Raw genomic sequence first — 57,671 nt, 5'->3', positions numbered from 1 at the left:
CACTTGTGAAATTTCTTTTCCAAGAAAGCAAGTACCCAAACAGCAACCAAAACTGGAATTACTTGGTATTGATAATTCGTTTGTGGCACATTAAAGCTAAAAATATGCCAGAATTTATCAGCACCACCAAGGCCTGGCGTGGTCATAATCATACCAATTGTTGCACCTAGGAATTGGTTAGCACCAAACCTTTTCGCTGCCGACATACCAACTAAGATCGGCATAAAGATAAATGGTGCTGCTGACATAACTTGAATTATACTTGACCAGCTGGCAATGCTTGGAACCATTTGAACTACTGATTTTGGTCCAAACAAACCTGGTGAGGTCAAGAAATTGTTCAATGCCATCAACAAACCACCAGCAACTAAGGCTGGAATGATTGGTACGAAAATATCAGATAAAAGCTTGATGAAATCCATTACAGGATTCTTCTTTTGACCTTCTGCTGCTACCTTCTTTAAATCGTCAGTTGATAATTCCTTAAGTCCAGTAATATTAATGAACTCATCGTAAACATCGTTTACATCCCCTGGTCCAATAATTACTTGGTACTGGCCATTAGTTTTAAATGTTCCCTTTACATCAGGATCATTATCTAAGGCTTTTTGATCTACTTTTGAATCATCTTTCAACACAAGTCGTAAACGAGTAGCGCAGTGTGCTGCCGCAATGATATTATCGCGTCCAACATCTTTAATTACTCGTTCCGCTACCTTTCTATGGTCCATATATATCCTCCCTTTAGCAGCTTTTTGTAACCGCTTAACTTTTTCTCAATAACTATGATAGCGTATTCTTATAATATGTCAATCGTTTATCACAAAAATATTTAAAAAGTTTTGCATACGAGCTAATCTTTCCATAAAATGATCATTTAACAATATGATAAACGTTTGACATATTTTGACATGTTAATTACAATAATCATGTAAATAGATAACGCTTTCATGGAGGGATATCATACTATGGAATGGACAAGAGAAAAAAGATACTTACCTTATAAAGATTGGGATGCTGACACTTTACTTCACTTGCAAGCTCAAGCAGCAAACTCTCAATATCAAATGCACTACCACTTGCGCCCTATCTCAGGATTAATTAATGACCCTAATGGATTTTCATACTTTAATGGTGAATATCATGTTTTTTATCAATCATATCCATTTGGACCAGTTCATGGATTAAAATCATGGGTCCACTTTAAATCAAAAGACTTAGTTCACTGGCAAAATCTTGGTTTAGCTGTTGAACCGGACTGTAAAGCTGATTCTCACGGAGCATATTCAGGAAGTGCTAAAGAAATTGACGGCAAACTCTTCCTTATGTATACCGGTAATCACCGTACTGAAGATTGGGAGCGTATCCCTTATCAAGTTGGTGCTTGGATGGACCAAGATGGCAAGGTAAAAGATAAGACCATCCTATTTAGAAATCCTGACCATATCACTGAGCATTTCCGTGACCCACAAATAATTGAAAGAAATGGTCACTACTATGCAATCATTGGCGCTCAAGATAAAGAAAATCAACATGGTCACATTGATATTTGGCGCTCAAATGATTTAAAAAATTGGGAAGAATTAGGCTTCCTTCACTTTTCAGATGACGACATGGGCTACATGATCGAATGTCCAAATTTAATTTTTGTTGATGAAAAACCTGTTTTAATCTTCTGTCCTCAAGGATTAGACAAGTCAGTTGCAGATTATGACAACATTTATCCGAATATGTATGTCATTGGTGACGACATTGATCTCGATAACTGTGAATTAATTAATCCATCTAAGCTCAGAAACTTTGATGAAGGATTTGATGTTTATGCCAGTCAAGCCTTCAATGCACCCGATGGCAGGGCCTATTCAATAAGTTGGGTTGGACTTCCTGATCTTACTTATCCAACTGATAAAGAAAATTGGGCAAATTGCTTGAGCCAAGTAAAAGAATTATCAATTAAAGACGGTAAATTGATTCAAACGCCTGTTACAGCAATGGAATCTTTACATATTAATGAAAAAGAATTAACTAATTCAAAATTAGAACTTGATTCTAGCAATCAATACGAACTTAAGTTAAACATTAAAGCAGAACAAATCGGAAATTTAAGATTAGCTGCAAGTAATGAACTTAAACACAGCTTGTTAATTAACTTCGATACCAAAAATGGTAAACTTACTCTTGATCGTTCAAACTGTGATCTAGAAGTAGCAACTGACTATGGTACAACCAGAAGTGTAAAGCTTGCTCCAAATAGTGATTTGTCACTAGATATCTTCGTTGATCATTCAGTAATTGAAGTATTCGTTAACAATGGTGAAGCTGTCTTAACAGGTAGATTCTTTAATAATCCTAATAATCATAGGATTAGCTTCGACAAGGAAATTAAATATTCTGGAAAAATCTGGGATATGCAAACAATCTTATAAAAGAGGAATTTATGGTCGCAAAACTTATTGATGTCGCAAAAAAAGCGGGTGTTTCTGTCACCACTGTTTCAAGAGTAATTAATAATCATGGCTATTTAAGTGAAAAGACTAAGCAAAATGTCTTCAAAGCGATGAAAGAATTGAATTATCAGCCCAATTCGCTTGCCCGCTCACTTCATGGAAAGAAGATGCATCTAATTGGTGTGATATTTCCAAGCATAACCAATCCACTCTTTGCTCAACTTATTCAGGAAATTGAAAATTGCTTGTTTGCACAAGGTTACAAAATAATCTTATGTAATGCTGGAAAAGATAAAGAAAAAGAGCGTGAATATATCAAGATGCTCTTAGCAAATCAAGTTGATGGAATCATTGCAGGTGCACACAATCTCGGAATCGATGAATATCGACAACTTGGTTTACCGATTGTCTCATTCGATCGAAGGCTATCTGATAATGTACCGATCGTCAGTTGTGATAATTATCAAGGAATTAAACTTGCAGTTCGAGATTTAATTCAGGCCGGCTGTAAAAATATTTATTTCCTGGGAAATAAACAGACTAAAGGTAATCCAACCGATGATCGATTAAAGGCCTACTTAGATACCATTAAGGAGGCAAATATGGAATCTCACATTTGCTCTGTTTCCTTCGGCGATTCCCCACTTTTAAAAAATATGACCATTCACCAAATGTTGGCCGATGATCATCCCGATGGTGTTGTCTGTACAGATGACTTAACTGCAATCTTGCTCATCCAAGAAGCAAAAAAGATGGACATCGATATTCCAAAAGACCTTAAAGTAATCGGATTTGATGGTACAGATGAAATTCAAACTTACCATTCCGAACTTTCAACTATTGCTCAACCAATCTCAGAAATGGCAGCTTTACTAGTCAAACTTTTGCTTGAAAGAATTGATAATCCAAGTAAAAAGCTCAGTCAAATGCATTATAAATTCCCAGTTAAATTAATTAAAAGCAAAACAACTGCATAAAATAAAAGGAATGATTCAAACTGAAATGAATCATTCCTTTTTGCTTTAATTACCAAAGCCTTGAACTTTATATACTCTGTTCTTCAATGTAGTTAAATCACTTTTTTCATGATATGCTACGGTAAGATAGATATTATTAGGATCTAAAACCTGAATACTTTCAAATTCAGTTACATAACCAAAGGCATTAAGCGCATGTTCATCATCTAAGTTAGCTACTTCCCACTTATCTGAATCTGTACATCCCCATGGAATTTTTACAATTTGACGAGGCTTACCTTCTTTAGCAAAACCTAAAAAGTTTCTTTGAGGTCCTAATTGACATGAAACATAGACATTATTGTCTTCATCGATATCATAACCTTGGACAGATGGAATTAAGTTAGTGTTAAAGTTAGGAATATTAAAAGCACCAATACAATGTAAATTCTGAATATTCACATCCAAAGCATTTGCCTCTGCTTCATCTAAAGCTTGATTTACTTCATCCAAATTATATAAAGCAAAGTGTCCAGTATGATTCAAGTCAATGCTAGCAATCATAAACTTCTTATAATCTGGTGAAACTGCAGCTTCCAAACGTTCTAAATCTTTCCCTGGATAAGCTACACTCCCATCTCCATAGCCAGATCCCGCACGATTTAAATACGATAAACGCGGTATTTGCGTATTACTATCAAATTGAAGTGGGGCATCTGCTAAATTAACTCGTGCAATTTGGGTATCCCAAAGGGTACTGCCATGTTGCTTAGGCTTTGTTCCAATAAACCAGCGATTTTCTTTTCCTGCATAAGTCCAAGTTTGTGTATGGCCTCCTGCCATGCCTGTTAAATAAACTATAGGATTATCTTCATCAAATACTACATCTTTACCACTAGGAACTGCTCGATAAACAACAATATCTGTTTGCTTATGAAGTAGCTGCAAAGCATAAACATATTTTTCACCAACATCCGAAGCCTGAACGACTACATGATGCAAATTATCAAATTCATACAATAATTCAACATTGACATCTTTATTAATCATAATTCAACATGCTTTCTAATTTTCTCATTCAAAATCATAATCTATTTTCATTCTAAATGATTTACACGCATAAAACAAAAGTAAAGCCGCTAAATTCGGCTTTACTTTCCTAGATATAATTAATATTTACACTACTCATATTGGCTCTGCCCTGAATAATCAACTTAGGTCCACCGCCATTAGATAATCCTTTAGTTTCAAGGGATGACATCATGGGATTGATGTTGTTTTCAATTCCCCAAGTTGAAGGAAGATAGATATTAATCTCCGTCATAGTCACATTTAAAGTCATTGTGACAACATCGCCCAGAGCTTCAGCATCATCAAGATAAATATTGATATCCCCCATTTTTGCATTAACTGCGATTGTTTCTAATTCTTTTGAATGAATATAGCGGGATGCATCTGATAAAGATTGATCAATTACCACATGCGCACCGTTGTCATTACTTACCGTCTCAGTAAAGATATTATTTGATAAATTTTCTCTTTTTTCCCTAAAGTTCTTAATCTTTTTATTTGCATAAACGATCGTATGAAATCGATTGCGAAAGATAATTGAAAGCCCAATCGAAATTAAAACTGCCGCAAATAAAATTGTCCAAGGAACTAATCTAGTTATCTTCAACGGTTGTGCAAAAATCATCAGTAAGAACGCAATTGAAAATACCCATTCAGTAATTCTGCGATTAATAATTCCATCAATTAAACTAAGTGAAAAAATGATGGTTCCAACAATAGACCAAAAGCCTAATTTATAGGTCCACATGCCCATTTGATTTAAAACTACAAAGCTAGCACAGGCAATAAAAAATATGCCCCAAAATACTCGAGATACTTTATTTCTCATGATAGTCGTCTTCTTTCTTCTAAGCGATTACGCAATTCGCGATAATAATGTCTAGAAACATATACTGTCTTATATGAATCCTGAAACTTTATCTGACAATTTGAGATTGATCTAGTTAAAGCATATATTTGCTTCAAATTTAAAATAGTAGATTTAGAAACTCGCATGAAATCTCCACCCAAAATGTCTTCTAATTCATATAACTTGTATTTAACTTGATAAGAATCAGTCCTAGTATGTGCCATGACCACTTTACTGTCAGTTTCGAAAAAGAGGATATCGCTTAAATTTAAATAGTAAGAAATATTGTCTTTAAATGCTTCAATTTGATCAAGTTTCTTTTCTTTTTTTAAAAGCTGATATAAGCGTTCAACTTCTTCAGTCATTTTAGGAGCAGAAATTTTTACTTCTAAATCTTCTTGATCTGGATCAATTTCTAATTTAACCTTCAAGCTTATTCCTCCTTTCTTAACCTAATTATATTAAAGCAAGAATTTCGACTAAAAACTATCTGAGATAACCAAGTGGTAAATTTTTAACTCTAAGTGGTAAAAAAGCGACTACTTAATGTAGTCGCTTATAATTATAACTCTTCATCTTTCGCCTTATCTGAATCTAAGAAATAGATCAATGTTTGCAATTCTGTTGCCAAATCAACGTTTTGCACACGTACACTTGATGGTGCAGATAATCTAATCGGCGTAAAGTTCAAAATCCCCTTAATGCCAGCTTCAACCATTTCATCAGTTGTTCGCTGAGCTGAGCTTGATGGAACTGTCAAAATTGCAATTGAAATTTGTTGGTCACTTAATTGCTTCTTGAGCTCTTCCATATCGTAAACCGGAACACCACTAAGAATACGACCAGTAATTTCTTTATTAATATCAAAAGCGCATGAAATTCTAATATTATTACTACGCTTGAAGTTGTAGTTCAAAAGCGCACGTCCTAAATTACCTACACCAACAAGTGCCACATTAGTTAATGTATCTTGGTTTAAAATTTTCTTGAAGAACATCAACAAATTTTTAACATCATATCCATATCCACGTTTACCTAAGGCGCCAAAATATGAAAAATCTCTTCTAATTGATGCACTATCTACTTGAACTGCTTCAGCTAATTCCGTAGATGAAACCTTTGCTTTACCTTCCTCACTTAATATTAATAAGTAACGATAATAAAGCGGCAATCTTTTGGCCGTTGCCTTCGGTATCTTAATTTTATTCATAAATCATATGCCCCCAATATTACGGATGTTTGTGAATCTTTAAGCAAGTATATATATCATAACTATATTATAAAGCTATTTGCAAGTAATTTTTTCACAAAGGACTTGATTTTCATTAAAAATTGCAATAAATTGGTTTTTTAAACTATAAATACAGTATGTTAAAATATTTTTAGGTGAAAAAATTATGATTATTGCACAAGGGCACGATTTAGAACAACAATTTGGTGCCAATACTTTATTTAAAAATGTTAACTTTTCAATAGATTCAAATGCACGAATCGGCTTAGTTGGAGCAAACGGAGTTGGTAAAACCACCCTGCTTAAAATTATGACTGGCCAACAAGAAGCTACACGTGGTGAATTTATTGTCAATAAAGGAATCGATGTTGGTTATATCGCTCAGGAAAATGCTTTAAATGAAGAAAAAAGCATTTGGGATGAAATGGAAGATGTCTTTGCTCCTTTAATTAATAGGGGTAAAAAATTAACTGCTATGCAGGAAGAAATCGCCGAAAATCCAACTGATCAAGATTTACTTAAGCGTTATGACCAAATGCAGTTTGCTTTTGAACAAGACGGTGGCTATACTTACCAATCTGATATCAAAAGTATATTGAATGGGTTCAAATTTGGTGAAGAAACTTGGCAGAAGAAAATCGGTAGTTTATCCGGTGGTGAAAAAACCCGTTTAGCTTTTGTTAAATTACTGCTTAAAAAGCCACCTCTATTACTTCTTGACGAACCGACCAACTATCTAGATATGGATACTTTAGATTGGCTTGAAGGCTTTCTTAAGAATTATGATGGTGCTATTTTAGTAGTATCTCACGACCAATATTTCTTAGATCATTTAGCAACTCAAATTTTTGAATTACAATTTGGAAAATTAACTCAGTTCAAAGGAAATTATTCTCAATACCAAGCTGAACGTGAACTTCGTGATCGTCAACAAGAGGCTGCTTATGAAAAGCAACAAGAAGAAATCAAAAAAGAAGAGGAATTTATCCAAAAGAACTTGGTTCGTGCATCAACTACTAAGCGTGCACAAAGTCGTCAAAAGAAGCTGGATAAGTTAGATCGAATTAAACCACCTAAGTCCCAAAGTAAGGTTAAAATTCATTTCAACAGTGAACGACCTTCAGGAAAAGAAGTTTTAATTTTAAACGATCTATCAATTGGCTATCCTGAAAAGACTATGGTGGAGGATATCTCTTTCCAAATCAATAAGGGCGATCGTGTTGCGATCATTGGGCCAAACGGAATTGGTAAGTCTACTCTTCTAAAAACTGTGATGAAACAGCTTAAACCAAAAGCCGGCAGTATTAAATATGGTGCATCTCTTGATATTGGTTATTACGATCAAGAACTGCAAAGACTTGATCCGAGCCAAACAGTTCTTGATACCGTATGGGATCGTCATAAGACTATGCCTGAACGTGACGTTCGGTCAATCTTAGCAAGTTTTCTTTTTACTGCAAAGGATATTGATAAGACTGTTGGACAACTTTCAGGTGGTCAAAAAGCTCGTTTGACCTTAACTGTTCTTTCACTGGAACACGATAACTTCTTATTAATGGACGAACCGACTAACCACTTAGATATTGAAGCTAAAGAAGTCCTTGAAAAGGCCTTAAAAGATTATGACGGAACCTTGCTTTTCGTATCTCACGACCGTTACTTTATTAATCAATTAGCTAATAAGATTGTTTCTGTTCGTGATGGTCATGCCAAAATTTATGAAGGAAACTATTCATACTATCTTGATGAAAAAGCTAAGCAAGAGGCCGGTTTAACTCCTGGACAACCTGGAGATAATATTCAAGAAGCTGAACCAGTTAAACAAGTCAGCGAGCAAAAACTTTCTTACCAAGAACAAAAACAGCATGATTCACAAAAGAGAAAATTACAAAGAGCAATTGATAACGCTGAAAAGAAAATCGAAGAATTAGAAAAACAAGAAGAAAAAATTCAAACTGAAATGGCTAATCCAGAAATCGCTGCTTCTTTTGAAAAACTAGGTCCTTTACAAGAAGATTTAACTGAAGTACAGAATAAGCTTGATCAAGCAAATAGTGATTGGGAAAAAGCAATTGAAGAATTAGATAAATTTGAATAAAAAAGAACCCCTGAAAAGTTTGTAAGCTTTTCAGGGGTTTTTTGTAGCAAAAAAGGAGTTCTCTTTCGAGAACCCCTTTTTCATTGAATAATCTTAATGATTATTTTTCATCTTTTCTTTGAAGACCAAGAAAAAGAAATTAGTGCACCTAATAAACTACCTAAACCTAAAATTGCAGATAAAGCACTATTATCTTTGCTACCAGTTTGTGGTAATTCTTGTTTACTATTGCCACTAACAGCCTTTGGCTGTGATCCATTGCCGGCTTGAGAAAGATTATCTCCGCCTCTAGGGCTGGTTGTAAGATCTCCACCTCTAGGACCAGTTGTAAAATTATGGTCTTTCGATGGTTTTTCTACATTAGGTTTACCCGGCTTGGTTGGCTTAATAGGCTTATCCGGCTTACCTGGTTTATTTGGCTCAGTAGGCTTATCCGGCTCACCCGGTTTGTTTGGCTCAGTAGGTTTATCCGGCCTACTTGGTTCAGTTGGATTGGTTGGTGGTATAACTGGTATTTCACGATAAGTTACGTAAACAGTTACTCCATCTTCTGGCATACCATCTTTAAATGTCACTGGCACAGCAGCTACCAACTCTCCCTCTTTACCATCAATTAATGTAGTATAACCATCAATCTTATCTGGTACAAAGTCTGGGAAGTCTGCTTTGCTCCATTCACCGTATTCTGTATCACCTGTAACTTCATTAGTTGTTACTGTACGAGTTACTGTGGCAGTTTGAGTGATTGTCTTTGTCTTACCATCTGGGGTGGTAACAACAATCTTTCTAGTAACTTCCTTAGATTCAGTAGTTTCATCAATGATTGGTTCGTACTTAATTGGAGTATCTTCACCAGGTTTGTCTGGAATAATTGATCCTCCATCTACTGAAGTAACAATCTTCCAACCCTTTGGTGTTGGTGGTACTGGCACCTTACCAGGCTTAGTTGGATCAGTAGGATCATTTGGATATGGGGTTGGGGTAGTTCCTGGAATTGGATTACCATCACCATCTACTTGAATCACATTACCCATTGGGTAGTAATCTACTGTGGCCTGTGCATTTAAATCGCTGTCTTGTGGATTAGTTTCATTGATTTCCACAGTGTCTTTATCTACTTGACCAGCTGATGCATAGTAGCCATCCTTAACCGGGACATTTACAACGCCATAAGTTGCACTTGGATTTTCAAATGTATAAACAACTTTTCCAGTTGCTGGATCGTAACTTTGGATTCCTGAAACTGTCACATTTTGTTTTGTTTCAGTTGAACTAGTTTGACCATCCTTTTCATGAGTGATGTAAGTGATAGTTCTAGTTCCTGTAAATGAAATTACCTTATTCAAGTAGATATTTACAGTTTGATCATCTTTATCAGTAGCAGTGAATGCTATAGCTTGTTCACCAATTCCAGTGATCTTATTACCATCTCTAGTTACATTGACATAAGTTTGACCTTTATCATCTGTTACTTCTTGGATACCTTCACCAGTTTGTAATTGTGGTGCGTAACTATTCCAATTACCGTTACTATCCTTGTCAGCTGCCCAATCAGTATAAGTTACTTCTCCAGTTACTACATTTACTGTAGCTGAACGAGAATACTTAACTGTTTGAACTACTGATTTTCCAATAACATTACCATTTGCATCATATACATTAATGGTACGAGTAATGGTCTTATTCAAATCACTATCTTTTACACCATCTGGGTAATCCTTATTAGTACCTTCAATTGGATTACCAGGTGTCTGTGGCGAAGTTGGTGGAACTTCAACAGTAGCCTCAGTGTAGTAAACAGTCACTGTACTACTTTCAGTTGTACCAGTTACAGCTTCTTCATCAATTGTTTGGTAATCACTACCCTTTTTAGTAAATGGACCATCATAACCATCTACACTTAAGTTTGGATTAGTTACTTCTCCGAATTTTTCTGCTGATCCATTCATCCATGAGTCTGCTTCATTAGTGGTATCTACTTTAATTTGTCCATTAGTCTCTTTACTTGGAGTGTACTTACCATCTATCCAAGTTCCAGAAGTATTGTAACCTAGCACTTTACCACTTGCATCTTTAACGACGTATTGTGTCAAAGTTGCTTTTTGAATAACTGTCGAAACTAAGTTGGTTGGCATTGATTTGCCACTAGTTTGATCAACATAGTTAATAGTTCTAGTGATTTGTTTTGTATTTGGAACTACATCATCTATTCGTTCATAAATAACCTTCTTATCCACACCAGGATCAGTTGGAATAAATGGATCGCCATCACTAGGAGTAACAATTACCCAGCCTTCTGGTGCAGGTGGCACAGTTACTTTTCCAGCCTTCGTTGGATTATCTGGATCATTTGGATATGGCACTGGAGTGGTACCTGGGATTGGATTACCATCACCATCTACTTGGATTACTTCACCCATTGGATGATAATTTACAGTTACATGATCATTCAACTTACTATGTACTGGATCGCTTGAATCAATAGTTACAGTCTTAGATTCAACTTCATTAGCTGATGCATAGTAACCATCTTTTACTGGTACCTTCACACTTGGGTAAGTAGCATTTGGATTAATAAATGTATAAACAATCTGCTTCTTAGTTGGATCATAAGTTTGACTTCCAGTAATTGAAATTGGTTGTGAACTATCTTTACTTTCAATCAACTTATTGTCTAGATCATAAGTATTGTAAGTAATAGTTCTAGTTCCAGTAAATGATACTTCTTTATTCAAGTAGATATTTACTGTTTGATCATCTTTATCAGTAGCAGTAAATGCTATAGCTTGTTCACCAATTCCAGTGATCTTGTTGCCATCTCGAGTTACGTTAGCATAAGTTTGACCTTTACCATCTGTTACTTCTTGGATGCCTTCACCAGTTTGTAATTGTGGTGTGTAACTATTCCAATTACCGTTACTATCCTTGTCAGCTGACCAATCAGTATAAGTTACTTCTCCTGTTACCACATTCACTGTAGCCGAACGACTATATTTAACAGTTTGGATTACTGGAGTACCAACTAATCTACCACTTGCATCATAGACGTTGATACTTCTAGTAATTGACTTATTTAAGTCACTCTCACTTACTCCCTTTGGATATGGAATATTTGTGTTAGGAATCTTATCACTTGGAACTTTTGGATCAGTTGGAGGAACTAGTACAGTATCTTCAGTATAGTAAACAAATACTTCACTATTGGTAGTCTTTCCAGTTACTTTTTCTTCGCTAACTTCTGAATAAGGAGTTTTTCCATTTTCTTCAAATGGACCGCTGTAACCATCTACAGTCAAGCTCTTATTAATCACCTTTTCAAAGTTAGCACCCGAACCATTCATCCATGATTCATTTTCATTAGTCGTGTCAACCTTAATCTGACCATTTGCTTCTTTACTTGGAACATATTTACCATTTGCTTCCCATGTTCCAGAAGTATTATAGCCAAGCACTTTGCCACTTGCATCTTTTACTGCATATTGAGTTAAAGTTACACGTTGAATTACTGGTGAAATCACATCACTTGGCATTGCCATACCAGTATTCAAATCTACATAAGTAATTGTTCTATTAATCGTTCTATATGCTGGAACTGCATCATCTAACTTTTCATAATAGATCTTTGTATTAAGGCCAGGGTTAGCTGGAGTAATTGGATTACCGTCACTTGGAGTTACGATTACCCAACCTTCAGGTGTATGCGGTACAGTAACTTTTCCTGCCTTAGTTGGATCAGAAGGATCATTTGGATAAGTTACTGAAGTAGTTCCAGGAATTTGATTACCATCACCATCTACCTGAATTAATTGTCCCATTGGATAGTAATTGACAGTAGCACGATCATTTAAATTACTATGTACTGGATCACTTGAATCAATAGTCACAGTCTTAGATGCAACTTCATTAGCTGATGCATAGTAACCATCTTTTACTGGTACCTTCTCAGTTGAATAAGTTGCACTTGGGATATCGAATGTGTAAACAACTTGCTTCTTAGCTGGATCATAAGTTTGAATACCTGTAATTGAAACATGTTGTAAACTATCTTTACTATCAATTAGCTTATTATCATGATCATAAGTATTGTAAGTAATAGTTCTAGTTCCAGTAAATGTAACTTCCTTATTCAAGTAGATATTTACTGTTTCATCATTATCCTTAGCCGTAGCTGTATTTGAAATATCTTGTGCGCCTACTCCAGTAAGCTTATTATCACCATTTGTAGTGACATTAGTGTAAGTCTTACCGCTAGCGTCAGTTATGGTTTGAATACCTTCACCCGTTTGTAATTGTGGTGCGTATTCATCCCAGTTATCTTTATCGTTTTCAGCTATCCAATCAGTATAAGTTACTTTGCCTGTTACTACATTTACTGTAGCTATACGACTGTACTTAACTTCTTGAACTACTGAAGTACCAACAAGCTTACCATCTGTATCATAAACATTAATAGTTCTGGTGATAGTCTTGTTCAAATCACTATCACTTACTCCATTTGGATATGGAATCTTGGTACCTGGGATATTTGGAATTTTGCCGTCATCACCTGGAACTATTGGCTTATCTGGTGGAACAGTGACAGTATTTTCTGTGTAGTAAATAGTGATAAGTGTCTTATCCGGAGTCTCCCCATCTACGGTCATTTCAACTACAGTTGGATAATTATTACCATTTTCTTCAAATGGACCGCTGTAACCATCTACAGTCAAGTTTGGATTGGTTACTTCATCAAAGTTCTTATTAGAACCATTCATCCAAGACTTAGCTTCATCAGTCGTATCTACCTTGATTTGTCCATTGTCTTCTTTACTTGGAGTGTATTTACCATCTTCCCAAGTTCCTGAAGTGTTATAACCAATAATCTTTCCACTTGCATCTTTAACGATAGATTGCGTCAAAGTTACAGTTTGAGTAACTGTTGGTGCCAAATTAGTTGGCATTGCTTCACCAGTGGTCTTATCTACATAGTTGATTGTTCTTGTAACTTCTTTAGTATTTTCAGTTACCTGATCCAATTTTTCATAGACAATCTTCTTATCTTTACCAGGATCTGTTGGGATAAATGGATCGCCATCACTAGGAGTAACAATTACCCAGCCTTCTGGTGCAGGTGGTACAGTTACCTTTCCAGCCTTCGTTGGATTATCTGGATCATTTGGATATGGCATTGGAGTGGTACCTGGGATTGGATTACCATCACCATCTACTTGAATCACTTCACCCATTGGGTAGTAATCTACTGTTGCCGTCGCATTCAAGTCACTGTCTTGTGGACTAGTTTCACTAATGGTCTTAGTTTCTTCTCCCACTTGACTAGCCGATGCATAGTATCCAGCCTTAACAGGCGTGTCAACTTTACTATAAGTTGCACTTGGATCTTCAAATGTGTAAACAACTTTATCAGTTGTTGGATCGTAACTTTGGCTTCCTGAAACTGTTACATTTTGTTTTGTTTCAGTTGAACTAGTTTGACTATCCTTTTCATGAGTGATGTAAGTGATAGTTCTAGTTCCAGTAAATGTGACTTCCTTGTTCAAGTAAATATTTACTGTTTCATCCTTTATAGTGTCACCGGTGTTGGCATCTGGTGCTGGCACATTAAATTTGTCCACGCCAGTGAGCTTATCACCATCTTCTGTAACATGGTCGTAAGCTTGACCATTTTCTAAGATAGATTGAATACCTTCACCAGTTTGTAAAGTTGGTGCGTATTCATCCCAATTACCTTTACCGTTTTCAGCTGTCCAATCACTATATTTAACATCTCCAGTTACTACATTTACTGTAGCAGTACGAGTGTATTTAACGGTTTGTAATACTGGGTCTCCAACAACATTACCATTTGCATCGTATACATTAATAGTACGAGTAATGGTCTTGTTTAAATCATTTTCTTCCACACCCTTAGGATATTGTTTATGGGTATTGCCAATTGGTTCACCAGGTTTATGTGGTTCAGTTGGGGGAACTTCAACAGTATCTTCAGTGTAGTAAACAGTTAAGGTACTATTTTCAGTTATACCAGTTACGTCTTCTTCTGCAATGGTTGGATATGCAGTAGTTCCATTTTCTTCAAATGGACCTGAATAACCAGCGATAGCTAAGTTTGGATTAGTTACTGCTGCCCATTTTGCATTAGTACTATTCATCCATGATTGATTTTCATCAGTCGTGTCTACCTTGATTTGACCATTGTCTTCTGTACTTGGAGTGTACTTACCATCTTCCCAAGTTCCTGAAGTGTTGTAACCAAGCACGTTGCCACTTGCATCTTTAACGATGAATTGTGTCAAAGTTACAATTTGAGTTACTGTTGGTGCCAAATTCGTTGGTATTGGTGCATTAGCATCTTTATCCACATAGTTGATTGTTCTAGTAACATCTTTAGTATTTTCAGTTACTTCATTTAATCTTTCATAAACAACCGTGGTATCTTTACCAGGATCAGTTGGTGTAAATGGATCGCCATCACTAGGGGTAACAATTACCCAGCCTTCTGGTGCCTTAGGTACCTTTACTTCTCCTGCTTTAGTTGAATCATCTGGATTATTTGGATAAGTTACTGGAGTGGTACCAGGAATTTGATTTCCATCACGATCAACTTGAATCACTTCACCCATTGGGTAGTAATTTACATTAGCTGTAGCATTCAAGTCACTATTTTGTGGGTTAGTTTGATTAATACTTACTGTATCATCACTAATTGTGCTAGTTGAAGCATAGTAGCCAGTCTTTACTGGTGCATCTACAGCTGGGTAGATTGCACTTGAATTATCGAATGTGTAAACAACTTTGTTAGTTGCTGGATCGAAAGTTTGACTTCCTGAAACTGTAACAGTTTGTGGTTCACCATTTTCAGTTGATGTCTTTTGACCATCTTTGCCATAGAAACTATAAGTAATAGTTCTAGTTCCAGTAAATGACACTGCCTTATTCAAGTAAATAATTACTGTCTGATCATCTTTATCAGTAGCACTGTAAGTAATATCTTGTGCACCTACACCAGTAATTACATTACCGTTCTTAGTAAGATTTGAGTATGGTTGACCATTACCATCAGTTACTGTTTGAATACCTTCACCAGTTTGTAAAGTTGGTGCGTAACTATCCCAATTTTTCTTATTAGAAGTCCAATCTTCATAATCTACATGTCCAGTTACGACATTAACTTTGGCCGTACGACTGTAAGTAACTTTTTGAACAATTGGATCTCCAACTTGATTGCCATCAGCATCAACAATCTTAATAGTACGAGTAATGGTCTTGTTAAGATCGCTATCGCTCACGCCATCTGGATAATTTCTCTTAGTACCTGTAATTGGTTCACCAGGTTGATGTGGTTCAGTTGGTGGAACTGTGATTACATCTTCAGTGTAGTAAACTTTTACTTCACTATTAGTAGTCTTTCCAGTTACTTCTACTTTATTAATCGTTGGATAAGGAGTTGTACCATCTGCTTCAAATGGACCTGAATAACCATATTGTTTTAGATCTGGATTAGGTGATTCAGGGAAGTTTGTACCTGGTTTTACTATCCATGATTCTGCTGGATCTGTTGTATCCACCATAATTTGTCTATTTTTCTGCGTACTTGGAATATAATTACCATTTTCATCCCAAGTTCCTTGCGTATTGTAGCCAAGTAACTTACCATCTGTGTCGCGTACTTCAAATTGATATTGAGTTGCCTTTTGGTTTGTTGGAACAACTACACTAGTTGGAATTGCCTTTCCAGTATCCTTATCAATATAAGTAATCGTTCTGGTAACTTGTTTTTCATTTTCAGATACTTTATCTAATTTTTCATAGTAGATCTTAGTATCATGACCAGGATCGGTTGGCGTAAATGACTTTTCATCATCTATATTTACAATTACCCAACCTTCAGGTGCTGCAGGTACAGTTACTTTTCCTGCCTTGGTAGCATCATTTGGATCATTTGGATAAATTACCGGAATAGTACCCTCTATTTGAGTACCATCTTGATCCACTTGAAGCAATTTACCCATTGAGTGGTAGTTTACAGTAACACTATCATTCAAAATACTATGAATTGGATCTGAATTATTGATACTTACAGTTTTAGCTGCAATATCACTAGTTGAAGCATAGTAACCAGTTTTTACTGGTACTTTGAGACTTGGGTAAGTTGCACTTGTTTGATCAAATGAATAAACAACTTTATTTGTAACTGGATCAAAGGTTTGACTACCAGAAAGAGTCACTTTTTGTGAGTCATCTACCGTAGTATCTGTAAGCTGATTATTATGATCATAAGTCTTGTAGGTAATTGTTCTAGTTCCGTTAAGAGTAATTACCTTATTCAAGTAAATGTTTACCGTCTCATCATTATCTTTTGTATCAGTAGTAGGTACAGTATATGATCCTACTCCTGTAAGTGTGTCACCATCTTTAGTTACGTTGCTGTAGGCTTGACCATTAGCATCTAAGATAGCTTGAATACCTTCACCATTTTTTAAAGTCGGTGCATATGCAGCCCAATTACTGTTTTCAGCAGTCCAGTCGGTATACTTAACAACTTCACCAGTTACGACATTTACAGTAGCTGTGCGAGTGTACTTAACAGTTTGAACTTCCTGACCTACAGATTGACCACTAGCATCAATTACATTGATGGTTCTGGTAATGGTCTTATTAAGATCATCCTCAGATACACCATTTGGATAATCCTTATTAGTACCTGTAATTGGATCGCCAGGATTCTTTGGAGCAGTTGGTGGTACATCAATAGTATTTTCAGTGTAGTAAACAGTAATATTACTATCTGTAGTTGTACCATTTACTGCTACTCCGGCAACAGTAGGATAAGCAGTACCATCTGAATCAAATGGTCCCTTATAACCATCAACCGTAAGGTCTGGATTAGTTACAGCTGCCCATTTTGCATTAGAAACATTCATCCATGAATTTGCAGCATCGGTTACATCAACCTTAATTTGGCCATTAGCATCTGTACTTGGAGTATAAACTCCGTTGTTCCAAGTTCCAGTTGTATTGTAACCAATTATTTCGCCAGCATCATTTTTCACTGCCACTTGAGTTAAAGTTACGGTTTGAGTTTGACCCTTCACCAAATCAGTTGGCATAGCAGTGTTAGTAGTCTTATCTACATAATTAATTATTCTAGTAACATCTTTAGTAGAAGTTTCAGCACTATATCTCTTAACTAAGTTGTATTGAACAATCGCATTGTTGTAGTAATACTTCACTTGTTGACCAAATTCAGGTGTTCCCATAGGAGCATCAGTTTGCCAACTCTTCTCAGTTGGTCCAATTAATTGCACACTACCAATCACATAACCCTCAGGAATTAAAGCCTTATCAGCAGCCGTTAAGTTAGATAAAACTTGTGTTTCAGTAGGCATTGTAGCCTGATTATCATTTAAATTATAAGTTAGATCCGGAATATCAATTGTCTTGGTAGTTCCATCTTGATCTACGTAACTATAACGAGATGTGATCTTTGCAGTGCCATTAATACTTATACTTGGAAGTTTAGTGCCCTTATTGGTATAAGTAGCAAAACCTGGAATATATAAAGAAGTTTGGACATAGCCATTCTTTTGTGCATCTTCTGCAATCGTAGGATCAGTTCCAGGGATAATGATTCTTCCTAAAGTAGCATTTGGAGCAAGATTTGGAATGGAAACCTTGATAGTTTTAATTTTAGACCAATCAGTAACTTGATCCTCTGTTTTAAAGGCATCTGCATTTGGTTCACTACCACTATAGAGATCAAATGTTTCGTCAGAATAAGTAACGGTATAAGGTGCTTGTACATCTCCAGGATACTTTTCAAAAGTAGCTGGACCACTTAATTCAAAGTCAAAACCAGAACCAAGAGATGTTTGAGGTACAGAAATATAAGCATTTCCATTTGTTACACTGCTAGTTAATCCATTAGGAACTGATACTGATATATCTATCTTAGGCGAGCCTTTATCATTCGATGTTCCTTGGTTGGTATAATCCGAATTCTGATTACCTTTAATCATTGGGGCAGTTGTAATTCCTGCAATCTGTTGAATAGTCCATGTTCCTCCGCCGAGGTGATAAAGATTATTTACATTACCTTGCACCCAAGAAGTATCAAATGGATTAGTCGCTGAATTGGTTGAAAAATTATTTTTTGTGCTGTCAGAATATTCCGTATTTGCTAGTTTAGTAGTTGAACTAACTATATAAATATCCCATGGAGAAGAGCCATTTGTAGCATCAGCATTATTATTTAACGCAACCTCTGTATTTGCATTCATACCGGCATTAAAGTAATACTTAGTGCCAGTGTAATCTATTTTGACAACGGTTCTTCCATCATCAGCTAAAAATGAAGTAACTTTCGGCGTGGCAGTAGAATCTCCATTCACATTAGGTACTTGTAAAGAAAGAGGTGACGTTACATTAGTAGTAGCAGGAATTACGTAGTAGAATATTGGCTCATAAATATTAAGTGTAGTAGTTGTATTATTTACACCATAAGTAACAGAAATATATCCTGAATTTTGCTGACTACTCTGCGTATTACCTTGCCAAGCAAAGGCATTTAAATAACTTGTTAGATTCTCCGGTAACACAACCTGTTGCCTCTGCTTAGCTATCCAAGTTTTATCTCCAGTAGCAGTACTACTGATAGAAACTGTAGTTTCTAATTGTGCTCCATTTGGAATTGCATCCCCATTTTGATATTTTTCATTCGCATGACCATAGGCAATAAAGGCGTTTACACTGGTATTTTGACTTCTAAGATCATTTGCAGGTAAAGCAGAAGTTTGTGCCCCAATGGCAACCTCATTAGGAGTAAAGACTGCCGATTGAATATTACCGCCTTCTGGTACACTTACACTTTCACCGGCTGCTACTGTTCCACTCAATGTAGTTCCATCAGTTAAAGTAAAAGTATAAGCATAACTTGTTGTACCAGGTAAATTATCAGAAGTATGGGGTGTACTGATTTTATTTACTGTTAACCCATCAGGAAAATCAACTTTGATTTTCATATCATCTTTATATGAAAAGATAGTACTATTTGTAAAACCAAAGTAGTTTACTACTATATCATTTTTTGTTACTGGTAAAATATTGTTATTACCGCCATAAGCCTCTGCAATTGTCGGACTAAAATCTCCAAGTGGAATACTAGTCTCTTTACCAATAATCGTATCAGTAAACGATGGCACGGTAGCTTCCATTGTTTGTGCATTAGCACCATCACCCAATTTCTGCACAATAGTAATTGGTTTATCTGCTGAAACTATTAAATCTTTTTCTGGTTGAGGAATATCATATCTTCCTGCTAATTGATATCCAGGAATATTTTCTTGATTCCAGTATTGTTTTCCTGCTCCCTTAGGTACTTCAATAATAATATCGGTTCCTTTACCATTTGGCTGAGTAATAGTTGTTTTGTACTGTTCTGTGAAGCCATTTAATGACTTAGTGGCAGCTTCATCTAAAATAAATCCATCGGGTACTGGAATAGTGATTGTAGTTCCATAATTAACGGCACTATTAACAATATTTGACGCATAGCCATCTGAATTTACTCCAGGTGTTTCATTTACTTTAAAAGTATAGGTAACATTTGTATTTACTGGTACCCCTTTTACATTTGTAGGATCAGGATTAGTTCGTACAGGTGATTGAGGGTTCCATTCAGGTTTAATTGTTTGAGTAAATGTAAGTGGTGTTTGTTCAACACCATCAACTGACCAAGTAATCTTTTTTTGAGTTTCACCAATATCAGCTAGTGGAGTTGGTTCACCAGCATAATTAGTTTTAGTGGTAAGTGTAATAGGGATTTTAACAAGACCATCATAAGTAATATCGTAAGTAAAAGTTCTTCCATCAAGGGAAACAGTCTTTGTTCCATAATTTGGATCGAGAGGATCAGTTTTTATGTCGTAGATTCCATCGGGAATAGTTATAACGTATTTTCCAGCACCATTAGTATCAAGTTGAAGTGTAATATTGTTCTTTCCTTCTACATTCCCTACTTTATTATTATTTATAATCATTTCTGCTCTACCGTCTGAAGTAGAAACATACATATCATCCGACACTGTAGGAGTTGGAAGTGAAGAAGTAGACTTTTGCGCTAAAGAAGCCTTTAAATTAGTTAAAGACTTACCTTCTTTAGTAGTTCCTGAGATCAAATCCGCAACTCTTACTTCATTAGTTTCAGCACTATCTTCTGTTTCCTTACTTTGAACAGTATCCCCATTCACATTTTTGACTTGATTGTCTGCCTTACCTAAGTCAGAACTTTTAACAACATTCGAAGTTACTTGTTGATTTTGCTCAGCTGAATCCTCTACACTCTTTTTAGATTCGTTCTTATTATTTTGAATATCATCATTTTTACTTTGACTATTATTGCCTGATAAAGGTACTTCTTTTTGTTGAATTTTTTCACTTTCAGAATTTTGATTTTCTTCTGCTGAAACTGCATCATTTGAACCTTCATCGAGCCCAGTAGCCGCATGCACAGTATTATTATCAAAAATTAAAAATGCACCAATTGCAGCTGACACCAACAAACCAGAATTAAGTTTTCTAAAAGAGAAATGTTGACGTACTTGACCAGTACTTTTTTCCCTTTCTAAAGTATTTTTACGAGATAATCTCTTCATCATTTTCCCCTATTTTTCTCTAAATCTATACTAAATATTGTTTTCTTACTATTTAAATTCCATCATGTGTTTTTTTATTAAATTTTATCATATTGTTTTTTATTTTATACAATCTTGGTCTTCAAAGATTGTGATTTAATAGATTTTTTATAATTCTCTTTACTGCTTATCTTTATAATTAAACCTATTTTATCTATCATTTTAATTTTATTCCTTTTTCACAACTTAATACAATAAAAGGACCAAGTTTTTAAGCTTGGTCCTAATTTAATTCACGTTTTTTAAAATTTCAATGATAGTGGTAATCAAAAAGCATCTTCTTTGCTATTTTAACATGCTTTCAGTATATGGCAATTCAAGTGATGGATCAGCATTAAGCGTCATATCAGCAAATTGACCATCTTTATATAAATTATATGCAGCGGCACCAATCATCGCAGCATTATCTCCACACAACTTAAGTTCAGGCAAAATTACCTTTGGTTTAATATCCTTGAGTAATTTTTCGATTTCGGCACTCATTCTTTCGCGAAGGCCCTTATTAGCAGCAACTCCACCACCCATAATGAATGTCTTAGGCTGATATTCTTTAATTGCACGGATAGTTTTATGAGCCAAAACATCAACTACAGCGGCTTGAAAACTTGCTGCCAAATCATACTTGTTTAACTTTTCATGAATCTGGTCAGCATGGTGACAAGTATTGATAAAGGCACTCTTAAGTCCAGAGAATGAAAAATCATAATCATCATCTTCCATCATTGCTCGTGGGAAGTTAAAAGTATCCTTTCCTTCATGTGCCCATGCATCAATTGTCTTACCTGCTGGATAGTTTACTCCAAGCACACGACCAATCTTGTCATACGCTTCACCAGCGGCATCATCACGAGTATCGCCAACAATTTCAAAGTGAACAGGATCCTTCATTAGAACAATCTCAGTATGTCCACCTGAAACTTGCAAAGCCAATGCAGGATATTCAATTGTATCCTTTAATTGAGCCGCCATAATATGTCCCATGATATGATCAACTCCAATAAGTGGAATACCAGTTGCCATAGAAGCAGCTTTTGCGGCGCTAACTCCGATTAAAAGTGCACCAACAAGACCTGGTCCCTTAGTTACAGCAATTGCATCAATATCATCCCAAGTTACATTTGCTTCTTCCAAAGCTTCTTTAGTGATTTGGCTAATGACTTCAATATGGTGACGACTAGCAACCTCTGGTACCACCCCGCCGAAACGTTGATGACTCTTAATTTGTGTCGCAATAATTAAACTTTCGATATCTGTACCATTTTTAATTACAGCTGTTGAAGTTTCATCACAAGAACTTTCATAAGCTAAAATTCTAACGTCTTTTTTCTCGCTCACAGCATAAACTTCTTTCTTTAATTATTTTTTGTTTTTATTAAGCCATAGAACCATATTAATCGCATCAGTATTAGTATCTTGATAATAATTTTTTCGAATAAACATATCCTTAAAGCCTAAATGACGATATAACCTCTTAGCCTGCTCATTCTCAATATTAACTTCTAAACTGACACATTCATGCTTATTGGCTTTTGCACGTTCAATAACTAGTTCTAATAAGTCTGTTCCAATATGTTTCCCTTGAAACTCAAGTGCTACCGCAATATTGGTAATATGTGTTTCCCGGTTAAAAAAGCGGGCACCAATCATTGCAATTAATTCAGATTCATAGTATACAACTAAATATAATGAGTTTTCTGTCTTACTCAATTCTGATTCAAAAGCCCCTTCACTCCATGGAGTTTTGCCAGAGTAAACTTCTTTTTCCAATAACAATAAACCAGGAATATCATTATTAGTAGCTCGCATAACTTGTAAGACTTTATCGTCAACCCTCATCACAAATGGAGTAAAATCAATCTTATTAACTTTATGTTCAGTTGGATGAAGGAATTTATTAAACCTCTTCAACATAATTACTTTCTGGCTCAAATTCCTTACCAGTCTTCTTATGCCAATCTACTTCAGCTTGAGTTCGACGCAAATAGCGCGGTAACAAAGCATCAGGATCAACTTCTTCTGCATTCACTGCAAGTTGTCCAATTAATCCTGCATGAACCTTATTTTGATCACCTTCAGCAAATTCGAACTTAATGTTTGCTTTTTCAATTACATCGGCTTGCTTTTCAATTCCTTGACCAACAAAAACTACGCCAGACAAATCATTATTTTTGATTGCTTCTTCAATTTGAATAAGCAACTTATCAATATGATAGTGCCCATCAGGAATAATATTTTCTAATTGATTATTCTTTAAAACATAACCCCCAGCAAAGTAATTATCGTTTCTGGCATCAATTGTTGAAACAATCAATTTACTATCATCATTAATTGCCTTAGCCATAGCTTCCAAAGTTGAAATACCAACAACGCTCTTGTTTAAAATGCTGGCAAACATTTTAATAGTGGTAATTCCGATTCTTAAACCTGTATATGAACCAGGACCGATTGCGACTGCAAAGCGATCTATATCCTTCAAGTTCAAATTATTTTCTTTTAAAATTTCATTGATCATTGGATCAAGATGTTCACTATGATTTCGTTTGTCTTCTTCATTTTTTTCAACAATTATTTCTTGATCATTGTTGAGAGCTACACTTAAATTACTTGTAGCTGTTGAAACACTTAAAATTTTCATTTAGATTATTGTTCCTTTTTACTTAAAATCAGCTCTTATTTTAACACGAGAAAGGGCCTGTAATACAAAATAGGTGATAATCATTTGAATCCATGGCACAATTGCTTCTTTTGGAATTCTTTGAAGTAAAAGAATGTTAAAGTCCATATGATATAAAATTGCAATCCATAAAGTATTCAAAAGAATGTTAACAATCACTGTTACTAAAATAGTTGCCGCAATAATTCGCCAGATCTTGATTGGTTTCCTATAGAAAAGCAAACCATAGATTAATGGTCCGACCATAGCAGTTAGAGTAAATCCAATAAAGAATCCACCTTGATTACCAAAGATGGCTGAAGAAACTAAATCACTAATTCCACCGCCAACTGCACCCCAAATCGGGCCAAATAGGTAACCTAACATTACACTACCGATAAATCCCAGGCCAACTTTAACAAAAGCTGGACCAAAAGAAAATTGCGATAAAATAATTTTAATAGCGATAACTAAGCCTAACAAGACTAGTTTACGTAATTCTTGTCCACGAATTCGTTTCGTATTTAAATTCATCCCCAGTCCTCCTCTCGCATTCAAAAAGCACGACTCAAATTGTCATGCTTTTTATTAAATCATATCTTTTTATATTTTACGCCATTTTAGCTCACAAACAGTTCTTTCATTATTGTCCTCATCGACAATAACATGATAACTTGTCGTGAGGTCATCTTTTTCTACTAGAGTTAAACATGAATATGGTACTTCACCATAATGAAGCTCTTGATCAAATTTGATATCAATTTCTGAAACAAGATGGCTTTTCAAAAAATCGCGACCTAGCATGTCAATGAACCAGTTAAAATAGTGACTATTAGTTAAATGATGATTAGTATCTAAATCATCGTAACGTACCCGATATTGCCGTTTGGTTTGATATTCGTCTTGTGGTCGTAAACGTGGAAAACGTGGCATCTTTTTAAGAAGAGGCACATTGAATGACTTCATCATTTCTTCATCAGCCGGTAACATTTTTCGATTCTTAATATCAAATAAAACCCACTGACTCTTAACACTTACCAATTCATTACCATTTTCATCCTCAATACCAAAATCACGATATTCAAAAAATTTATTATATCCGCTTGCTTCAGTAGTTAGTACAACGTTATCAGTTGGCCCCGGTAAATTTTTAATTTCAAAATGATATTGAGTAACAACCCAGCCCATTCCTTTTGCCAGTAAGTCCTTAGTTCCGGCGTTACCTTCTTCTAATTGATGTTCAGAAACTTGCATCATCAAATCAACCATTGAAGGTAATTTCAAATGGGCATTTTCATCACATTCACTAAACTCTATTTGATGTTTTTCTCTATATTGCATTTTTAACCTTTTTATTGATGATATGCATCATAAAGTTCATTCTTGGAAACATTATGTGCTTTAGCTACCTGCTTAATTGCATCTTTTTTGCTCTTTCCCTGATCTACTAAATCATTAACTAATTTAATCAATTCATCAAAAGAAAACTGCTTCTCTTCCGCAGTATTTGGTGATACTAGCACTACAAATTCTCCACGCGGATCGTTTTCTTTAAAGTAGGCGTTAACTTCTTCAATACTTCCGCGAATAAATTCTTCGTGAATCTTAGTTAACTCACGTGCTGCACAAATTTGACGATCAGGTGCAAGCACTTTGGCCAGATTATCTAAAGTCTTTGATAAACGGTGAGGAGATTCATAAAAAATTGACGTACCACGAAATTTATTCATTTGTTCAAAATAGGGAATCTGCTCTGAAGCCTTACGTGGCAAAAAGCCGTAATATGTAAACGGCTGAGCGTCAAAACCTGAAGCAATCAATGCAGTTGTAAAGGCTGATGGACCTGGAAGTGGAATAACTGGAATATCATTTTTAATGCATTCTTCCACCAAAATAAAGCCAGGGTCAGAAATTACTGGCATCCCTGCATCGCTAATTTCTGCAATAACCGCACCCTTTTTCATTAATTCAATTAATTCGGGTGCTTTTTGCTTAGAATTATACTTATGAAAAGAAATCATTCTATTATGAACGCCGATCTTTTCAAGTAAAATGCCACTAGTTCGAGTATCTTCAGCAGCAATATAATCAGCATCCGTCAGTATATTCTTTGCTCTAATTGTAATATCCTCAAGATTACCAATTGGAGTTGGCACTAAATAAAGCTTACCACCATCGTCTTTATAACTGCTTTGTCGCTTCATCTTTTTCCTCTATCGTTTCTTTTTCTCACCAAAATTATCTAAAATGTCTAAACAAAACATACAGTCCGAACTAGGATCACGATGTGAACCATAATACATATTACAAATATGATAACCTGATGTATAAATTTGTCTAAGAGATTCCAAACCACTTTGCGTTTTCGCAACAGGTTCACCTTTTTTGGTCATCTTTTCAAGTTTTTCTCTCAAGAGTTGGTTTTCTACTTTTAATTCAGTATTTTCCTTTAAGGTGTCAAGAATATCATTTTCCAAACTTGCGATAGTCTTGGTCATTTTTTCCATAGAATTATGCAATTCTTGTAATTTTGAATATGGATCCATCTTTTAGCACACCTACCTTCTCCATTTTAAAGCAAGATAATCTAATAAACTGCGAAAATTAACATTGCTAAATTTCATTTTATCAATTTCTATTAAATATTCTAGCATACGTGCACCGGCCCTTTGGTTCATTGAACTTTCTAGATCCTTTTGGGCATATAATTTTAACATCAGTAAAACATAATTTTGCAAAACTGTTGTGTTAGCTAAATCAACCAGCTTATGTGCGCTTACCAAGGCCAAATCATTTCTTTCAAGCAATTCTTGATAAAAGTATTTTATTTCTTGATCAACCTTCTTAGTGTCATCTAGTTCTTCAAGCTCTTCAACTGAAAAACCATTTTCAATTAGAACTGATTGACGATCGTCTCTTTTTTCATTTTCATTAAACTTGATAATTTGAGTTCTTGAACGAATCGTCGGTAAAATTTGATCAACATTATTAGTAATTAAGATTGAAACTACTGGTGCCACTGGTTCTTCAAGCAAGTTAAGTAAAGCATTAGCAGCTGGCAAAGTTAATTTTTGCGCATCCTTAATTAAGAAAAATCTTCTTGTGCTTTCAACAGGACTTTTTGCTAACTCTTCTTTTAGTGGTCTAATCTGATCGATTCCTAAAGTTTGCCTGCCCTCCGGCTTAACCAATAAAACATCAGGATGATTTCCTGACAAGATCTGCTGGCAATTAATACAAGTTCCGTCAGGTTTGTTTTCACCGGTACAGTTGAATAAGCAGGCTAGCCAGTAAGCTGTGTTTAAGGCTCTAGTTTCATCATTATCAACGAACAAGTAGCTATGAGCTAATTGATTTTTATTATATGCATTTGCTAAAAAATCAGCCTGTTTACGGCTGATATTATTAATATCAATCATTTTTAAAAGCGCTTAAAATCATCTACAGGAACGACAAAACATGTTGCTCCTCCGACTGTAACTTTAACCATTTGATTCATCTCTAACCCTGTTGCCAGTAAATTAGGTTGAACTAAACTTTCTCTTACTTGGGATTTTTCCTTAATTATTTCTAGAATAGAATCAACCTTTTCATCTTCTGTACCAATCAAAAAAGTTGTATTCCCATCCCCTAAAAAACTTCCAGTTGTAGCTAATTTAGTTGCACGAATATCATTTTCAACAAAGGTTTCTTGAAGTTTATTTGAATCTTCTTTTTGAACAATGGCAATAATTAATTTCATCTAATCATCCTTTAAAAAAGTTCTGGCAATCGACTTTTAATTGCTGAAATGCCATCTGCAACAACTTTATCAATTGTCTGACTTGCATCAATTTCAACAATTCTGTTTGAGTACATTTTATTTATTTCTTTATAACCTGCATAGACTTTTTCATGGAAGGCTAATTTTTCTTGTTCTAAACGATCCTCTTGATCTGGACGTAATTTCTTTATTCTACTTAAGCCTATTTCAGGGCTTAAATCAAAAAATAATGTCAAATCAGGTTGCAAGCCATGAGTCGCAAAGTCATTGATTTGCTTAACTTCTTCAATTCCAAGATTACGTCCTACCCCCTGATAAGCGAGAGAACTATCCACATAGCGATCGGAAATCACTAGCTTACCTTTTTGAAGTTCCGGTAATACATGTTCTGCCACATGTTGACTTCTAGCGGCTGCATATAAAAGTGCTTCTGTTCGATCATCCATTTCGCCATTTTTTGGATCTAAAATAATTTTTCTAATTTCTTCAGCGATCTTAGAACCACCTGGTTCTCTTGTCACTACATATTGTGTTTTCAGCTCTGGACCAATTTGCTTTAAAATTTCTGCCAAGGCAGTACTCTTACCAGCACCATCTGGACCTTCAAAACTAATAAAAAAACCTCTCATAAAAACCTCCAGTCTCTATTTTACAGAAGTTTTTATCACTTTTACAGTCCTAAAAATTTTCCAAAAGAAAAAGCCCTATATCAGGGCCGTTCTTATTGAGTTATTGCACTTGAGACACCACTAAATCTTGTGTTTCTGTGGCGAGCTTCATTGTATAAAAAACTATACTTTGCCTTCAAAATTTTATTTGCGACAACATTATCATCTGACATATCTAAAGTTGTTTGATCAATATCTTGTTGAAAAGAAAGTTCATTTTGAAGCTTTTCAATCAAATCAACCAATCTTTGATCGCCATCTGCCTTAACTTTATCAATCTTTTTTGCCATTATAAAGCCGTTCTTCCTTGTACTGCTCTTTTCAAAGTAATTGAATTTGCATATTCAATATCACTACCAACGGCAAGTCCTGCAGCTAAGCGAGTAACTTTTATTCCTGCTGGCTTAATCAACTTGCTAATGTACATCGCGGTTGATTCACCCTCTGGGGTTGAGTTAAGTGCCAAGATTACTTCTTTGACCTGATCTTGCTTTTGAAGACGAGTAATCAATGATTTGATGTTAACTTCTTCAGGTCCAATTCCGTCCATTGGAGACAAAACACCATGAAGAACATGATACAAACCATCATATTCTCCCATTTCTTCAAAAGCCATAACATCTTTTGGTTGCTCAACTACCATAATCGTTGTCTGATCACGATTAGGATTAGAACAAATCTCACAGGGATCCTTTTCAGTAATATTTCCGCAAATTGAACATTGTTTAAGATTATTTTTTACATCTGCTAAAGATTTAGCAAAATCTTGTACATCCTGATCAGGCATATCTAAAGTATAAAATGCTAATCTTGTAGCAGTTTTTTCACCAATTCCTGGCAATCTCATATATGATTCAATTAAACGAGCAATCGGTAATGGATATTGCAATTACATCAAGCCTTTCGTGTACTTACCTAAACTTGCTTGTGTTGCTTCATCAATTGATGAAATGCCTTTGTTAACCGCGTCAATAATTAAATCTTGAAGCATATCTGGATCATCTGGATCGATTGCATCCTTATTAATCTTCAAGTCCTTTAACTTACGATCACCAGTAAAGGTAGCAACAACTAAGTTATCAGCTGAAGCAGCAGTAAACTCTTGAGCCGTAATGTTTTCTTGTTCTTGTGCCATTTGCTCTTGAAGCTTCTTTGCTTGCTTCATCATTTGTTGCATATTCATTCCGCCTAAACCGCCGAAACCTCTTTTACTCATAATTATGATCTCCTTTATTTAATCCTTAATATTCACTACATCGCCAAAAAGATCTTTGGCCTTATTGATAATCTCTGGATTTTCAGTCTGTTTATCTTGTTCATTTTCATTTTGAATAACCACATTAGCCTTATTTTTCTTAGCTAATAGTTCTTCCTTATGACTTTGAACAAATTCACTTCTAACTGCTAACCAATCATTATCGGGTACTAATACAATACCATAAGAATGCTTTGTAAATCGTTCAATATAACCTGTTAATTTATCTAGCAAGTCACTGTCTGAACTAGCCTTCTCAAACCATAGAGCATACTTGCATTTCATAACGATTTGATCATGACTTGCCGCAACCGGTTCAAGAACATCAAGTAAAGCTTTTTCTGATACTTCTAGTACTGAATGCAAATCGGGCCAGATATCCTTAACAGTATTTAAATCCTCTCTAGTTGCATTTTCAAGGACATGATATACCCGTTTTTTATTTTGTTCATTATTAATTTTATTTTTAGCAGGACGCTTTTTACTTTCTTGGGCCTTAGACTCAGTCTTCTTTTCGTCTTTGCGTCTAGTGTCCATCTTGAATTCAACCGTAGATCGACTTCCAGTTTTCACACCAGATTTAGATAAAGCCGTAAGCTGCTCAGTTAAATCAACTACTTGCTTCTTCAAGGCCGCTAATTCAGCTGATAAGCCAGTATTATCACCCATAATTGGTTCGGGTTTTGTTTCAGCTGAATTAGTATTAACTCCTGAATTTTCCTGACTTGCAGCAACTAAAAATACTTCAAGTGGAATTTGTTGCTGATTAGTATAGCGCAAATCATTAAGTGCATTATTAGCCAAATTGATTAAACTAAAATATCTCTCACTAGGAATATCTTTAATTTTTTCCGCAAAATCTTTTGTTAAGAAATTACTATTATTTTCCTGATTGTTAGCCTTATTGATAATTAACGAATTCGTCGCCATGTCAATCAACTCATCTAAAATATTCTTCGCACTTGCACCATCAGCCAAAGCCGAACGAGTTTGAGTCAAAGCATCCGTTGTATCTTGATTAAGAAGCGCCAACAAAATCTGTTCAATTTTTTCTTTAGCAGCAAATCCAGTAATTTGAAGTGCATCATTATAATTGATCTTATCGGCTTCATAACTGAGCAATTGATCCAAAATACTTAATGCATCACGCATCCCACCATCCGCAACTTGGGCAATGACAGCCAGCGCTTTGTCCTCATATGAAATGTGTTCTTGTTCAAGAATATATTTCATTCTTTTTTCTAGATCAGCTTTCGAAATCCGCTTGAAATTATATCTTTGAGTTCTAGAAATAATCGTAGCAGGAACTTTTTGCAATTCTGTTGTTGCTAAAATGAATACAACATGCTCTGGAGGTTCTTCCAGAGTCTTAAGAAGTGCGTTAAAAGCCCCCATGGAAAGCATATGGACCTCGTCAATGATATATACCTTGTACTTACCTTGAGTTGGTGCATACTTTACTTTATCACGAATATCACGAATTTCATCAACACCATTGTTTGATGCCGCATCGATTTCCATAATATCTGGCATTGAACCATTATCGGCAGCGACACAATTTTCGCATTCATTACATGGTTCACCATTTTGCAAGTTAGTACAATTTAATGCTTTCGCAAAAATCTTGGCACAGGAAGTTTTCCCTGTTCCTCTCGGACCTGCAAAAAGGAAAGCATGTGAAATCGTTCCACGCTCAATCGCATTTTTTAATGTTTCGGTTATTGCCTCTTGTCCAATTACACTATCAAAAGTGCGCGGGCGCCATTTTCGATATAATGCTTGATAAGCCATGGATTTCCTTTCCTTAGTAAAAAACTCTTACCTCTTTAAAAGAGCTAAGAGTTTGTTAATAATCTAAATAAAGGGCACATGCCTGAACGACCTTAGTGCTGCTACCTTCCAGTCCTGACACAATTCAGAGGTCAAACATTGCCCAATAAGTATGATAACTTATTTTTGAAAATTTTTCTACATATTCGCTAATTATTCTTCAGATTTATTTTTCATTGCTAATTTTTCAGCTTTCTTCTTCGCCCGAATTGCTCTAAAAAATTGCGTGAGCATTTGGCTAGTTTCATTTTCCTTCACTCCGCCTTCAACTTCGGGATGATGATTAAACTTTTCCACAGCGAATAAGTCGATTACACTGCCAGATGCACCTGCCTTAGGATCATATGCCCCAAAGAAAACATTTTTTATTCTAGAATTAATAATGGCGCCTGCACACATTGGGCATGGTTCTAATGTAATAAAAATACTGCAATCGACTAGACGCCAATAACCAATCTGATCACAAGCCTCTCGAATCGCAATTATTTCTGCGTGTTGAGTTGCATCTTGATCAAGTTCTCGGCGATTATATCCTCGACCAACCACATTACCTTCTGGATCTATGACTATCGCACCAATTGGTACCTCATCTTGCTTTTCAGCAATCCTCGCTTGTTCAATGGCTAGGTTCATATACTTATCTTTTTCTTCTTGAGTAAACATATTCATCCTTTAGTTATTAATAGCCTTGAGGATATAGTAACCCTTATCACGAGTAACAATCTCACAATTACCAAAGGTAGCCTCCATTAGCTTTCTAGCACTTGGCTCGCCTTGTTTTTTCTGAATTACCACTAATAAAACTCCAGCCTTAACAAGATGCTCCTTTGCCTCCGCTAAAATTGTTGAAACTATTTTTTTACCTGCTCTAATTGGCGGATTAGTTAAAATAAGCCCGTATCTCTTATCCACTTGTGAATAAACATCTGAAGCATAGATATTCACATTATTAATGTGGTTAAGTTGTGCATTTCTTTTTGCCAGATCTAAACCTCGTTCATTCACATCAATCATATCCACAACTTGATCTGGCCAAAACTTAGCCGCAAATAATCCGATTGGCCCATAACCGGTTCCAACATCCAGGATATTTTCTTTTGGAAAATCAATATCTTTCATTGACTTAATTAAGACACCTGAACCGTAATCTACTCGAAGCTTAGAAAAAACCCCAGCATCTGTATTGAACTTTAAATCAATTCCATCAATATGATAGTCAACAATTCTTTCATCGTGAGCCGTATTTGGATTTTCTGCAAAATACATTTGATTATCTTTATTGTTCATTTTTTTCCTCACTCTTTTTTCTAGAAAGCCAAGTCCTGAACTTCTTCCACTCAGTTGAATTTTGCGACATTCGTAATTCTTCGATTTGTTCTTGCATTTTTTTATTTTCATCAACTAAATTTTGGTTTTGCTTTTCTAAATTTTCCAACTTTTCAAGAATCAACTTAAAGTTAGCATGATTATCATCTATGTTAATTTTAGAATTTTTCTTCATGAAATACGTCGTCAAAGAACTGGAAACCATACCCATGATTCCGACTCCCACCAAGATCATGACTAAAATTACAAATTTTCCCATTAAACTTGTTGGAGAAATGGTTTTAGTTGAAATATCGCCATAACCTACCGTACTGGCAGTCGTTATCGCCCACCAGAATGCTTGATCAAGTGAAATATGCTCTGTAATTGAAATTGCGACAGAACCTAGCATGATAAATGCAATACTGAAATATACCATATACAGTATACCGTTAGTATGAAGGATTTTCCGTAATTTTCCTATTAAACCGGCAAGTCGGATTAATCGAAGCAATCTAAAATATAAAACAATATTACCCAACTGACTCAATTGCATCCAATCATCAAAAATCCCCACTGGAATAATTGCTAGTAAGTCATAAATATTATCTTTAAAATATGCTTTCTTATCTTTTGCCCTATATAGACGTACAAAATAATCAATTGCAAAGATAATTAAAATTCCATTATTTAGCCAAAATCCATATGAATGATGACCATTAATGTTAATTACTGCGGCAAAATCTAAAACAATCAATACAATTGAAATGATTGCTAGAATTGCCATTATCCACTTATATAAATTCTTTTCTATAATTATTTTTGTTTTTGTATCCATACTTCTATTTTAAGCAAAAAAATAGACCTCTGCAAAGAACAGAGATCTATTTTCTGTAATTATTGCCCAGTTGGGCAGCAATTATTTAAGGGTTACAGTAGCACCAACTTCTTCAAGCTTAGCCTTGATGTCGTTAGCTTCGTCTTCTGAAACGCCTTCCTTAACGTTCTTAGGTGCACCATCAACAAGGTCCTTTGAGTCCTTAAGGCCAAGACCAGTGATGTCACGGATAACCTTAATTACCTTAACCTTTTCTTGACCTGCTTCAGTCAATTCAACATCGAATTCTGACTTAGCAGCACCTGCGTCTGCAGCACCTGCAGCAGCAACTGGAGCAGCAGCAGTAACGTCAAATTCATCTTCAATAGCCTTTACAAGGTCGTTTAATTCAAGAATTGAAGCACCTTTTAATTCTTCAATAATCTTTTCAGTATCTAAAGCCATTTATGTATCCTCCGAAAATTAGAATTTAGATATTAATAATAAATTATTCAGCTGATTCTTCATCTTTTGATTCAGCAACAGCCTTAACAGCGTATGCAAAGTCGCGGATAGGAGCTTGCAATACAGAAACAAGCATTGAAAGCAAGCCTTCGCGTCCTGGGATGGAAGCGAGTTCCTTGATTTCTTCCTTTGTGGTAATCTTACCTTCAAGAACACCACCCTTGATTTCAATAACGTCGAAATCATTTTCGTACTTAGAAATAATACGAGCTGGTTCGGTAATGTCATCAGCGTTGTCAGTGTAAACAACAGCAGTAGGACCTACAAAAGTATCATCAAGACCTTCGATGCCAGCCTTAGCAGCAGCACGTCTTAAGTAAGTGTTCTTGATAACCTTCATCTTAACATCGTTATCGCGAAGTTCCTTACGCATGTTAGTAACTTCATCAACAGTTAAACCTAAGTAGTTAATAACTAAAACAGCCTTAGCAGCCTTAAGTTCTTCTGCAAATGCATCAACAAGCTTTTCTTTTTCAGCAATAGCAGCTTTACTCAATCGAATTCACCTCCATAATTACTTTGATAAATTCTATTTGGCCTAAAAAAACTCCATGCCGAAAGACATGGAGCGTTTATACTCTTCATTATCTTCTGGCCTCGGCGGGAAATTAAGGCGTCATGCCACCCGAGTCTTAGGTAGAATTTACATTTATTTATTATACATAGTTAAACATGAAAAGTAAAATCATTTTTGAATTTTCTTTTTGCTTCATAAGTTAATTGATGACGACATGCTTTAAACTTCGAAGACTTCTTCTAAAACAATACAATAAAAAATAAAGTGAATTTACTAAAATTCGCTTTATTTTAAATCGATAAATTTTACTATATTGTTTCTGATTCTGTTGGATTACTTAATTCATTAAGTTCTCCCGTTGTCTTGTAGATTACCCACATTGCAATATTAACAATGTGATCCCCAATTCTTTCAAGCAATCTAGTAACCACGAAGTAACTTGATGAAGCTACAGCAGCACTTGGATCATTTTCAATTCCATCAATAATTAAGTGTCTTGCCTTAACGTAATCTTGATCAATTACAGAATCTTTTGACGCAACTTCTCTAGCCATCTTTTCATCATCTTGAACATAAGCAGTCAAAACTTGAATAAGCATGTGACGTACATTATGAGTCATACGAGAAATAATTTCTTCGACTTCTGGAATTCTAGGATTTCCCTTTACACGAATAGTTTCAAACGCAATACTCATCGCATTTTCACCAATTCTTTCAAGGTCGGTTGTAGCTTTCAAGATACTAATCACAACACGGAAATCTGTTGCCACCGGTTGTTGTAGAGCCATCAACTTTAAGGCCTTCTTTTGAATGTCTAATGATTCTTGAGGAATCTTCTCTTCATCATCAGCAATTGCTTGGGCGATCTTTTTATCATGATCAACAAAGGCTCTTGTAGTATGATCAATTTCATCATTTACAAATACACCCATTTCCATAAATTGGGTATTGAGTTTCTTTAATTCATCTAAAAATATTTCGTGCATTTTTTACCTCAAATTCTAACCAAATCGTCCATTTAGGTAGTCACTAGTTATCTGCTTATCTGGTGCAATGAACATTTGCTCTGTAGGACCAGCTTCAATCAAATCACCATTCATAAAGAAGGCAGTGCGATCAGAAATTCTACTTGCTTGTTGTAAATTGTGCGTAACCATGATAAAAGTATAGCTTTGTTTTAATTCCAGCAAAGTTTCTTCAATTTCTGAACTTGAAATTGGATCAAGCGCACTAGTTGGTTCATCTAACAAAACCACTTTTGGTCTAACAGCTAACGCTCTAGCAATACAAATACGCTGCTGTTGACCACCTGAAAAGGCCTGAGCATTACGATCCAAGTTATCCTTCACATCATTCCAAATTGCAGCTTGCTTAAGACTTTCCTCAACTCTTTGATCAATTAAGTCTTTGTCTTTAACACCAGCAAGTCGTAAACCGTATGCAATATTATTATAAACTGAAAACGGAAACGGAGTCGGTTGCTGGAACACCATACCGACATCTTTACGCAACTCAACCAAATCCATCTTAGGACTGTAGATATCTTGACCATCGAAAAGAATCTCTCCCGTAATAGTAGTATTTTCGATGTCATCGTTCATTCGGTTAAGACAACGTAAGAAAGTCGATTTACCACAACCTGATGGTCCAATTAAAGCAGTTAATTCTTTTTCTCGAAAATTAAGGTTAATACCATGTAAGGCTTCAAAATTTCCATAACTTAATTTAACATCTTTTGCCGATATAACTTCTTTTCTCATTTCTTGTCCTTTAACCAAAACTACCTTGAATATAATCCTCAGTAAGTTCTCCCTTTGGATTAGTGAAGATCTCAGCTGTAGTATTATATTCAATTACATGACCTAGATGGAAAAATGCAGTGTAATCACTAATTCTTGAAGCCTGTTGCATATTATGAGTAACCATAATCATAGTGTACTTACTTCTAAGCTGCTTTAAAGTATCTTCAAGTTTAGAAGTTGAAACAGGATCAAGCGCACTAGCCGGCTCATCTAAAAGTAAAATTTCAGGTTGAACTGCCAAAGCACGGGCAATACACAAACGTTGCTGCTGACCACCTGATAACGCCAAGGCACTTTTATCAAGCGTATCTTTAACTTCATCCCAAAGAGCAGCAGCACGTAAACTTTCTTCCACAATCTTATCTAATTCTTTTTTATTAGTTTGGCCATGGGCTTTAAGAGCGTAAGTGATGTTTTCACGGATTGACTTTGGAAATGGATTTGGCTTTTGGAAAACCATTCCAATATTCTTTCTTAGTTCATAAACATTAATATTATTTTTATTCACATTTAAATCATGAAAGATAATTTCACCATTAACTGTAGCCACTTTATCATTCATTCGATTTAAAGAACGTAAAAAAGTCGACTTACCTGAACCAGAGGCTCCGATTAAAGCAGTAATTGTATTTCGTTTGAATTGTAAACTAGCATCAAATAATTTTTGGACTGTTCCGCCATATAAAACGCTCAAATCCTTTGCTTCTAAAGCAATATCATCTTTTTCAAAAGTTTTTATGTAGCTGGGTTTTAAATTTTCCATTTTTCACCTTTATTTTGCAGCAGTTAGTTTTTGGTACAACTTATTACCTAAGTAGCGGGCACCTAAGTTAAATATGATGACAACGATTACTAGTAATGCAGATGTAGCTGCGGAAACAATTGTTGCATCAGAGATAATACCTTCAGTATTAACTTTCCAAATATGAACAGCAAGAGTTTCAGCTGGTCTCATTACATTAAGTGGACTAGTTGGACTGAACGGATTCCAGTCAGTGTAATTAACTGTTGAGCCACTTTGACCTGCTGTATAAATTAAAGCAGCTGCTTCACCAAAAATTCTACCTGCACTCAAGATCAAACCGGTTAAAATTCCTGGAAGTGCAGCTGGTAAAACGATTCCTCGAATAGTTTTCCAATTGGAAAGACCCAAAGCAAGGCCAGCTTCACGCTGTTGTTCAGGAACACCTGAAATAGCCTGTTCAATGTTACTAGTTAAAATTGGTAAATTGAAGAAGGTCAAAGCCAAGGCACCAGAAATAATTGAGAAACCAAAGCCAAATTGAACTACAAATAATAAATAACCGAATAAACCAACAACAATTGATGGAAGTGAACTAAGAATTTCAATTGTAGTTCTAATTAAACTAGTTACCCAATTGTCTTTGGCATATTCAGATAGGTAAATCGCTGAACCCAAAGCAATTGGAAAGGAAATAATTGTAGTTAAAATCAATAGATAAATTGAGTTAAACAATTGGTCACGAACACCACCGCCGGCTTGATATGATGAAGCTTCTGATGTTAAAAAATGCCAGGAAAGATGTGGTACACCAGTAATCAAGATATTTCCTAAAATACCGGCAAGAATCAAGACAACAATTGCTACAAAAATATAAATGATAATTGTAGCTAATTTATCACTGCGTTTTGCATTCATTATTTTTGTCCCTTCTTTCCGACTAATCTAACTAAGAAATTAAATACTAACGACATAATCAATAAGAGAAGTGCAAGTGACCAAAGAGCATTGTTTGGTAAAGTACCCATAACAGTATTACCCATTTGACTAGTTAATTGACTTGTCAAAGTTGCAGATGGACTGATTAAGTTGTATGGCATTAAGACTGCATTACCAATTACCATTTGAACCGCTAACGCTTCACCGAAGGCTCTTGCCATTCCGAAAATTACCGCTGTTAAGATTCGAGGCGTCGCCACTCTTAAAACAACTTTATAGATAGTTTGCCAATGAGTAGCTCCAAGAGCTGCAGAAGCTTGTCTGAACTGCTTAGGTACTGCCTTAAGAGCATCTACAGTTAATGAAGTAATAGTTGGTAAAACCATTACAAATAAAACTAAAGTAGCCGATAAAATACCAAATCCAGTTCCGCCAAAAAGATTTCTAATTACTGGAACAATGATTGTTAAACCCAAGAAACCATAAACAACTGATGGAATACCAACCAACAATTCCATAACTGATTGCAAGAAGTTGGCTCCTTTTTTAGAAGTATATTCAGTCATAAATAAGGCAACTGCAATTGCAAATGGTGTTGCTACTAATGCTGAAAGAAGAGTCACTGAAAATGAGGTAACTATCATTGCGGCCGCACCAACATGATTTTTACCATCACTTGGATCCCAATCAGTAGAAAACAAGAAATGAAAGACATTTACGTGATCAGTAAAGAAGGTTGACAAACCATGTGCGCCAACAAATCCAATAATTGAAACAACTAAAATAATAATTAAACCAATTGCACAGTAAGTTAAACCCTTACCCCAATATTCTTGACGCGTTTCTTTTGAAGGCTGAGTTAAACGCTCAATATCAACACTGGTCGGTCCAAGTTTATTTAACTTTACATGAGGGACTTTTTGCTCGGCAATTGCTTGATCAACTACCTGCTTTAAATCATCTGTTTTCTTATTCATTCTTTATCCGATCTTTGTAATCTTATTCTTACTATCACGTACAACCTTCATTTGATTGATACTTAAATATCCAATCTTAGGAATAAGTTCACCTTGAACCTTCTTCCCTAACATGTAATCAATAAAGGCCTTAACACTTTTATTAGGTTTTCCTTTAGTATACATATGCTCATATGACCATAATTGCCATTTATTAGTAGTAATATTGGCGTTAGTCGGTTTGACATGATTAATATTCAACTTTTGAATATTCTTGTCATTTGCATATGGGAAGGAAATGTAACTAATTGTACCTGGAGTTGTATTTACAATCTTTTTAACCGTACCGTTTGAATCTTGTTCTTGGGAACGAATCGGCTTTTGGCCATCTAAGACAATATCTTCAAAAGTAGTACGAGTACCACTACCCTTTGAACGGTTAATTACAGTAATTGCTTCATCTTTACCACCGACTTGTTTCCAATTTGTTACTTTTCCGGTAAAAATATCTTTTAGTTGATTCATTGATAGATTCTTAATTCCAACATCCTTATTGACAATTGGAACAATTCCAACGACGGCAATCAAATGATCTTGTAATTTTTTACTATCAATACCTTTTTGAGTATCGGCATAGACATCTGAAGTACCTATTTCAACCGCACCGGCTTGAACTTGGCTCAGTCCAGTTCCTGAACCACCACCCTGAACTACAATATTACTGGATGGATGAGCAAGACGATAATCATTACCTGCTTGTTCGGCAAGTAGCTGCATCGCACTTGATCCCACTATTGTAATCTTATTCGAATTATTATTTTTACAAGCTGTTAAGAAAAAAGTGGCCAAAAATAATAAGCCAACGATCTTAATCCAACGATGTTTACGCATGAAAAACTCCTTTAATTGTGCATTAAATCAACTAATGATACCACATAAAAAAAGCGCCTCGCAATAGCGCGAGGTGCTTCTATAATTAATTTAATGATCTATTATTAGTTCAAGTTTAATGGATCAAGCTTGATTCCAGGGCCAAAAGTTGCTGCAACTGCAACACTCTTAATGTATTGACCCTTAGCTGCAGCTGGACGTGCACGAAGAATAACGTCACGTAAAGCTTCGAAGTTTTCAGCTAATTGTTCTTCAGTAAATGATACCTTACCGATAGCAGTGTGAATTGATGCTTGACGGTCTACACGGTATTCTACTTGACCAGCCTTAACATTCTTAACAGCCTTTTCGATATCCATAGTAACAGTACCAGTCTTAGGGTTTGGCATCAAACCTTTAGGTCCAAGTACTCGACCCAAACGACCAACCTTAGCCATCATCATTGGTGTAGCAACAACAACGTCGAAGTCTAAGTAACCGTTTTGAACCTTTTCTACTAATTCATCTGAACCAACTTCATCTGCACCTGCTGCCTTAGCTTGTTCAGCTTGAGGACCTTCAGCAAATACAATAACCTTTTGTGTCTTACCAGTACCGTTAGGTAAAACAAGTGAACCACGGATTTGTTGGTCAGCTTGCTTAGGGTCAACACTTAAGTTGTATGAAACTTCAACTGAAGCATCAAAGTTTGCATATGAAGTTTCCTTAACGAGCTTCATAGCTTCTTCAATTGAATAAAACTTGTTTGGATCTACTTTTTTAGCAGCTTCTAAATATTTCTTACCATGCTTTGGCATGTGATTTCCTCCTTGTATATGTGGTCAAACGAGCTCTCTCTAAGCTCTCCCACCTAATATGTTACCTAAATAACAGGATTAGTCTTCGACTTCGATACCCATACTTCTAGCGGTACCTTCAACCATGCGCATAGCAGCTTCGATATCAGCAGCGTTAAGGTCTTTCATCTTAGTCTCGGCAATTTCCTTGACTTGAGCCTTGGTTACCTTACCAACCTTGTTGGTATTAGGTTCACCAGAAGCCTTTTGGATCTTAGCAGCTTGCTTAAGCAATACTGGTGCTGGTGGAGTCTTAGTAATGAATTCGAATGAACGATCTTCATATACTGTAATAACTACAGGGATAATCATGCCCTTTTGGTCAGCAGTTCTAGCATTGAAGTCTTTAGTAAAACCAACAATGTTAATACCAGCTTGACCCAATGCAGGACCAACTGGAGGTGCAGGTGTTGCAGCACCAGCTGGGATTTGTAACTTAACTACGTTAATAACTTTCTTTGCCACGGTCAAAACCTCCTTGATTCCGTGATGCGGTTAAAATGGAGAATTTACCTACTTCTCCTCCCGCAATAATAAACGTACTTTGCTATCGTAACATCTATTAGGACTAATTACAATAGCAAATTATTCTTCTCCATCAAATTGTTTAATTTGGTTATATTCAAGTTCAGCAGTAGTTGCTCTACCAAACATATCAACTGATACGTAAACCTTTCGCTTATCTGGTTGAATATCAGTAATCTTACCAACCATACCGTTAAAGGCACCTTCTGTGATTGTAACTGTTTCACCAATTTCCAAATCAAGATCAGGTTCTTTAGCAACTTGACCTTGTTGGTTGAGCAATCTTTCTACTTCTTCTTCAAGAAGTGGAGAAGGCTTTGAACCACCACCGTGTGATCCAACAAATCCAGTTACGTTTGGAGTATTTCTTACGATGAACCAACTTTCATCAGTCATAACCATTTCAACTAAAACGTAACCTGGGAAGACTTTTTCTTCAACTTCTTGCTTCTTACCGCGAACAGTTTCCACCTTAGCTTCTTCAGGAACCATTACACGAAAAATGTAATCTTGCATTCCCATACTTTGTGCACGTGAAAGCAAGTCTGACTTAACCTTATCTTCATAACCAGAATAAGTATGAAGAACATACCATTTCTTTTCAGATGTTTCTACCATTTAAATTCTCCTTAAATACTGGCAAACAAAAAAACCTCGTAAAGAGGTTTCTTCTCGATCGATAAAATTATACCACGTACGGGTTAGATTATCTATCATAACTATTACATAATAGCTTGAGTTAATGCACTAAATGCCCAATCAAGTACACCTAAGTAAATAGCAAACAAGATTGAGGAAACAATAACTGTCATAGTGTCATGACGGTTTTGCTTGTAGCTTGGCCAAGTTACTAATTTCATTTCATGACCAACACTCTTAAAGAACTTAATCATTAGTATTACCTCGTTTCTTTATGTAATGTCATCTTTCCGCAATGTTTACAGAATTTTCTTAATTCTAGTCGCTCAGTACGATTCTTATTTGCGGTGATAGAGTAGTTTCGTGACCCGCATTCAGTACAGGCCAATGCCGCTTTTTTCACTGCCATAATCTCACTTCCAAACTCTCGCTATTGTAACAGAAATATTGATGTCATGCAATTTATGTTTATTCACTGAATAAATTTGGATAATTATTTTGAAAATTTGCTAATTCAAAATAACTTTTTGACAATTCTAAACCAATTTCATGATAGATCGGGATAATTTTTTGATAGATTTCAACTTCTTTAAGATTAGGGAAATATACTTTATCTTCATTGATGAATTTTTTAATATCAGATAGTTCATTATCCAGTCCCAAAGCTAATCTAGCTAAAAACATTGCTGCTAAACTGCCACTTTGATCATTTTTCATAGCAATAATAGGCAAATTAAATACATTTGCTAAAATTTGTCTAACAAAGTCGCTCTTAACAAAGCCACCTGTGATTCTCATAGCCTTTGGTTTTGCTACGCAAGTTCTAATAGCAGACATAGCTTCATATAGATTAAAGATAATCCCTTCAATCACGCTTCGAGCCAAATGTGGCTTAGTATGATTTCTAGTTAAACCAACAAAAGATCCTTTAGCATTTGCATCCCAGATTGGCGATCTTTCTCCGCCTAAGTATGGATGAAAAATCAGTCCACCACTTCCTGCCGGCACGGTTTGTGCAATATCCAAAAAATCTTCTGCAGTTTCATCAGCAGAAAATAGCGTCTTTTTTGCCCAATCAAAGATGATACCACCATTATTAACTGGTCCACCAATTAAGTAATAATCTTTTTCAGCTGGATAACAGAAAAATCTCGCCTTCTCATCAATCATTGGCCTACTTTCAAGAGTTCGAATTGCTCCTGATGTTCCAACATTCAAAGCAAACTCTTGATTATTTAGAACCCCAACACCAATAGTAGAAAGATAACCATCACTTGATCCTAGCACGATTTTTGTGTTTTCTGACAAACTAAGTTTCTGCAAGTAATCTTCATTAATCGTGCCCACTATTTCTGTTGCTTTAGCCAAAGTTGGCAGATTATGCTTACTTAATTCAAGCCAATCTAATAGCTGATCATCCCAATTAAGCGTCTGTAAATCAAGCAAGCCACTCCCAGCGGCCATTGGAATATCTTTCATGATTTTTCCAGTTAAACGATAAATAATATAATCTTTAATTCCAATCCACTTATCCACTTTCTTGTATAGATCAAGGTTGGTATTTTTCAACCACTTCAATTTATAAACTGGAGCCATGGGATGCATAGGCATCCCCGTTTTTTGATAAATTGCTTTTGCTTGTCCTGACTCTTTGGCAAGTTCAACTTCACTGTCGGCGCGATTATCTGCCCAAGTGATACTATTCGTCAACAAATTTCCTTCATCATCAAGTCCTATTAAACTATGCATTTGACTCGACCAGGAAATCGCTAAGGCCTCTGGACCCAATTTTTTACTTATTTGAAAAATTGTTTCCTGCACAGCATCAAAAATTATTTTAGGATCTTCTTCGGCTTGTCCGGATACATTTTGAATTAGCGGATAGGCTTTACTTGTCTCTAAAATTTGTTTTCCATTAAGATCATAAGCAATAGCCTTAGTTGCTGTGGTACCAATATCAATTCCAATTATATATTTCATCGATCAATAAAACTTCTTCCACAATTATCTCAATTGAATTATTGCTCATTATAACAAAATTTTTGCACAAAAAAACAGCTATCAAATGATAGCTGTTTTGGTGATCAAACATGCGTGATCACTGTGCGTAGAAATTATTTTTTAGTTGGATTATTTCTTAAGATTTTCGTTGACGAAGGCTTCGATTTTTTCATCTGAATCTTTCAAAAATGGAAGCATATCTTCTTCCGTCTTCATGGTATCTCTACCATTCTTTTCCATGAAGTAGTCCCAAAGGGCATCTCTTACAGGTACGTTTGAGTCGCTCCATTCAAAAGCTTCCTTCATTTCACGGTCCAACAATGCAGTTTTAATTACTTCTGCCATCTTAAATTACCTCCTAAAAATTTCTACACTTTTAGTATAGCACTTTTCTTAGAAAGCATTAATTTAACTACTCGAATAAAACTCGTTTTAGCTTTTCAGTCATTCGATTTTTCGCCCGTCTGTGCATTGATGGATTTATCTTCCATCTTTCAAATGCCTCTTCTTCACTTACCGATCCAATCATGATGAGCAAAGATACTAATTCCATCTCAGATAAATTTTCTAAAAAATCAGTTGAAACTTCTCTAATTGAATCTTCAATAATTAAATGTTCAACATCATTTAATGGTTTATATGACCTTTCTTTATTCTGGATTACATCAAGTGACGTACTATACAAGTAATCTTGCCTTCTATTTGCCATATAATATCGAATCAAAGTCACAATTCTATTCTTTAGACGACTTCTAAAATATACACTGAATTTTCCTTTATCTTGTGTATATTCACAAGCTGACTCATAACAAACAATTCGTGCTTCTTGATCCCAATCCTGTGAATCAAAATCTCTTAAATAATAAGTTTTCTTCAAGGATCCAATCATAGGTCTATAATTCTCGATCAATTGCTCTAAAGCATCACCATCTTTTTCAGCAACTTTTTTGATTAACATGTCTTCTCTTGGCATGCATTATTCTCCCTCTTCGTATTCATCTCAATCATACTGAATTACTCAGAGAAAAAATTTCACAACTAATGTTTTTAAATCAACGAACTTTTCACTGCTTGCGCCAGAAAAACATAGTTAATTTTTTGTTTATAGGGGATGTCTACTGTTAAGCATTTGGTAAAGCAAAACGCCTGTTGCCACACTAGCATTCAAAGATTGAACGTGTCCAACCATTGGCAAAGTAAGTGTTTGATCCATTTGCTTTTTAAGAAGTGGAGCAATTCCCTTACCCTCATTACCAATTACTAAAACCGTCTTACCTTTTGCATCCCATCTGCGATAATCTGTTCCTTCCATATCGGTTCCGAAGACCCAGAAACCTCGCTTCTTTAATTCTTTTGTAGTCTGAACCAAATTATTAACGCGAGCAACTGGTACATAATCAATTGCACCAGTTGAAGTCTTAGCAACAACTGAAGTAAGGCCAGTCGCATGCCGCTTAGGAATAATAATCGCATCAACACCAGTTGCATCAGCGGAACGTAAAATTGATCCTAAATTATGTGGATCCTCAATTGAATCAAGCATCAAAATAAAGGCATCTTTTCCTTGTTCTTCAAATTGATCTAGAAGTTTATCTAAATCTGCATATTCAAAACTGGATACAGCTAAAACAAGTCCTTGGTGATTTTCACCATCAACTAAACGATCTAATTTGTTCTTAGGAACCGATTGAACAACCAATCTTTTCTTCTTAGCTAAAGCATAAACCTGGTTGGCAAAATCTTCTTGAATTCCATGTTGCAAGAAAACTTTATTGATCTTACCTGCATCTTGTGTTTTTAAGAAATCAATTCCTGCATGACGACCAAAAACAAAATCCTTATTATTCGAAGTCATAATTATCTATTCCTCCATTTTCAACCGTCTCAATACACCACAAACTGAGTTCATCTACTCGATCATGCTTGCCAAGCAAATCAAGATAACCAATAATTGCTTCAAATCCAGTTGAACGCTGATATGTCTTTAAACTAGTATTTTTAGCTTTAGTATGAGTTTTGGCATTTCGTCCGCGGTGGTAAGCTGCTAGTTCTGCTTCAGTTAGCATCTCATCATCTTGCATCTTAGTTACTAAGGCTGCTTGAGCTTTAGCAGAAACATAATGCGTTGCTTCACGATGTAGATTTTGTGGTTTTACAATTCCGCCACGAATCAAATGACGACGGATATAAATTTCATAGACAGCATCCCCTAAATAAGCCAAAGTTTGGCCATTCAAAGTATCAGGATTAACATCTGTTTCGGTTAATTTTTTAACTTTATTCACGACTCCACCTAGTTCCTTGAGGAGTATCTTGAATTACTACTCCCATTTCCTTTAATTGCTCACGAATTTCATCACTCTTAGCCCAGTCTTTATTCTTACGAGCTTCATCACGCTTTTTAACTAAAGCTTCAATTTTTGCATCGTCATCACCGGTCTCAACTGCAACTAATTTTCCACAATCGATTCCAAAAATTTCGAGCCATGAACTAAGAATTTTCTTAAAGTCAGCCAATTCTGTTTTATCAACTTGTTCATCATTGACATTAGCATTAACAATTGGCAACAGTTCATAAACAGCGGTCATGGCGTTTTGAACATTGAAATCATCATCCATTGCGTCTTCAAACTTTTGCTTAGTTGACATAATTGCTTCATGAAGTTTTGGATCTGCTTTAGCGTTAGTATCATCTTTCAAGCGGTAATCAATACTAGTCAAAGTATTCTTGAAGCGATCCAAAATAATTTGAGCCTGCTTAAGGTTTTCATCTGAATAATTAATTTGACGGCGGTATTGTACACTTGCCATAAAGAAACGTAAAACTTGAGGATCAATTTCTTTTAAAATATCATGAACAGTCACAAAGTTGTGAAGTGACTTAGACATCTTTTCCTCATCTTTACCAACTGTCACGAAACCATTGTGCATCCAATAATTAACAAACTTCTTACCGGTCTTGGCTTCACTTTGAGCAATTTCATTTTCATGGTGAGGGAATTCCAAATCTTGACCACCACCGTGAATATCAATTGTGTCACCTAAGTACTTAGTTGACATGACAGAACATTCAATGTGCCAACCTGGACGACCCTTGCCCCATGGAGAATCCCAAGCAATTTCATCATCTTCTTTTTGAGCCTTCCAAAGAGCAAAATCAATTGGATCTTCCTTACGCTTTTGTTCTTCTTCATTAATATGTTCTGAAGCCCCTTCTTCAAGTTCAGCAATATTTTGATGACTCAATTCACCATAATCAGCAAACTTCTTAGCACGGTAGTAAACATCCCCATCAACTTCGTAAGCATAGCCCTTTTCAATCAAAGCTTGTACAAATTCAATAATTTCCTTAATTTCATGAGTTGCTCGTGGATGTAAAGTAGCTTTTTCAATGTTTAAAGCACTAGTATCTTCTAAATAAGCATTAATGAAGCGCTCGGCAAGTTCTGGAACAGTAATTCCTTCCTTGCGAGCTTCGTTGATCATCTTATCATCAACATCAGTAAAATTAGAAACATACTTTACTTCATATCCCTTGTATTCAAAGTAACGTCTGATAGTATCAAAGGCAATTGCACTTCTTGCATTCCCAATATGAATGTAGTTATAAACAGTTGGACCACAGACATACATGCTGATTTTTCCAGGAATTAAAGGTTTAAATTCTTCTTTTTTACGGGTAAGCGTGTTATAAACTTTCACAGCTAATGGTCCTTTCTAAAAATAGTTATCCTTATTTTACCAATTTTAAGAGGGATATGAAAAAATAATCCTCAATGTCCATTTATACTTCTTTTCTATTATATTTTTTTAGCTTTCCGACATCACGTCGAAATCGATAAATAAATTTTAGCAAAAAAATACGCCTACAAAAATTTGTACGCGTATTTTTAATATTAAAGGCCGTTTTCAGCCATTTGCTTCAAGGTTAAGTCTAAGTGGCTAACCACCTTTTCTTTACCTAAAAGTTCCATAGCTTCACCAATACCTGGTCCTACCATTGAACGAGTAGTAGCAATTCTGATTGGCATGAAGAGTTTTCTACCCTTAACTCCAGTGGCCTTACGAGTTGCTTGAACAGCGTTCATAATTTGAACAGCAGTAAAGCGAGGAATCAAATCAAGTTGCTTCTTGAATTCTTCAATTACTGGACGAGCATCATCATTCTTGATTTCTTCAAGTTCTTCTTCTGAAAGATCCTTTGCATCTTCAAAGAAAATCTTAGCCATCTCAACAATTTGGGCAGTGTATGACATTTGAACTGAGTAAATGTTGACCAATTGGCGAACCCATTCCATCTTTTCAGGACTTGGATTTTCTTCAACCATGCCTGCTTCTTGCAAGTTATTAAGTGCCAAATCAAGCAAGGTATCACGATCAGCCTTCTTGATGTATTGGTTGTTAATCCATTCAAGCTTCTTTTGGTCAAATGCAGCAGGTGACTTAGAAAGACGTGCTGGATCAAATTGCTTAATGAATTCACGTTGAGTGAAGATTTCTTCTTCACCAACTGGTGACCAACCAAGAAGAGTAATGAAGTTGAACATTGCATCTGGGAGGTAACCAAGGTCACGGTATTGTTCAATAAATTGAAGAATTGATTCATCACGCTTAGAAAGTTTCTTACCAGTTTCTGAGTTAATAATCAAAGTCATGTGACCGAACTTAGGTGGTTCCCAACCAAGTGCTTCATAAACAACCAATTGCTTTGGAGTGTTTGAAACGTGATCATCCCCACGAAGTACGTGAGTAATTTCCATCAAGTGGTCATCAATTACAACGGCGAAGTTGTAAGTTGGCATACCATCACGCTTTTGAATAACGAAGTCACCACCAATGGTGTCTGATTCAAAGCTAAGGTGACCCTTAACCATATCATCCCATTCATAAGTTTCCATTTCTGGAATGTGGATACGAACAACTGGCTTAAGTCCCTTTGCTTCAGCATCTGCTTGAGCTTGCTTAATTTCTTCAGCAGTCATACCTTCGTATTCGTAAGTATAGTGAGGAGCAATACCCATTGCGCGTTGTTCTTCACGTTGCTCTTCAAGTTCTTCTTCGGTCTTATATGAATAGTAAGCCTTACCTTCGTCAATAAGTTGCTTGATGTATTTATTATAGATATCTTTTCTTTCTGATTGACGATATGGACCGTAGTCTCCGCCCTTGTCAGGACCTTCGTCCCAATCAATACCTAACCAGTGAAGGTTTTCCATCTGTGACTCAGAGCCACCTTCAACGTTACGTTTTTGGTCAGTATCTTCAATTCTTAAAATCATCTTACCCTTATTATGACGGGCAAATAAATAATTAAAAAGTGCAGTACGTGCGTTACCGATGTGTAAGTGACCAGTTGGACTTGGTGCATATCTTACACGAATTTTTTGTTTAGCCAAAATTCATGCCTCTTTCAAAATAGTATATTAAACAAGTTTAGTTTACTCGTAATAGGTTAAAACTTCAATTGCTTTCCTATCCAAAAACTAATTTTAATGCCTGTGGAATACTTGAAACGGGAATCACTTCAATTCCGTAGTCATTTAAATCTCTATACATATTATGCTTAGGGATAAAAATTCGCTTGAAACCAACTTTAGCAGCTTCTTTTACTCGGACATCAATCTTATCTACTCGGCGAATCTCTCCAGTCAAACCAACTTCACCCACAAAACAATCAGTTGGTGAAATTTCCTTATTGGTATAACTTGAAGCAACTGACATCGCAATTGCTAAATCAATTGCAGGTTCATTCAAGCGAATTCCTCCAGTTGCAGTTAAGTAAACATCTTGATTTTGCAACATCAAATTGCCACGCTTTTCAAGCACTGCTAAAAGAAGCGCTGCCCGATTATAATCAATCCCCGAAGTTGTTCTTTTAGCATAACCAAAGGCAGTTGGGGTTACCAAAGCTTGAATTTCTGCTAAAAGTGGACGCGTTCCTTCTAAAGATACAACAACGGCCGAGCCTGTTGATTGTGGAAGTCTTTGATCAAGGAAAATGGATGATGGATTAGAAACTTCTCTTAAGCCTTCATTAATCATTTCAAACATACCAATTTCATTAGCGGCACCGAAACGATTCTTAACTGAATGAAGAATACGATAAGAATGATGTTCATCACCTTCAAAATACAAAACTGTATCCACCATATGTTCCAAAATTTTAGGACCAGCAATGGCTCCTTCTTTAGTAACGTGGCCGATTACAAAAACTGTAGTTGCATCAAGCTTAGCAATTTTCATCAATTCACTTGTCACCTCTCTAACCTGAGAAGCAGAACCAGTCATTGAATCAAGACTTGGCTCATTCATAGTTTGGATTGAATCAATTACTACAAAATCTGGTTTAATTTCATCAATTTGGTCGCGAATATCATGCATATCCGTTTCTGGATACAACAGCATCCCGCTTTGACCAACGCCCAATCGATCAGCTCTTAACTTAATCTGACTGGCTGATTCTTCTCCAGATACGTAAAGTACCTTGTACTTTTCAGCAAGTTCACTCATAATTTGCAGCATTAAGGTCGACTTACCGATTCCGGGATCACCACCAATTAAAACTAGCGAACCTGGAACAATTCCACCACCCAATACGCGATTAAGTTCTTCTGATCTGGTCAGGATTCGCTCTTCTTTTTCAGCCTTAACCGCATCAAGCTTTACTGGTTCATTTACACCAGTTTTTTTAATCAATCTACTTGGAGATGCCTTAGCTGACCGCTTTTGAATTTCTTGACTTTCCTTTTCAAATTGATTCCAGGCTCCACAATTCGGACAGCGTCCGAGATAACTAGCAGAAATATAACCACAAGAGCGGCATTTATATTGAGTTTTAACCTTCGCCATTAATTCTCCTCTGTTTCATTAGTTGATCCAAATCCACTTGTACGTTTGCGTGTAATTGGATCATCATCATCTGTCTTCAAATATTTCATAAAAATACCTTGAGCAATTCGTTCACCTTTTTTGATGTGAAGTGGACGAACACCATAGTTCAAAACTTGAACAAAAAGCTCACCTTCATTTTTAGAATTATTGTAATAATCAGAATCAATTACTCCAATTCCATTTGGCAAAGCTAAGTTCTTTTTAAAGGTATTTGATGAGCGATTAGCTAAAATCAACACTTCATCTTCTGGCATATAAACTTTCAGGCCAGTTGGAACTAAAATTGGCTTCAAAATATCATCAGCCATTTCATAGTCACGTTCATTTAATTCATGTCCATTTCTGATTAAACGAAAAATTCGCACAAAGTTTAAACGCCAAATACTTGGAATAGTGATGTCTTCTGCTGCTTCGATATCATATCCTGCACTTGCTAAAGTCTGGCGTTTTGGTAAACTAATATTTTTATCTTCATATTTACTTACAACTTCAAATCCACGTGTTTTCATGAGCTTGCTCCATTAAATAGTCTTTCATTTTTACAATGTTCTATTTTACAATGTTTCTAGAGGAAATTAAAAATTTTCTTCTCACTACTATATACGTAAAAGATCAAAATTTTACCGAAAAAATTTAAAAAATTGGGGAATATTATTATGCCAGATAACAAAAAGGTTTTCACTAGAAAAGCATCAAACGATGTTTTGACATCCGAAACAGTACTTGATTTAATTGACAGAAAAGATGAATCTGTTTGGGTAATGAATCATATTTTTATTAATCCAGACCAACACGATGAACATGAAATTAGTTTATTGATGGATGAAGTTATGGAATTTATAAAAGATTCGAATAAAAAAATTTGGCCACTTGACCCGATTGCTATTATTTATTTTGAACAACATCCTGAACTAACTAAATATTGGTATCATAAACCGGCTAACAAATAAAGCTCACTAAAAGTGAGCTTTATTTTTGTAATTGATTATATTTTGCACCGTTAGGTAAAGTGAAGTTAAGATTATTATAGCCATTCCAGCTTGTTTGAAGTTGAACTAATTCAGTTTCATTATTACTTACATTAACCGGTCTAATTCCCATAGAATGGCGAACTTGTTTAGAAATTCTATTAATTTCATTAGGTGTGGCAATTTGAAAATCTATTCCATCAACTTGTGCATCTTTTCCAATCAATTGTTCTTGTTGAGTAGAATTCATTGCATTGGCATAATTTTTATACAAAATTGACAAATCATCTAATGGGAGATCTGTTCTTACACCATCTTTGACCGCTACTAACATTTTATTAGCACTCAGAAGATTGCCTTTAGTTTTAAACTTTTCAATTGCACTAATTAAAACTTGTTGGGCTCTTCTTTGTCTACCATAATCATTATTTGGATCGTCATACCTCATTCTAGAGTAGCCCAAAGCCTGCTTACCATTTAATTCTTGCTTACCTTTGACATATTTATGTCCTTCAAACGTAAATGCAAAAGGATTATCTACTTCAACACCACCAACGGAATCTACTATCTTTTCAAGTGTTCCCATATTCATTAATGCATAATAATTTACCGGTACATCTAATAATTCACTAACTTGTTTTTTTGCCAGTTTAGGTCCACCGATCGCGTAGGCCGCATTGATTTTTTCATAAAGTTTTCCATCTTTAGTATTAACTTCAACTAAAGTATCACGTGGGATTGCAGTAATTACTGTTCTTCCTTGAGTAGGATTAATAGTAATTAATTCCATAGTATCGGTATTACCTGCATAAGAATTTCCTCGTCCTAATGCACCTACATCAGTTCCCATTACTAAAATAGAAATTGGTTTTCCTTTTTTTAACTGTTCTAAATCTTTTGATGAATGATTAGCAGAAATTTTATTAGTAACAGAATGTAAGTAATAATAACCTAATCCTCCAGCACCTATAATCACTGCCAATACGGCAAAAATCATCCAAATTAATAAATGTTTCTTGGGTTGATGATCATTTTTTCTCATTATGTCCCTAATCTCTTCTTGAGACGGAGTTTTCTTTTTTGACATAGATTCTCCTCTCTTCTCTTATAAACTAAGTTTAGCTTAACAAAGGATAGTAACTGCTTGAATGCAAAACTAAGTCATTTTAATAAATCTTTATCCTGATATAAAATTTTTATATATCTTATCAAAAATCAATATGCAAATTTTCATAGATAGACGACTCACAAAATATGAGATAAAATATAGAATAATTAAACGATTATTAAAGGAGGATTTTTATGTCCAAAGAAATTTCACATGATACAATTGATAAGTTTAAAGCAGATCTTGAAAAGCATCCTGTTTTCAATGTTGCAAGTCACGCAGCCCAAGAAAACGGCATCTTCAAGGCAAGTCAAAACTTACAAACTAAAATTGATCTTGATCCAACTTTCTCAATTGAAATTGAAACTGGTAAACCAGCTGATCAAAAGCAATCTGGTCGTTGTTGGATGTTCTCAGCATTAAACACTATGCGTCATCCACTTCAAAAGAAGTTCCAATTAAAAGATTTCGAATTATCACAAAACTATACTAACTTCTGGGACAAGTTTGAAAAGTCAAACTGGTTCTTTGAAAATGTTATTGCAACAGCTGACCAAGATCTCGGTGATCGTAAAGTTTCATTTTTATTTACCACACCTCAACAAGATGGTGGTCAATGGGATATGCTTTGCGGAATTATTGAAAAATACGGTATCGTTCCAAAGAGTGTTTACCCAGAAACTGCTAACGCAACTAACTCAAGCGCATTAAACGATACTTTGAATACCTTACTTCGTAAGGATGGTCTTGAACTTCGTGAACTTGTTCGCGCTGGTAAGAGTGAAGACGAAGTTCAAGCTCGCAAGGAAGAAATGCTTAACGACGTCTTCCGTATTTTAGCTATCTCACTTGGTGTTCCACCTAAGAAGTTCAACTTCGAATACACTGATGATGACCACAATTACCACATTGACAAGGATATTACTCCAAAAGAGTTCTTCGACAAATATGTTGGTATGGATCTTGAAAACCACATTTCTACAATTAATGCACCAACTAAGGATAAGCCTTTCCACAAGGTATTCTCAGTCGAATACTTAGGTAACGTTGAAGGCGGCCGTCAAGTTCGTCACTTGAACTTAAAGGTTGAAGAAATGAAAGATCTTATCATCAAACAACTTAAAGATGGTGAAGTAGTTTGGTTTGGTTCAAACGTTGTGAAAGATTCTGAACGTCGTGCTGGACTTCTTGATACCAAGCTTTACAGACGTGATCAATTATTTGATGTTGACTTTACTATGTCAAAAGCTGACATGCTTGATTCAGGTGAAAGTTTGATGGATCACGCTATGGTTATTACCGGTGTTGATATTGTCGATGGCAAACCAACTAAGTGGAAGATCGAAAACTCATGGGGTGAAAAACCTGGATTTAAGGGTTACTTCGTAATGAGTGATGCTTGGTTTGATTCATTTGTTTACCAAGCAGTTATTAACAAGAAGTACTTACCAGAAGATCTTAAGAAGGCTTACGATGAAGGTAAAGAAAATCCAATTCAATTATTGCCATGGGATCCAATGGGTGCTTTAGCATTTGACTAAAATTAAGTAGTTTATCAAAAAAAGAGCTACGCGTAAGCGCGGCTCTTTTTCTTTTAGATCAAATATTTTTCTGATTTCATGTACCATTTCTTTACTAATGTAGTTAATGCAATATAAAGAACCAAGAGCATTAAAACCACTAATAAGAAATATAGTGGGATTGGACCAAATTTCATCACTTTAGCAATTGGAGTAATAAATGGTAAAACCGTTCCGATAGCGGCCATTCCAATTGTCGACCAGGTAACAATTGCTGTTGCATGTTGTTTAATAAATGGAAGTCTTGGATCTCTCAAGGCATGAATAACCATTTCCTGAGTCCAAAGAGATTCAATAAACCAACCTGTGCAAAAGACAATTGAAAATAGCAACTTTTGTGAAGTCGATGCAGCAGTATAATTGGCGCCAACAACTTGTGGACAAATTACAAAATAAAGCAAAACAAATGTAATGATATCAAATATTGAAGAAGTTGGTCCAAAGTAAAACATAAATTTAGGAAGCTTCTTAGTACTCCACTTTCTTGGTTCAGACAAATAATGCTTATTCATGACATCGAATGGAATTGAAAGACAACTTGTACCATATATTAAATCCAAAATCAAAAGTTGAATTGGTAGCATTGGCAAAAATGGTAAAAATGATGAAGCAACCAAAATTGACAAAATATTTCCGAAGTTAGATGAAAGAGTAATTTTGATATATTTCATTGTATTGCCAAAGACCTGACGACCAATTTGGACACCCTTTTCTAGAATCATTAAATCTTTATGCAATAAAATAATATCTGCAGATTTCTTAGCAATATCCACAGCTGTATCAACAGAGATAGCAACATCGGCAGCTTTCATAGCCGGGGCATCATTGATTCCATCACCCATATAAGCAACGGTATGACCATCTTCTCTGAGCAAACGAATAATTTGAGCTTTTTGTTGAGGTGATAATTTTACGAAAACATCACATTCTTGCACCATTCGTTTTAATTCATCTGAACTCTTATTTTCAAGATCTTTTCCTTGGTAGACAAGATCAATCTTAAGCCCAACTTGCCGACCAACATTCCTAGTAACGGCTTCGTTATCACCTGTCAAAATTTTAACAGTAATACCATCTTCTTTTAAAGCAGTTAAAGCAGCTTTTGCACTTTCTTTTGGTGGATCAAGAAAGGCTAAAAATCCTGCTAAAATCAATTCAGTTTCATCATCAACACTGAATTCGCCAACTGGAGCTGGATTCTTTTTATAAGCTAAAAGGACAACACGAAGTCCATCATGATTCATATCATCAATTTTAGCTAAAATTTCCCGTCTCTGTTGCTCATCAAGTGACTTAATTTCACCATCACGAATTACTCGATTTGAACAAGCAAGCATTTCTTCAGCAGCACCTTTCGTAACTAAAAGATGTTCGTGCTTTTTATTCATAACTACTACGCTCATGCGCCTTCTCTTAAAGTCAAAAGGAATCTCATCAATCTTTTGATAATCTTGATTGATACTATTCACATCTAGCTCATCTTTAGCCGCATCAATGATTGCTTTATCAATTAAGTCCTTCATCCCTGTTTGGTAGTAACTATTTAAGTATGAAAGCTCTAAGACCTTTGGATTTTCTTCCAAATTTAAATTATAGTGACGTTCTAAAACAACTTTATCCTGAGTTAAAGTTCCTGTTTTATCTGTACAAAGAATGTCAGCTGAACCAAAATTTTGAATTGCATTCATTCGCTTAACAATAGTTTCATGCTTGGCCATCTCAACTGAACCTTTAACTAAATTACTAGTCACAATTACTGGTAGCATTTCTGGAGTGAGTCCTACAGCAGTTGCAATCGCAAAAATCAGTGCGTTAAGCCAGTCTCCCTTAGTTAAACCATTAATCAAAAAGACAAGTGGGGCAATCACCGCAGTCATAATTAATAAGATTTTTGAAACATTCTTGATACCAATATCAAAAGTAGTTTCTTTATTTTTATTCTTTGCTAATGTTTGTGCCAAATTACCAAAGACTGTCTTGTCTCCTGTTGCGAAAACTACTCCCATTCCTGAACCAGAAACAATATTGGTTCCTTCGTAAAGAATATTTGGATAATCTAAATAGTTATCATTTTCTTTTGGACTTTCATCAGCAATTTTTTCAACTGGATTTGATTCACCATTCAAGGAACTTGCGGAGCAAAATAAATCTTTACTCTTTAATAGATACATGTCTGCTGGTACCAAATCACCTGCCGCTAAATTAATAATGTCACCAACGACAACATCTTTTGTTGGTAACTCCTGATCACTTCCATCTCGCTTGATATTAGTAGTTACTGATACCATATTCAAAAGAGAATCTACTGCATCACTAGTTCTTACATTTTGCACATAGCTAGTTACTCCAGAAACTAAAACCATTGTAATCATAATGATTACTGTACTTAAATCCTTTTGATCAGCAGGTACAAAAACATAATTGGTTAAAAATGATAAACCAGCAAGGAATAAAAGTACACCAGTAAAAGGTGTCATGAAAGCATCAAATAAAAAGTGCAATTTAGGATGGCGCTCTTTATTTGATACTTCATTGAAGCCATCTTCTTCAAGACGTTGCTTTGCTTGGCTTGAATTTAAGCCATTAGTTGATGTCTGTAATTGCTTCAAAACTTCATTCTTGTCTTTTGTAGCAATTTGCTTAGCCAAAGTCGCATCAGTTACTACGCGATCTTTAGAGTTAAATTTTAACATAGTAATCTCTCCCTCTAAAAAATCGGCAAACAAACAAAAAGACCAACGCAAAAACTGCATTGGTCTTTCCCTAGCGATTATTACTCGTCGTTCAGTTTTAACACTACGTAACGTAAAGTCTTTCAACTAGCTGACTGGGAAAAGCCTTAACTCGACAGTTCCTGTTTGACCCGTTGGCATCTCTGGATGTTCCTGGGCATCAGCGTATATTTACGTAGGAGTCTCACCTAACAGTTTATTTGCTTCTTTATTTAATTCGTTTATATACTATATAATTATTTAATTTTAATCAATCTCCTTTACTAAATTTTTATATTCACTAAAAAATCAAAAAAGAGTTACACAATTTGAACTGAGACCCAAAAATTGGACAGTTTAAAACATAGGATTATTTAAGGCGTGATTCCGATATTCTATCGGAGTTG

At 35.5% G+C, this 57,671-nt stretch carries 52 protein-coding genes, 1 other RNA gene, 1 riboswitch and 1 other annotated feature (1 of these 55 running past the window's edge); of the genes, 5 read left to right on the top strand and 48 right to left on the bottom strand.

The genetic code is table 11. From position 1 onward, the window contains the following. A protein-coding gene (locus tag NFR82_RS03330; protein ID WP_251716801.1) for a sucrose-specific PTS transporter subunit IIBC crosses the window boundary here: on the bottom strand, positions 1 to 731 show its 5' end (the start). 1,216 nt of this gene lie to the left of the window's left edge; only the first 731 of its 1,947 coding nucleotides appear in the window; the start codon lies at positions 729 to 731; its stop codon lies beyond the left edge, outside the window. Between the two features lie 237 nt (positions 732 to 968). Between NFR82_RS03330 and NFR82_RS03325 the strand changes: the two genes are divergently transcribed. Both NFR82_RS03325 and NFR82_RS03320 read left to right on the top strand, forming a co-directional pair. Further along, positions 969 to 2,426, top strand: coding sequence for a sucrose-6-phosphate hydrolase (locus NFR82_RS03325; RefSeq protein ID WP_251716799.1), 1,458 nt, complete (start codon positions 969 to 971; stop codon positions 2,424 to 2,426). Between the two features lie 11 nt (positions 2,427 to 2,437). Next, a complete protein-coding gene (locus NFR82_RS03320; RefSeq protein WP_251716797.1) occupies positions 2,438 to 3,424 on the top strand; it encodes a LacI family DNA-binding transcriptional regulator in 987 nt (328 codons plus the stop codon). A gap of 45 nt (positions 3,425 to 3,469) precedes the next feature. Here NFR82_RS03320 and NFR82_RS03315 read toward each other — a convergent pair whose 3' ends face one another. The 4 genes from NFR82_RS03315 to NFR82_RS03300 all read right to left on the bottom strand — a co-directional run bounded on the left by NFR82_RS03315 (position 3,470) and on the right by NFR82_RS03300 (position 6,534). After that, the gene (locus NFR82_RS03315) at positions 3,470 to 4,453 is read right to left on the bottom strand and encodes a class III bacteriocin (RefSeq protein ID WP_251716795.1); all 984 of its coding nucleotides are present in this window, start codon (positions 4,451 to 4,453) and stop codon (positions 3,470 to 3,472) included. A gap of 109 nt (positions 4,454 to 4,562) precedes the next feature. Then, on the bottom strand, positions 4,563 to 5,303 hold the full coding sequence (locus NFR82_RS03310; RefSeq protein WP_251716793.1) for a LiaF transmembrane domain-containing protein: 741 nt from the start codon (positions 5,301 to 5,303) through the stop codon (positions 4,563 to 4,565). Further along, complete coding sequence (locus NFR82_RS03305; protein WP_251716791.1) at positions 5,300 to 5,755, bottom strand: LytTR family DNA-binding domain-containing protein; 456 nt, start codon at positions 5,753 to 5,755, stop codon at positions 5,300 to 5,302. The genes NFR82_RS03310 and NFR82_RS03305 overlap by 4 nt, the downstream gene beginning before the upstream one ends. Positions 5,756 to 5,886: 131 nt before the next feature. Continuing rightward, positions 5,887 to 6,534, bottom strand: coding sequence for a redox-sensing transcriptional repressor Rex (locus NFR82_RS03300; RefSeq protein ID WP_251716789.1), 648 nt, complete (start codon positions 6,532 to 6,534; stop codon positions 5,887 to 5,889). Positions 6,535 to 6,721: 187 nt separating this feature from the next. Here NFR82_RS03300 and NFR82_RS03295 point away from each other — a divergent pair, with 187 nt between their 5' ends. After that, on the top strand, positions 6,722 to 8,653 hold the full coding sequence (locus tag NFR82_RS03295) for an ABC-F family ATP-binding cassette domain-containing protein (RefSeq protein ID WP_251716787.1): 1,932 nt from the start codon (positions 6,722 to 6,724) through the stop codon (positions 8,651 to 8,653). A 107-nt stretch (positions 8,654 to 8,760) separates the two neighbouring features. Here the strand turns inward: NFR82_RS03295 and NFR82_RS03290 are convergent, their stop codons facing one another. The 41 genes from NFR82_RS03290 to NFR82_RS03090 form a co-directional block, all read right to left on the bottom strand. Beyond that, entirely contained in the window at positions 8,761 to 21,303 is a 12,543-nt protein-coding gene (locus NFR82_RS03290; protein WP_251716785.1) for a mucin-binding protein, read from the bottom strand. 324 nt (positions 21,304 to 21,627) lie between these two features. Further along, positions 21,628 to 22,677 (bottom strand): tRNA (adenosine(37)-N6)-threonylcarbamoyltransferase complex transferase subunit TsaD, encoded by a 1,050-nt coding sequence (gene tsaD, locus NFR82_RS03285; protein ID WP_251716783.1) that lies wholly within the window; start codon positions 22,675 to 22,677, stop codon positions 21,628 to 21,630. A gap of 21 nt (positions 22,678 to 22,698) precedes the next feature. Beyond that, positions 22,699 to 23,253 carry a ribosomal protein S18-alanine N-acetyltransferase gene (gene rimI, locus NFR82_RS03280; protein WP_251716781.1) on the bottom strand — a complete coding sequence of 185 codons (555 nt, stop codon included), beginning with the start codon at positions 23,251 to 23,253 and terminating at the stop codon, positions 22,699 to 22,701. Continuing rightward, positions 23,237 to 23,977: a tRNA (adenosine(37)-N6)-threonylcarbamoyltransferase complex dimerization subunit type 1 TsaB gene (gene tsaB, locus NFR82_RS03275; protein ID WP_251716779.1), complete on the bottom strand. Its 741-nt coding sequence runs from the start codon at positions 23,975 to 23,977 to the stop codon at positions 23,237 to 23,239. Before tsaB ends, rimI begins: the two co-directional genes overlap by 17 nt. Positions 23,978 to 23,995: 18 nt before the next feature. Next, positions 23,996 to 24,529, bottom strand: a complete 534-nt coding sequence (locus tag NFR82_RS03270) for a folate family ECF transporter S component (protein ID WP_251716777.1) — start codon at positions 24,527 to 24,529, stop codon at positions 23,996 to 23,998. Positions 24,530 to 24,598: 69 nt separating this feature from the next. Then, positions 24,599 to 25,336, bottom strand: a complete 738-nt coding sequence (locus NFR82_RS03265; RefSeq protein ID WP_251716775.1) for an acyl-[acyl-carrier-protein] thioesterase — start codon at positions 25,334 to 25,336, stop codon at positions 24,599 to 24,601. 11 nt (positions 25,337 to 25,347) lie between these two features. Next, positions 25,348 to 26,199: a 16S rRNA (cytidine(1402)-2'-O)-methyltransferase gene (rsmI, locus tag NFR82_RS03260; RefSeq protein ID WP_251716773.1), complete on the bottom strand. Its 852-nt coding sequence runs from the start codon at positions 26,197 to 26,199 to the stop codon at positions 25,348 to 25,350. Positions 26,200 to 26,208: 9 nt separating this feature from the next. Beyond that, positions 26,209 to 26,541, bottom strand: a complete 333-nt coding sequence (gene yabA, locus NFR82_RS03255) for a DNA replication initiation control protein YabA (protein ID WP_251716771.1) — start codon at positions 26,539 to 26,541, stop codon at positions 26,209 to 26,211. 12 nt (positions 26,542 to 26,553) lie between these two features. Beyond that, on the bottom strand, positions 26,554 to 27,414 hold the full coding sequence (locus NFR82_RS03250; protein WP_251716770.1) for a DNA polymerase III subunit delta: 861 nt from the start codon (positions 27,412 to 27,414) through the stop codon (positions 26,554 to 26,556). Positions 27,415 to 27,416: 2 nt separating this feature from the next. Then, positions 27,417 to 27,737 carry a cyclic-di-AMP receptor gene (locus NFR82_RS03245; RefSeq protein WP_251716768.1) on the bottom strand — a complete coding sequence of 107 codons (321 nt, stop codon included), beginning with the start codon at positions 27,735 to 27,737 and terminating at the stop codon, positions 27,417 to 27,419. A gap of 11 nt (positions 27,738 to 27,748) precedes the next feature. Next, positions 27,749 to 28,387: a dTMP kinase gene (gene tmk, locus NFR82_RS03240; RefSeq protein WP_251716766.1), complete on the bottom strand. Its 639-nt coding sequence runs from the start codon at positions 28,385 to 28,387 to the stop codon at positions 27,749 to 27,751. A 92-nt stretch (positions 28,388 to 28,479) separates the two neighbouring features. Continuing rightward, on the bottom strand, positions 28,480 to 28,716 hold the full coding sequence (locus NFR82_RS03235; protein WP_251716764.1) for a YaaL family protein: 237 nt from the start codon (positions 28,714 to 28,716) through the stop codon (positions 28,480 to 28,482). Continuing rightward, complete coding sequence (gene recR, locus NFR82_RS03230; RefSeq protein ID WP_251716762.1) at positions 28,716 to 29,315, bottom strand: recombination mediator RecR; 600 nt, start codon at positions 29,313 to 29,315, stop codon at positions 28,716 to 28,718. The genes NFR82_RS03235 and recR overlap by 1 nt, the downstream gene beginning before the upstream one ends. After that, on the bottom strand, positions 29,316 to 29,642 hold the full coding sequence (locus NFR82_RS03225; protein ID WP_251716760.1) for a YbaB/EbfC family nucleoid-associated protein: 327 nt from the start codon (positions 29,640 to 29,642) through the stop codon (positions 29,316 to 29,318). An 18-nt stretch (positions 29,643 to 29,660) separates the two neighbouring features. Further along, the gene (gene dnaX / locus NFR82_RS03220) at positions 29,661 to 31,472 is read right to left on the bottom strand and encodes a DNA polymerase III subunit gamma/tau (protein WP_251716759.1); all 1,812 of its coding nucleotides are present in this window, start codon (positions 31,470 to 31,472) and stop codon (positions 29,661 to 29,663) included. Positions 31,473 to 31,535: 63 nt separating this feature from the next. Further along, positions 31,536 to 31,622, bottom strand: an RNA gene (gene ffs, locus NFR82_RS03215) — signal recognition particle sRNA small type. Positions 31,623 to 31,664: 42 nt separating this feature from the next. After that, a complete protein-coding gene (gene tadA, locus NFR82_RS03210; protein ID WP_251716757.1) occupies positions 31,665 to 32,174 on the bottom strand; it encodes a tRNA adenosine(34) deaminase TadA in 510 nt (169 codons plus the stop codon). Between the two features lie 9 nt (positions 32,175 to 32,183). Then, a complete protein-coding gene (locus NFR82_RS03205; RefSeq protein WP_251716755.1) occupies positions 32,184 to 32,798 on the bottom strand; it encodes a class I SAM-dependent methyltransferase in 615 nt (204 codons plus the stop codon). Then, positions 32,788 to 33,654 (bottom strand): ion transporter, encoded by an 867-nt coding sequence (locus NFR82_RS03200; protein ID WP_338146992.1) that lies wholly within the window; start codon positions 33,652 to 33,654, stop codon positions 32,788 to 32,790. The genes NFR82_RS03205 and NFR82_RS03200 overlap by 11 nt, the downstream gene beginning before the upstream one ends. A gap of 81 nt (positions 33,655 to 33,735) precedes the next feature. Next, positions 33,736 to 34,098 carry a 50S ribosomal protein L7/L12 gene (gene rplL, locus NFR82_RS03195; RefSeq protein WP_251716752.1) on the bottom strand — a complete coding sequence of 121 codons (363 nt, stop codon included), beginning with the start codon at positions 34,096 to 34,098 and terminating at the stop codon, positions 33,736 to 33,738. A gap of 43 nt (positions 34,099 to 34,141) precedes the next feature. After that, positions 34,142 to 34,654, bottom strand: a complete 513-nt coding sequence (gene rplJ / locus NFR82_RS03190) for a 50S ribosomal protein L10 (RefSeq protein ID WP_251716750.1) — start codon at positions 34,652 to 34,654, stop codon at positions 34,142 to 34,144. A gap of 35 nt (positions 34,655 to 34,689) precedes the next feature. Continuing rightward, positions 34,690 to 34,813: a sequence feature (ribosomal protein L10 leader region), on the bottom strand. Between the two features lie 170 nt (positions 34,814 to 34,983). Continuing rightward, entirely contained in the window at positions 34,984 to 35,661 is a 678-nt protein-coding gene (phoU, locus tag NFR82_RS03185; RefSeq protein WP_251716749.1) for a phosphate signaling complex protein PhoU, read from the bottom strand. A gap of 15 nt (positions 35,662 to 35,676) precedes the next feature. Continuing rightward, positions 35,677 to 36,435, bottom strand: a complete 759-nt coding sequence (pstB, locus tag NFR82_RS03180) for a phosphate ABC transporter ATP-binding protein PstB (protein ID WP_251716747.1) — start codon at positions 36,433 to 36,435, stop codon at positions 35,677 to 35,679. A gap of 10 nt (positions 36,436 to 36,445) precedes the next feature. Beyond that, a complete protein-coding gene (pstB, locus tag NFR82_RS03175; RefSeq protein ID WP_251716745.1) occupies positions 36,446 to 37,240 on the bottom strand; it encodes a phosphate ABC transporter ATP-binding protein PstB in 795 nt (264 codons plus the stop codon). Between the two features lie 9 nt (positions 37,241 to 37,249). Continuing rightward, positions 37,250 to 38,137 carry a phosphate ABC transporter permease PstA gene (pstA, locus tag NFR82_RS03170; RefSeq protein ID WP_251716743.1) on the bottom strand — a complete coding sequence of 296 codons (888 nt, stop codon included), beginning with the start codon at positions 38,135 to 38,137 and terminating at the stop codon, positions 37,250 to 37,252. After that, positions 38,137 to 39,135 carry a phosphate ABC transporter permease subunit PstC gene (gene pstC / locus NFR82_RS03165; protein WP_251716741.1) on the bottom strand — a complete coding sequence of 333 codons (999 nt, stop codon included), beginning with the start codon at positions 39,133 to 39,135 and terminating at the stop codon, positions 38,137 to 38,139. Before pstC ends, pstA begins: the two co-directional genes overlap by 1 nt. A gap of 3 nt (positions 39,136 to 39,138) precedes the next feature. Then, complete coding sequence (locus NFR82_RS03160; protein ID WP_251716739.1) at positions 39,139 to 40,005, bottom strand: phosphate ABC transporter substrate-binding protein; 867 nt, start codon at positions 40,003 to 40,005, stop codon at positions 39,139 to 39,141. Between the two features lie 104 nt (positions 40,006 to 40,109). Beyond that, positions 40,110 to 40,802: a 50S ribosomal protein L1 gene (rplA, locus tag NFR82_RS03155; protein ID WP_251716737.1), complete on the bottom strand. Its 693-nt coding sequence runs from the start codon at positions 40,800 to 40,802 to the stop codon at positions 40,110 to 40,112. Between the two features lie 78 nt (positions 40,803 to 40,880). Further along, entirely contained in the window at positions 40,881 to 41,306 is a 426-nt protein-coding gene (rplK, locus tag NFR82_RS03150; protein WP_251716736.1) for a 50S ribosomal protein L11, read from the bottom strand. A 120-nt stretch (positions 41,307 to 41,426) separates the two neighbouring features. Continuing rightward, positions 41,427 to 41,984, bottom strand: coding sequence for a transcription termination/antitermination protein NusG (nusG, locus tag NFR82_RS03145; RefSeq protein ID WP_251716734.1), 558 nt, complete (start codon positions 41,982 to 41,984; stop codon positions 41,427 to 41,429). Positions 41,985 to 42,088: 104 nt separating this feature from the next. Beyond that, on the bottom strand, positions 42,089 to 42,259 hold the full coding sequence (gene secE, locus NFR82_RS03140; protein ID WP_251716732.1) for a preprotein translocase subunit SecE: 171 nt from the start codon (positions 42,257 to 42,259) through the stop codon (positions 42,089 to 42,091). A 5-nt stretch (positions 42,260 to 42,264) separates the two neighbouring features. Beyond that, complete coding sequence (gene rpmG / locus NFR82_RS03135; protein WP_251716730.1) at positions 42,265 to 42,414, bottom strand: 50S ribosomal protein L33; 150 nt, start codon at positions 42,412 to 42,414, stop codon at positions 42,265 to 42,267. A gap of 59 nt (positions 42,415 to 42,473) precedes the next feature. Then, a complete protein-coding gene (locus tag NFR82_RS03130) occupies positions 42,474 to 43,985 on the bottom strand; it encodes a gluconokinase (protein WP_251716728.1) in 1,512 nt (503 codons plus the stop codon). A 150-nt stretch (positions 43,986 to 44,135) separates the two neighbouring features. Further along, positions 44,136 to 44,351 (bottom strand): P8 family protein, encoded by a 216-nt coding sequence (locus tag NFR82_RS03125; protein WP_251716727.1) that lies wholly within the window; start codon positions 44,349 to 44,351, stop codon positions 44,136 to 44,138. Between the two features lie 67 nt (positions 44,352 to 44,418). Beyond that, positions 44,419 to 44,979 (bottom strand): sigma-70 RNA polymerase sigma factor region 4 domain-containing protein, encoded by a 561-nt coding sequence (locus NFR82_RS03120; protein WP_251716725.1) that lies wholly within the window; start codon positions 44,977 to 44,979, stop codon positions 44,419 to 44,421. Positions 44,980 to 45,108: 129 nt separating this feature from the next. Beyond that, positions 45,109 to 45,861 (bottom strand): 23S rRNA (guanosine(2251)-2'-O)-methyltransferase RlmB, encoded by a 753-nt coding sequence (gene rlmB, locus NFR82_RS03115; protein ID WP_251716723.1) that lies wholly within the window; start codon positions 45,859 to 45,861, stop codon positions 45,109 to 45,111. Next, entirely contained in the window at positions 45,848 to 46,291 is a 444-nt protein-coding gene (locus NFR82_RS03110; RefSeq protein WP_251716721.1) for a Mini-ribonuclease 3, read from the bottom strand. Before NFR82_RS03110 ends, rlmB begins: the two co-directional genes overlap by 14 nt. Further along, positions 46,284 to 47,708, bottom strand: a complete 1,425-nt coding sequence (gene cysS, locus NFR82_RS03105; protein WP_251716720.1) for a cysteine--tRNA ligase — start codon at positions 47,706 to 47,708, stop codon at positions 46,284 to 46,286. Before cysS ends, NFR82_RS03110 begins: the two co-directional genes overlap by 8 nt. 194 nt (positions 47,709 to 47,902) lie before the next feature. Beyond that, entirely contained in the window at positions 47,903 to 49,402 is a 1,500-nt protein-coding gene (gene gltX, locus NFR82_RS03100) for a glutamate--tRNA ligase (protein ID WP_251716718.1), read from the bottom strand. A gap of 76 nt (positions 49,403 to 49,478) precedes the next feature. Continuing rightward, entirely contained in the window at positions 49,479 to 50,855 is a 1,377-nt protein-coding gene (gene radA, locus NFR82_RS03095) for a DNA repair protein RadA (RefSeq protein WP_251716711.1), read from the bottom strand. Continuing rightward, the gene (locus NFR82_RS03090) at positions 50,855 to 51,406 is read right to left on the bottom strand and encodes a dCTP deaminase/dUTPase family protein (RefSeq protein ID WP_251716709.1); all 552 of its coding nucleotides are present in this window, start codon (positions 51,404 to 51,406) and stop codon (positions 50,855 to 50,857) included. Before NFR82_RS03090 ends, radA begins: the two co-directional genes overlap by 1 nt. 147 nt (positions 51,407 to 51,553) lie before the next feature. Here NFR82_RS03090 and NFR82_RS03085 point away from each other — a divergent pair, with 147 nt between their 5' ends. Next, a complete protein-coding gene (locus NFR82_RS03085; RefSeq protein WP_251716707.1) occupies positions 51,554 to 51,847 on the top strand; it encodes an N-acetyltransferase in 294 nt (97 codons plus the stop codon). Between the two features lie 19 nt (positions 51,848 to 51,866). On the opposite strand, the gene NFR82_RS03080 is transcribed toward NFR82_RS03085, so the two are convergent. After that, entirely contained in the window at positions 51,867 to 52,952 is a 1,086-nt protein-coding gene (locus tag NFR82_RS03080) for an LCP family protein (protein WP_251716705.1), read from the bottom strand. Between the two features lie 215 nt (positions 52,953 to 53,167). Between NFR82_RS03080 and pepC the strand changes: the two genes are divergently transcribed. After that, the gene (pepC, locus tag NFR82_RS03075; RefSeq protein WP_251716704.1) at positions 53,168 to 54,514 is read left to right on the top strand and encodes an aminopeptidase C; all 1,347 of its coding nucleotides are present in this window, start codon (positions 53,168 to 53,170) and stop codon (positions 54,512 to 54,514) included. Positions 54,515 to 54,567: 53 nt separating this feature from the next. Here the strand turns inward: pepC and mgtA are convergent, their stop codons facing one another. Next, complete coding sequence (mgtA, locus tag NFR82_RS03070) at positions 54,568 to 57,246, bottom strand: magnesium-translocating P-type ATPase (RefSeq protein WP_251716702.1); 2,679 nt, start codon at positions 57,244 to 57,246, stop codon at positions 54,568 to 54,570. Between the two features lie 75 nt (positions 57,247 to 57,321). Beyond that, positions 57,322 to 57,488, bottom strand: a riboswitch (M-box (ykoK) riboswitch). Positions 57,489 to 57,671 lie beyond the last annotated feature (183 nt).

Source organism: Lactobacillus agrestimuris (assembly GCF_943193025.1).
In the GTDB taxonomy this organism is placed as follows: domain Bacteria; phylum Bacillota; class Bacilli; order Lactobacillales; family Lactobacillaceae; genus Lactobacillus; species Lactobacillus agrestimuris.
Note: the sequence above shows the minus strand (reverse complement) of the source record. Positions and strands in the feature narration are given on the sequence as shown.

Coding starts and splice junctions, on each gene's coding strand:
- phoU (WP_251716749.1), bottom strand. CDS start 35,661: ATGCACGAAATATTTTTAGATGAATTAAAGAAACTCAATACCCAATTT.
- NFR82_RS03090 (WP_251716709.1), bottom strand. CDS start 51,406: ATGAAAACACGTGGATTTGAAGTTGTAAGTAAATATGAAGATAAAAAT.
- NFR82_RS03310 (WP_251716793.1), bottom strand. CDS start 5,303: ATGAGAAATAAAGTATCTCGAGTATTTTGGGGCATATTTTTTATTGCC.
- secE (WP_251716732.1), bottom strand. CDS start 42,259: ATGATTAAGTTCTTTAAGAGTGTTGGTCATGAAATGAAATTAGTAACT.
- mgtA (WP_251716702.1), bottom strand. CDS start 57,246: ATGTTAAAATTTAACTCTAAAGATCGCGTAGTAACTGATGCGACTTTG.
- rlmB (WP_251716723.1), bottom strand. CDS start 45,861: ATGACTTCGAATAATAAGGATTTTGTTTTTGGTCGTCATGCAGGAATT.
- NFR82_RS03200 (WP_338146992.1), bottom strand. CDS start 33,654: ATGGATACAAAAACAAAAATAATTATAGAAAAGAATTTATATAAGTGG.
- NFR82_RS03245 (WP_251716768.1), bottom strand. CDS start 27,737: ATGAAATTAATTATTGCCATTGTTCAAAAAGAAGATTCAAATAAACTT.
- NFR82_RS03130 (WP_251716728.1), bottom strand. CDS start 43,985: ATGAAATATATAATTGGAATTGATATTGGTACCACAGCAACTAAGGCT.
- yabA (WP_251716771.1), bottom strand. CDS start 26,541: ATGGATCCATATTCAAAATTACAAGAATTGCATAATTCTATGGAAAAA.
- tadA (WP_251716757.1), bottom strand. CDS start 32,174: ATGTTTACTCAAGAAGAAAAAGATAAGTATATGAACCTAGCCATTGAA.
- rplL (WP_251716752.1), bottom strand. CDS start 34,098: ATGGCTTTAGATACTGAAAAGATTATTGAAGAATTAAAAGGTGCTTCA.
- pstB (WP_251716745.1), bottom strand. CDS start 37,240: ATGGAAAATTTAAAACCCAGCTACATAAAAACTTTTGAAAAAGATGAT.
- pepC (WP_251716704.1), top strand. CDS start 53,168: ATGTCCAAAGAAATTTCACATGATACAATTGATAAGTTTAAAGCAGAT.
- pstB (WP_251716747.1), bottom strand. CDS start 36,435: ATGAGAAAAGAAGTTATATCGGCAAAAGATGTTAAATTAAGTTATGGA.
- radA (WP_251716711.1), bottom strand. CDS start 50,855: ATGGCGAAGGTTAAAACTCAATATAAATGCCGCTCTTGTGGTTATATT.
- tsaB (WP_251716779.1), bottom strand. CDS start 23,977: ATGAAAATTTTAAGTGTTTCAACAGCTACAAGTAATTTAAGTGTAGCT.
- dnaX (WP_251716759.1), bottom strand. CDS start 31,472: ATGGCTTATCAAGCATTATATCGAAAATGGCGCCCGCGCACTTTTGAT.
- NFR82_RS03080 (WP_251716705.1), bottom strand. CDS start 52,952: ATGTCAAAAAAGAAAACTCCGTCTCAAGAAGAGATTAGGGACATAATG.
- NFR82_RS03320 (WP_251716797.1), top strand. CDS start 2,438: ATGGTCGCAAAACTTATTGATGTCGCAAAAAAAGCGGGTGTTTCTGTC.
- NFR82_RS03295 (WP_251716787.1), top strand. CDS start 6,722: ATGATTATTGCACAAGGGCACGATTTAGAACAACAATTTGGTGCCAAT.
- NFR82_RS03225 (WP_251716760.1), bottom strand. CDS start 29,642: ATGAGTAAAAGAGGTTTCGGCGGTTTAGGCGGAATGAATATGCAACAA.
- NFR82_RS03235 (WP_251716764.1), bottom strand. CDS start 28,716: ATGGCAAAAAAGATTGATAAAGTTAAGGCAGATGGCGATCAAAGATTG.
- NFR82_RS03325 (WP_251716799.1), top strand. CDS start 969: ATGGAATGGACAAGAGAAAAAAGATACTTACCTTATAAAGATTGGGAT.
- NFR82_RS03265 (WP_251716775.1), bottom strand. CDS start 25,336: ATGCAATATAGAGAAAAACATCAAATAGAGTTTAGTGAATGTGATGAA.
- rpmG (WP_251716730.1), bottom strand. CDS start 42,414: ATGGCAGTGAAAAAAGCGGCATTGGCCTGTACTGAATGCGGGTCACGA.
- rimI (WP_251716781.1), bottom strand. CDS start 23,253: ATGTTGAAGAGGTTTAATAAATTCCTTCATCCAACTGAACATAAAGTT.
- NFR82_RS03085 (WP_251716707.1), top strand. CDS start 51,554: ATGCCAGATAACAAAAAGGTTTTCACTAGAAAAGCATCAAACGATGTT.
- NFR82_RS03120 (WP_251716725.1), bottom strand. CDS start 44,979: ATGCCAAGAGAAGACATGTTAATCAAAAAAGTTGCTGAAAAAGATGGT.
- tmk (WP_251716766.1), bottom strand. CDS start 28,387: ATGAGAGGTTTTTTTATTAGTTTTGAAGGTCCAGATGGTGCTGGTAAG.
- NFR82_RS03315 (WP_251716795.1), bottom strand. CDS start 4,453: ATGATTAATAAAGATGTCAATGTTGAATTATTGTATGAATTTGATAAT.
- rsmI (WP_251716773.1), bottom strand. CDS start 26,199: ATGAAGCGACAAAGCAGTTATAAAGACGATGGTGGTAAGCTTTATTTA.
- NFR82_RS03125 (WP_251716727.1), bottom strand. CDS start 44,351: ATGGCAGAAGTAATTAAAACTGCATTGTTGGACCGTGAAATGAAGGAA.
- NFR82_RS03250 (WP_251716770.1), bottom strand. CDS start 27,414: ATGATTGATATTAATAATATCAGCCGTAAACAGGCTGATTTTTTAGCA.
- NFR82_RS03205 (WP_251716755.1), bottom strand. CDS start 32,798: ATGAACAATAAAGATAATCAAATGTATTTTGCAGAAAATCCAAATACG.
- nusG (WP_251716734.1), bottom strand. CDS start 41,984: ATGGTAGAAACATCTGAAAAGAAATGGTATGTTCTTCATACTTATTCT.
- rplA (WP_251716737.1), bottom strand. CDS start 40,802: ATGCCAAAGCATGGTAAGAAATATTTAGAAGCTGCTAAAAAAGTAGAT.
- NFR82_RS03300 (WP_251716789.1), bottom strand. CDS start 6,534: ATGAATAAAATTAAGATACCGAAGGCAACGGCCAAAAGATTGCCGCTT.
- NFR82_RS03160 (WP_251716739.1), bottom strand. CDS start 40,005: ATGCGTAAACATCGTTGGATTAAGATCGTTGGCTTATTATTTTTGGCC.
- NFR82_RS03290 (WP_251716785.1), bottom strand. CDS start 21,303: ATGAAGAGATTATCTCGTAAAAATACTTTAGAAAGGGAAAAAAGTACT.
- pstA (WP_251716743.1), bottom strand. CDS start 38,137: ATGAATGCAAAACGCAGTGATAAATTAGCTACAATTATCATTTATATT.
- pstC (WP_251716741.1), bottom strand. CDS start 39,135: ATGAATAAGAAAACAGATGATTTAAAGCAGGTAGTTGATCAAGCAATT.
- NFR82_RS03270 (WP_251716777.1), bottom strand. CDS start 24,529: ATGAATTTAAATACGAAACGAATTCGTGGACAAGAATTACGTAAACTA.